The sequence below is a fragment of the Methylobacterium guangdongense genome, from assembly GCF_038442355.1.
Lineage (GTDB): Bacteria > Pseudomonadota > Alphaproteobacteria > Rhizobiales > Beijerinckiaceae > Methylobacterium > Methylobacterium guangdongense.
This window is the reverse complement of sequence record NZ_JBBXMX010000003.1, coordinates 1-56,099: the sequence shown is the minus strand read 5'-3', so window position 1 is coordinate 56,099 and position 56,099 is coordinate 1. Positions and strand designations below refer to the sequence as shown.

Sequence of the window (56,099 nt, the reverse complement as noted above, 5' to 3'; positions counted from 1 at the left end):
CAGCAGTTCGAGCGGGTCGCATGACGATGGATCCCGCATGGCCCAGCGAGACGGTCGACCGCATCTGCGATCAGCGATGGGAGCGTCGGCTGAAGCGGCTCGACAAGCCGAAGCCTGGGCCGCGGTGGAAGGACATGCGGGTACGGCGCGCCTACGGTCCTGGCGGTGCGCTGCGCGCGATATTGGGCAGGCCGAGGCGCGGCAAGCGCCGCCCATCGAACGGCGGCGCCTCTCGCCGCAGACGCTGAGCTATCCACAGCCCCGCGTTGACTCATCGAATCGGGTCTGAATCTATGCGTCCCGCACCACGCGGTGCCGGACGACCGCCCCTTGTACTCCCCGCACAGTCGGGTCGAAGGATGAGCAGGCGGCCCGGAGGGAAGTTTTAAAACCCCTCTTTGCTACGACTCTGCCTTCCGCCAAAACGCTGAGCCGCGATGCCCGTCAGCTTCGACATGGCCGACTTCGAGCGTGCGGCCTCCAGTGTCGGCGCGCTACAGGATCAGATCCCGTTCGCACTAAGCCAGGCCATGAACGATGGCTTGTTCGCCGCCCGGGATCACCTGATCGCCCACACATGGCCGGCCCACGTCACGGTCCGAGACAGCAACTTCATACGCAACGCTCTGAAGGTGGAGCGAGCCAGCAAGGGCAAGCTGGTCGGTGCGGTGACCAACGAGGGCACGCGAGCCGGCAATCGGGCGCACCTGAAGCTGCACGAGACCGGCGGCACCAAGCGGCCGGCCAAGGCGAAGATCGCTATCCCGGATCGCAAGGTGCTGGCGCGTCGTTCAGGTCGCGGCATCCCGAAGAGCCTGCGGCCTGGCACAGCGCCCAACACGTTCCGCAAGGGCGACGTGATCTACCAGGTCACCGGCGGCAAGAAGAACCGGAAGCTGAAGCTGCTCTACACGCTGAAGCCGAGCGCCCCGATCAAGGGCGTCGTCCCCTTCCACGCTGACTTCGACATGGTGATGCGGCGCGAGGTGACGCGAGCGTTCCCGGGGCGGATCAGGGCGGCGATGGCTTCGAGGAAGCGATAGCTCTCAGGATGGTCCAGGACGGCCGCGGCCGTTGGATGCTGGGTAGGCACGGGCGGCTTCGATGAGGGCTGCCACCGCCTCACGCAAGCCAAAGGAGGGTGCTCAGAGTCTTGGGTCCTTCCGGAGGGGCACCACCCCGGAGGTAACGCGCGAGGCTGAGGCCTTTTCCAGCGATTAAATCCGCATAGGGGCTTCCGCCGCCATGTCGACGATCGCGCAGACGGCGCTGCATCTGGATCTGAGTGAGCGGCGCTTCCGCGAACTGGTCGACGAGGGCGTGATTCCACGAGCGGCGCGGGGCGAATACGAGCTCGACGCGACGCGCACGATCTACATCCGGCACCTCCGAGAGCAGGCGGCTGGTCGCAACAAGCCCGGTGCGCTCGACCCCGGCCAGGAACGAGCGCTGAAAGATCGGGCGCAGCGCGAACTCGCTGAGTTCAATCTGTCCGTCGAGCGCGGTGAGATGGTCCGCATCGAGGAGATCGGCGCCCAGATCGAGCAGGCGTTCGGCGTGGTCCGCACGCGGCTCCTCGCGCTGCCGGGCAAGTTCGGCGGTGACCTGACATCGGACCAGGTCGCGCGGGTCGAGGCCGAGATCCGCGACGCCCTGGAAGAGTTGCATGCCCGAGGCGACGAACCTGAACGGAGCTGAGCAACTGCGGGCGCGCATCGCCCGCGCATTCCTCGTCTTCAAGCCGCCGCCGCGCCTCAGCCTGATCGAATGGGCCGACACCTATCGGCGTGTGTCCAGCAAGAACTCGGCCCAGCCCGGGCAATGGCGGACTGCGGTGCAGCCGGCGGCGATGGGCCCGATGCTCGCCGTCACGCAGCGCGACACGTTCATCGTCACGGTGGTGGCCGCGACGCAGGTGCTCAAGTCCGAGCTCCTGATGAACACGGCCTTCTACTTCATCCACCTCGACCCCTCACCGATCCTGTTCGTGCAGCCGTCGCAGAAAGCGGCCGAGGCGTTCTCGAAGGAGCGATTTCAGCCGACCGTCGCCGAGACGCCGGTGCTGCGGGAGCTGATCAAGGCGCCGAAGGCCCGCGGCTCCGAGAACACGATCACGCACAAGGATTACCCGGGCGGCTCGCTCGACTTCGTCGGCTCGGAATCGCCGACCGATCTCGCGTCCCGTCCGAAGCGCGTCGTGCTCTGCGACGAGATCAACAAGTACCCGCCGAGCGCGGGCAAGGAGGGCGATCCTCTCCTGCTCGCCGAGGAGCGGGCCTCGACCTACAAAGACGTGCGCCGGCACAAGTTCGTGCGGGTCTGCTCGCCGACGGTGAAGGACGCCTGCCGGATCACCGGCGAGTACGAGAAAAGCGACCGGCGGCAGTGCTTCGTCGCCTGCCTGCACTGCGAGCACGAGCAGACCCTGGCGTGGTCGCAGGTGCGCTGGCTGAAGGTGCTAGAAGACGGCACCGAGACCTACGACCCGCCGCCGAACGCCGAGGTGGTCTACCACAAGGCCGAGACTGCGGTGATCACCTGCACGTCGTGCGGTGAGCCCTGGACTGAGACCGAGAGGCGCGAGGCGTTGCGCGCGCTGGAGCATCGGTCCGACTACGGCTGGCGGCAGACTGCGCGGTTCACCTGCTGCGGCGAGGAGCAGACGCCGGGTCTCTGGGACGACGAGGGCCGGTCGGTCTGCGAGCACTGCGGCCAGCGCTCGACCTTCGACGGCCATGCCGGCTTCCACGTCTCGAAGCTGCTGTCGGCCCGTCACCGCCTCGCCGACGTGGTGCGCGAGTTCATTCAGGCCCGGCGCGATCCGGAGGCCTTGCGGAAGTGGACGAACACCGGCCTCGCCGAAACCTGGGAGCACCAGGCCGGCGAGGGCATGGACGGCTCGGGCCTGATCAACCGGGCGGAGCCCTACGGACCGGACGATCTGCCGGATGCGGTCCGCATCGTCACCGGATTCTGCGACGTGCAGGGCGATCGCCTGGAGATGCAGCTCGTCGGCTGGGGTCAGGACGAGGAGGCGTGGCCCTTCCTCTACGAGGTGATCAACCTCGACCCGGCCGAGCCGCAGGCGTGGCGTGAGCTCGATGCGCTCCGGGCCCGGGTGTTCACGACCGCCGAGGGCCGGAAGCTCCGCATCGCGGCGTTCGGGGTCGATGTCGGTGGCCTTAATCACGCAGCCCAGGCGGTGGCCTACTGCCGCCGCCGCCGCGGCCAGCGCGTGTTCGCCACGATCGGCCGGGGCGGGAAGTACCCAATCTGGCCGTTGCGCTCGTCACGCTCGAAGGCCAACGACAAGATCTGGCTGATGGGAGTGGATGCCGCGAAGGACGCGATCTACGCCCGGCTGAAGATCGAGCCGCTCGCCCACCCAGAGGACGGGTCGGCGCCGAAGCCGCACCCGGGCCTGATCCACTTCCCGATGCACGAGAGCTTCGGGCCAGACTACTTCGAGCAGCTGACCGCGGAGCGGCGCGAGGTGCGCCGTCGGCTCGGCCAGCAGGTGGTGGTCTGGATCACGCCCAAGGGCAAGCGCAACGAGGCGCTCGACACCTTCGTCGGCTGCCTCGCGGTCCGGAAGGCGCTGTCGCAGCGGATCGAGCGCGGCTTGGAATACGGGGTCGGCGCGCCTGCGGAAACGCCTACACCGCAGACGCCAGCCACGCCGCCATCTTCATACGCACCGCCGCCGCCCGCGGCCGCGCCTCCACAAGCCGCTCCGCGTGCGCCCCAGCATCGCGGCAGCTCGTATCTCGGCCGGCAGTCTGGCTGGCTTCGGTAGGGAGACTACAAGCCATGGCCAAGACCTCCTCGACCTCCTCGGCTCCGACCATCGAATCGCTTCTGGAGGAGGGGAACGGCGTACTCGTGAAGCGCGGCTCAGTTTGGAGCTACCCAGGTTGCCCAAACGACCGCAGCGGGACGAACCTCGTCCTGCCGATCGAGTCCGTTTCCGACGCTGAGGTGCAGGCCGCGCTCGTCTCGGGCGACCTCGTGGCGAAGGCCGGTGACGTGATGGGCGGCACGACCGCTGTGACCGCCAAGCCGGCCGAGGGCGAGATCGTCATGACGGTCAACCCGATGCTCGCCGGCTCGGTCGAAGCCGCCACCGAACTGCCGCTGAACTCGCGCCCGACCCACGACGCCGGACGCAGCGATGCCGAGTTCGACTATGCGGCCGCGATGAAGGATGCCGGTGTGATGCGCTCCGCGCCCGCCAGCCGCGTGGCCCCGAGCGCGGCTGCGGCGTCCGCCGGCGCCCCGGCGGGCGGCACCGGCGCCGTCAGCGGCTCGGTCACCAAGTAGCCCCTCATGCCCGCGCCCGTGATTCCGCCGCTCCCGATCGGCATACCGCCGGCACCCCCCGCGCCAGTTTCGGCCAACGAGGGCGCAGAGCGGCGCGGACCGGTTGCCGCGCCTCAGGACTACGCCGGGCGCTACGCCACGCCAGACTGGCGGCGCGATCGCACGTCCGCAGACGATCCGCGCAAGGGCAGGTGATCATGCCGCTCGACATCGTCACGCAAGCTCGGTTGCAGCAGCAACTTGCTCAAGTCACCGCGCAGATCGCCTCCGGCGTCACCCGCGCTTCCTACGAGGGGAAGAGCACGGAGTTCCGCTCGCTGGAAGAGCTGTACAAGATCCGCGACGATCTAATGGTGCAGCTCGGTCAGACGGGCGGTCGGGTTCGGCGCACAGTCACGGCCTACAGCAGCGGCTTCTATCCTGGCGGCGGCGCGTACTGATGCCGCGTTGGGTCGAGCGTGCCATCGCTGCGGTCTCGCCCGCAGCTGCGCTTCGGCGCGAGCAGACGCGTGCGCAGATCGCGCGCTCCGCTCATGTCCGGTCGCTATACGAAGGTGCGTCTTACTCCCGGCGGACACAGGGCTGGCGGGCGCCGTTCACCGACGCAAACGTCGAGACACGCTTCGCGAACACGCGACTGCGTGCCGTGGCCCGTGATCTCCGGCGCAACAACGCGATCGCGACCCGGGGCGTGGCGACGATTCAGGCGAACACGGTCGGCGCCGGCATCACGCCGACCGTTATGGCCACCACCGACGCCCGCAAAAAGCGGGTTGCTGCGCTGGTCAATAAGCACTTCGAGAGCACCGACTGCGACGCGGACGGGCGGCACAACATCTACGGGCTGCAGAATCTCGCGATGGGCGCCATCGTCGAGAGCGGCGAGGTATTGATCCGCCGTCGAGTTCGGCGGTCCTCCGACGGCTATGCGCTGCCGCTGCAGTTCCAGGTGCTGGAGGCGGATTTTCTGGACAGCAGCGTCGACGGGCCGCTGCCCAACGGCAATTACGCGATTCAGGGCGTCGAGTTTGATCTGCGCGGCAAGCGCGTCGCCTACTACATTTTCCCGGTCCACCCCGGCTCGCTCAGCATGGGCATGACGCCGGGATATCGCGGCCAGCGCGTCTCCGCCGACTTCGTGGCGCATATCTACCGCGTCGACCGGCCGGGGCAGGTCCGTGGAGTGACGTGGTTCGCGCCCGTCATCGTCCGCATGAAGGATCTGGCCGACTACACCGACGCGCAATTGCTCCGGCAGAAGATCGCCGCATGCTTCGGCGGCTTCGTTACCACCGCCGACGGCAGTGGCCCGTCCTTTGACGATCAGGGCCAGTTGCTTCCAGTCACGCCGTCGGGCATCAACATCGAGGGCCTTGAGCCCGGGATGATCCAGTACCTGCGGGAAGGCGAGTCGATCGTCTTCCCGAACCCGCCCGCGGTGCAGGATTTCGGACCCTACACGAACGTCACCTATCACGAGGTGGCCGCCGGCCTCGGCGTCACCTACGAGGCCCTGACCGGCGACCTCTCGCAGGCCACCTACAGCGGCGGCCGCCTCGGCCACCTCGAGTACGACCGCAACGTCGACTCCTGGAGGTGGAACATGCTGGTCCCGCAGATGCTGGGACCGATCGAGATCTGGACGCAGGATGCCGTTGCAGCCGTGACCGGGTCGACCGAACCGTTCAGCCTGCAGTGGACGCCGCCCGAGCGGATCCTGATCGACGTCCAGATGGAGAACGAGGCGTCCAAGGACGCCATCCGTAACGGCCTCTCGTCTCGATCCGAAGAGGTACGCAAGCGCGGTCTCGACCCGATCGCCCTCGACAACGAGATCGCCGAGGACAACAGACGCGCCGACGCTCTGGGGCTGATCTACGATTCCGACCCCCGTGCCGTGTCCGGTCGCGGTGTTTCGCAGAAGGCGGATGGCACGCCGCCATCAGGCGCCCGCGCGCGCAACCAGGCCGACAAGCAGGCCGACGAGGGCTGAGTCCCTCCCGCATCGAAGGCTTACCCGATGGACGGAACTCGCTCGCTCGTCAGCAATGGCGAGCTGATCCTCTATGGCGTCATCAACCCCAACGACATGTCCGGCGAGGGCATTCGGGCGATCGACGTCATCGACAGCCTCGTGCAGCTGTCCGCTGCGCCGCAGGTCAAGGTGCGGATCAACTCGCCGGGCGGGTCCTGCATCGAAGGTCTCGCCATCTACAATGCGCTCCGCGGCTGCGGGAAGCCCGTGGTTACCCAGGTCGACGGCATCGCGGCCTCGGCCGCCAGCGTGGTGATGCTCGCGGGCGATACGCGGCTCATCGCCGAGAGCGCCTCCGTGATGATCCACGATCCGTGGGGCATGGCGATCGGTACCTCCGACGAGCTGCGCGCTTCCGCCGACGAGTGCGACCGGCAGAAGCAGATCGTCATCGATCTGTACGTCGCCCGGACCGGTCAGGATGCAGAGACCATCTCGGCCATGATGGCGGCCGAGACGTACATGTCGGCTAGTGACGCCATCGACAACGGCTTCGCCACCGCGCTCGCCCCGGAGATGCGCGTCGCCGCCTGCGCGAAGCTCAACCCCGAATCCATGGCGAAGCTGCTGCTCGCCAAGCCGAGCGTCCGGGCGGAAGCCCCGGCTCAGGCGGCCCCCGCCGCCACTCCCGCGGCTCCCGCCGCTCAATCGAAAGAACCTCCCATGACGCAGTCCGCCGCGAGCGGTGCCACCGGCGGTCACGCGTCCGCCGCGCCCGCCCATCAGTCCGCCCCCGCCACGCCGCCGGCGACCCCGGCGCCCGGTGCAACCCCGCCGCACGTACCGACCCCCGGCGAGAGCGTCGCGATGCGCCTGCAGGCCGCCCAGGAAGAGCGCGAACGCGTCCAGGGCATCCATCAGGCCGTTCGGTCCGCCCGCCTCGGGACCGATCTCGCCGACATGCTGATCGCGCAGGGCGTGCAGCTGAGCGACGCACGGACCACGATCCTCGACAAGTGGTCGGAGGCCCGTTCCAAGGAGGAGGGCTTCGGTACCTCGGTCGAGATGCGCGGCCACATCTCCGTCGAGAAGGACGCCGAGGAGCGCTGGGCCGAAGGCGCCACCCAGGGCCTGATGATGCGTGCGGGGCTGACGAGGCCGGACCGCAGCAACGAGTTCTACGGGCTGACCCTGTCTGAGCTCGCCCGGTCCTCGCTGCACATCCGCAATCAGAAGACCGGCAACCTCGACCGCATGACCATGGTCGGCCGCGCCTTCACAGTCCGGTCCGAGGGCCCGGGCTACAATTCGACCTCGGACTTCCCGTCGATCCTTCAGAACGTCGCCTACAAGGCGATGATGAAGGGCTACACCGAGGTCGAGGAGACATTCGAGCAGTGGACCGGCAAGGGTGTCCTCACGGACTTCCGGCCTGCCTACCGTGTCGACAGCGGCCTGTTCCCGTCGCTCGACAAGGTCGAGGAGGGCGCCGAGTACAAGTATGGGACCGTGACCGACAACGGCACGATGGTGGTGCTCGCCACCTACGGCAAGCTGTTCGCCATCACCCGGCAGGCGATCATCAACGACGACCTGCACTACTTCAACCAGATCCCGCTGAAGATGGGCCGGGCCGCCAAGCGCACCATCGGCAACCTCGTCTACGCGATCCTGAACACCAATCCGGCGATGCAGGACGGCGCCCCGCTGTTCTCGGCAGGTCACGGCAACCTCGCGGCTGCGGGCGGCCTGCCGTCGGCATCAGCCATCGGTGCAGCGCGTTCCGCGATGGCGCGGCAGAAGGACGATGCCGGGATCGGCACAGGCGTCGGCATCCGGCCGAAGTTCATCCTGACCTCGCCGGAGCTGTTCGACATCACGACTACGGTGCTCAAGGCCGAGTACCTGACCTCAGATGCCGGCCTTCAGCCGAACTACGTCCAGAACGCCGCCACACCGATCTGGGACGGCCGCATCAGCGCCGGCCCGTGGTTCCTGGCGGCGGACCCGGCCGTCACCGACACGATCGAAGTGGACTACCTCGACGGCGTCGAGGAGCCCTTCATGGACGAGAAGCAGGGCTGGAGCGTCGACGGGGTCGAGTACAAGGTCCGCATCGATGCCGGCGTGAAGGCCCTGCACTGGCGCGGTCTCTACAAGAACGGCGGCGTGGGCAACTAAGCCCGCGCACTCCCCCTCATCCCGTCCTGAACTCCTGAGCGCCGCGGCCGCGTCCGATCGGCAGAGGGCTTTGTCATGAAGAACTACATCGAGGCAGGCGACACAATCACGGCGCCGGCGCCGGCTGGTGGCGCTGTGAGCGGTCTGCCGGTCATCATCGGCCTGTTGATCGGCATCGCGACCACCACGGTCGCGGCCGGCATCAATGTGGCCGTGAAGACGAGCGGCGTGTTCGAGTTGCCTAAGGTCTCGGCCCAGGCTTGGACCATCGGTCAGGCAATTTACTGGGACCCGGTCGCGGGCAACGCCACGACTTCGAACACCAGCACGACTCTGCTGGGCTATGCGTCGGAGCCCTCGGCCAACCCGTCGGCTGTCGGCCGCGTGCGACTGATCCCGCGCGCCGCCTGACGCCGTGATCGACTTCGCCGCCCTGACGCTCGCGCCGTGCATCGACATCTTCGCACGGCCGATCATCATCACGCCGCAGGCCTCCCAGCCCGCGCGACGTGAGGGCGGCGTGATCGTCCCGGCCGGCCAGCCCTACGCCTCCCGGGGCGTGTGGGCGAGCCGGCCGATCGACGTGCCGACCGAAGAGGGCATCATGTCCTCGCAGGCGCACACCCTCGGCATCCAGGCGAGCGACTTCACGATCCCGCCCGCGCCGGGCGACCTCGTTGAGATCCCGGCCGCCGGCAGCCTGCCGCGCATCGGCGTCTGCGAGATCGAGGACACCGACGACGACGGCCAGGGCGGCACGTCGCTGTCGCTGAAGGTGGTCGGCCCTTGACCACGGCCGCGTTCGACATCCGCGAGGCGATCATCCAGCGCCTCTCCGACCTGCCGGGCTACAAGGCCTTGCCGCGCCGCGTGCCGCTGCCACAGCTGCAGCCGACCGATCTGCCCCGGCTGTCCGTGTTCATTATGGGCGAACGGCTGACGCCCGATGGCGACGCCGGCGCATCCGAGCCGCACTTCGTGACCGAGATCACCATCGGCATCTCGGACATGCGCGGCTTCGCGACTGCCATCGTTCTGGACGGCCAGAACGATGCTGCTGTCGACGCGATCGAAGAACGGTTGCTCTGCGATCCTAGCTTCACCCGCAAGGGGCCCGACGCGCTGTTCGAGGCCGTGACCGGCATCACGCGTCGTCGGATCTATCCGCAAGATGGCGAGACGTTCTTCGCCGAGCTCCGGCTTGAGATGACGTTCCGCCTGCGCGTCGACTTCCCGCCGTTCGTGCCGGACCGCTTCCTCGACATGGCGGTCACGCTGAATCGCCCAGGCCACCCCGGCGCACCCGAGCCCGAGATCATCATCCCCGTCCCTCAGGAGACGACGCCATGAAGTTCCATGTGGAGCCGGTCTCCAAAAAGACCGTGGTGCCCCCGCACCCGATCGAGGGTGCGATGCCGGCTGAGGGCGGCGCCGACTGGATTGCCGATCAGTACACCCTTCGCCTCATCCTCGACGGCGTGATCCGCCGGACGGACCAGGACGATACGGACGCCGCCGCGCAGGACACCGCCGCGCGCCGTCGCGCCGCTCCCGCCACCTCGCCCGCCCCGGGCAAAGCCCAGGAGGCCTGATCCATGCCCGTGAACGGCGCTCTCTCCGATATTCCGGCGAACTGGAAGCCGCCGCTGTTCTGGCTGACCGTCGACGGCAGCCAGGCCGGCCTGTCGACGCAGCGCGAGCCCGTGCTGCAGGTCGGGCAGATGCTGGCCACCGGCCTCGCGCAGAAGAACGTGCCCATCGCCGTCGGCTCGCCCGAGAACGCGGCGGCGCTTTTCGGCTTCGGCTCGATGTTGCACCGCATGGCGATCGTGCACTTCCGCGTCGCGCCGTATCACGAGCTCTGGATGATGGCCGTCGCGGATCCGGCAGCTGGCGTCGCCGCCACGGGCGCGATCGAAGTCACGAAGGCCCCGACCTCGGCGGGCACGATCCCGTTCTACATCGCCGGTCAGGTCGTCAGCGTGCTGGCCACCGGCTCGGACACGGCCGCGCAGCTCGCGACCAAGATCGCCGCCGCGATCAACGCGCTGCCGATGCTGCCGGTCTCGGCCGAGGTCGACGGCACCAACACGGCGAAGGTCAATCTGATTTGCGATTGGAAGGGCCTGACTGGTAACGACATACAGCTGCTGGACTGCTTCTACGGCTCCATCGGCGGCGAGGTGCTGCCGGCCGGCCTCGTGCTGGCCTACACCGCGATGTCCGGCGGGACCGGCTCGCCCGACATGACCGCGGCGATCCCCGCGCTCGGCGACGACGAGTACGACTACGTCGCGCTGCCCTTCACCGATTCCGTCACGCTCGCCCTCTGGGAGATCGAATACGGCTTCACGGCCAGCGGCCGCTGGGGCTGGGCCCGGCAGCTCTACGGCGGCATCTTCTCGGCGCGCCGTGATACCTACGCGAACCTGATGACGTTCGGGCCGACGCGGAACTCGCCCAACGTCTCGATCCTGTCGGTCGAGCCGGCCGCTCAGGCGCCGATCTGGGAGATCACGGCGGCCTATGCCGCGCTCGCATCCGACGCTCTGCTCAACGCTCCGGCGCGGCCGCTCCAGACGCTCGAGCTGACCGGCATCATGCCGGCGCAGCGGCAGGGTCGGTTCAACCTGAGCCAGCGGCAGGCCATGGCCACGGCCGGCCTCGCCATTCAGACCGTCGCCCCGTCAGGCGACATGATGATTCAGCGCGAGCAGACCACCTATCAGGTGAACCAGTACGGCCAGTCCGACGACGCGTTCGAGTTGGTCACGACCCTCTTCACCAACGCTCGGCTGTTCCGGCGCATGAAGTCGGCGATCACCTCGAAGTTCGGCCGGCACCAGCTGGCGGACGACGACACGGCCTTCGCGGCCGGGTTGGCGATCGTCACGCCCTCGATCGTGAAGTCCGAGATCCTGGCCGAATACAAGTCGGCCGAGTTCGATGGCCTCGCCGAGGACTACGAGGACTTCAAGAATAACCTCTCGGTGACGCGGGATCAGAACATCCCGACCCGGCTCAACGTCGTCTACCCGCCGGACATCGCCAACGGCCTGCGCACGCTCGCCGTGCTGGCCCAGTTCCGGCTCCAGTACGGCCGCGCCTGACGCGCGGGTTCTCACCGGGCCCTCGCGGCCGATCTCATTTCGGAGGCCTAGACCATGGGCAAGCGCATCGCCGGCACGGCGTACATCACGGCGGACGGCGTGCAGCTGGCGCTCCGCGGCAATCTCAACGTGAGCACTTCAGCGTTCGAGCGTAACGGCATCGCCGGGCTCGACCGCGTGCATGGGTACGAGGAGAAGCCGCGCGTGCCGTTCATCGAGTGCGACGTATCGCTGGGCAACGACACCACCATCGCGCAGCTGGAGGCAATTACCGATGCGACGGTGGTGGCCAAACTTGCGACCGGCCGCACCCACACGCTCTTCGGTGCTTGGACGAAATCGGCTTTCGAACTGAACGCCGAGCAGGGCATGACCCGGGTGCGGTTCGAAGGCATTTCCGGGAGCGAGTTCTGATGGACGGCTTCACGGACGCGCCGCAGCCAACACCCGTCGAGCAGCCGGCGCCGCAGCAGATTGATGATCAGGGCGTAGACATGCCGGACGGCGGCGTGCGCTATCGCCTTCGTCAGCCGGTGCAAGCGCCCGGTCCGAAGGGCATCGCGGAGGTGACGGAGATCGTCTGCCGCCGTCCGACCGGCATGGATATCCTTCAGGTCGGCAACCCAGTCCTCTTCGACCCAGGCCGAGCGCAGATCACGCACGACATCGAGAAGATGCCGCTGATGATCTTCCGTCTGTCGAGCGTCACCCCGGCGGTGCTGGGCAAGATGACTTCCGAAGACCTCACTGGCCTGTTCTGGGCGGTGACCCGTTTTTTTCTCCCACCGGTGGGGTCGATCTAGTCCGCACGTGCCTCGAACTGAGCCACGTGCACGAGAGCGGCGGCCTCCCGGTTCCCTGGCTTCTGGACCTACCTGAGCACGCTATCGCGAAGCTCATCGCCGAGACGAACGCCATGTACGATGACCTAGAGAGCGACGCGTGAGCCAGGATGAAGCGCTCCGCATGGTCGCGGAGGTGGTCGACAAGTCGACCGGCCCCCTCAAGGGCATCCGCGAGATGCTCCGCGGCGTCGCGCGCGAGGGCAAGGAGCACACCGAGACGATCACCCGTGGCATGGGGCGCCTCGAGTCCGGCATGAAGGGTGCGGCGAGCACCGCGACGAGCGTGCTCTCCCCGGCCCTGGCCACCGTCGGCATCACCGGCCTGACCCTCGGTGCCACGATCGCTGGCATCGGTGCGGCGTTGCGCAATTTCGGTGGCTCCGCCAAGGAACTCGGCACGCTCAGCCGAGATACCGGGATCGCGGCCTCGACTTTGCGCGAGGTGCAGGGCGTACTCAACGCCGTCGGCGTGGACGCCGGCACGTCCGGTCAGGCTCTCCAAAAGTTCGCAGAGGAGGCGCGCCTCGCGCATCGTGGCTTTGGTCCGCTGATGGAGTTCCTGCGGCGGCAGGGCCGTGACGAGTCCGGCCGGGCCTACTTCAACGGCCTCGCCAACGACATCATGCGCTCGAAGGATGCCGGCGACGCATACATGAAGGCGTTGAAGGGCCTGGAGGGGATCAAGGATCCGGTCGAGCGCCGGATCTACGCAGAGAACATCCTGAAGCTCGGCGACGCGGCCCGGCTGGCGGATGGCCGCCTCGGATCCCTAGATGACCAGATTGCTCGGTTCCGCCGGAACAACGGCGTGGTGACCGATCAGGACATCAAGGACGCCGAGGCCTACGCCCGGGCCATGGACGCCCTTCAGGGCACGATGGGCAAGTTGTACAACGCGGTGGCCCGTGAGCTGACGCCGAGCCTGACTGCGGCTGCCACGGCCCTCAAGGGCTTCATGGACGACCAGCGCAACGGCGTGCAGAGCGGCATCGTCTCGACGATACAGGACATCAAATCCGAACTGGCAAAGATCGATTGGGCCCAGGCCGGGAAGGATTCGCTGGCGTTTTTCCGGGAGACGACGGCGCTCGCCGGGACGCTTGCGCGCGACCTGCACACCATCGTCGAGGCAATGCGCTTGCTGCGGGCGGGCGACGTGCCGGGCGCGCTGCGCGAGTCCACCGGCGGCGGTGGAACGGTCGGGCGCCTCGTGAACAAATTCTATCCGCGCCCGGACGCCTCGACGTCGTTGGATGAGCAGCTCGACGCGCAGATGCGCGGGCAGGACCTGAGTGCGGACCAGCTGCGGGAGCACCAGAACCTGCGCTCCAAGGCGCCGCGCGTCGCGGAAATTGAGGCGCGGCAGGCTGAGATCCGAGGCAAGCTCGACCAATTCGGGCTGATGCAGAAGGGCGGCACGGACAGCGAGCGGTCGCGGCAGACGGCCGACGATCTGCGCCGCGAGATGACACGGCTCACCGACGAGCTGAAGCGCATCCGCGAGGGTGGCGCGACGGTGCAGCAGCAGTCGTTCGACGCCACCGGCGGCGGTCTTGGCGGCCTGATTCAGAAGGCAAGCTACGGTGGCGGCAGTGGGTTGCCTGCTGTCCGACAGATGCTCCGCAGCGGCGGCGGCATCTACGCGCCAGGTGGCGGCGGGTATGGCGGCGGCGCCGATGCGGGCGACAGCGGCCTGGACCTGTACGGCGGCCCGTCCGGCGGCGGTCGTGCGCGCGGGCCGGCGGTGCCTGGGCCGGACAGTCCCGCGGGGCAGGTCGGCCGGCAGCTTCGCGCAACTGGTGACAGCGGTCGTTTCAACGCCGCTCCGCCCGAGGCCGAAGGTACGTATAGACCGCGGTATGATGTCAGAGGCGCCGATCTCGACCAACGTGTAATCAACACGATCGCGGGCGAAGTTAGCACTCGAAATTCTGGTGGCGTCGACGTCGTTATCAGTAATATGCTCAACCGCGTTGGAACGCGAAGCTGGGGGCCAAGCGCAAATCTATTAGAAGTTTCACGTGCGCGGGGCCAATACGCGGGTTATCGACGAGCATCAGAAGCAGAGAGCGAATTCATCCGCGAGCGCATCCGAGCCGTTGCCTCAGGTGGCGTCCCCGATAACACTCAAGGCTCGAACAGCTACCGAGCCGAAAGCTATTACCGTGGCGAAGGCAGAAACAGAACTTGGGCTCGGACGTCTCGGATCGGGCCGAGTGTCGCGGGGAACAGATATGGATATGTCCCCGGCGCCCCGAATGGACCGTATGCTCCATACGCGGAAGGCCCGCGCCGAAGCTTAGACGCCCGCGCAGATGGTAACGCGTTCCAGGCAACCTACCGTGCGCGACAAGAGGCCGAAGACGATCGCGCAAAATCTCTAGAACTTCGGCCGGCTGCGCGTAGCGCCCTGCAAAACTCGCTTCGTGCGGGCGCCGTTGGTGCTACTCAGACTGCAGAGCGTGCGCTCATGGATGTTCGGATTCACAACCCGGGCCCGAACACGAGGGCGTCGGTCGTGGCCAAAGGCAGCATGTTTGGCGAAGTGAAACAGATGACCGGGCGGCAGATGCGGTCGAGCGACGACCTTTAGTCGTTCTCCTGATAAGCAGTCGACCTGACACAGCCGTCTTTATAACAGACGTATGTGCCAGTTTCCGCTTTCATCAAGCATGGCTGCCTAGGCATATTGTTCATCGTCGCTTCTTTATCCGCGCGCCAGCGAGCGATGAAAGAGGCTGGGCACCCCTTTGTCGGCAGCTCTGCCGCCCCGGCCCCACAGGCGGCGACAACAATAGCAAGGGTGGCGAGGATCATGCGCATGGCCGGCAAGGTAGCCATCGCGCGTAGGTTGTCGAGAGGCGTGAATGGCTGACAGCCCTTGGCGCGATCGTCTCCGCCCCGCATCGTTCCGCGGCGCGCCCTTCTACGTCGAGGTCGGCGCCCGGTCCGGCGGCCGGCGGATCGCCCCGCACGAGTTTCCAAAACGGGACATGCCGTACCCGGAGGACATGGGTCGGAAGGGCCGCTCGTTCGCCGTTACGGCCTACTGCGTCGGGCCCGACTACCAAGAAATGCGGGATGACCTGATCCTCGAACTGGAAACCGAGGGCGTCGGCACGCTGGTGCACCCGACCTTCGGCGAGTTCGAGGTCAAGAATGGGGTCTACAACCTCGTCGAGCGCAAGGACCGGGGCGGCTACTGCGAGATCGAGATCCCGTTCTTCGAGGCCGGCGAGGACGCCGCGTTCACCATCTCGGCCGCGACGCAGAACCAAGTGCAGATGAGCGCTAACGGCGCCGAGCAGGCGGTCGCCGCTGGCGGGGATCAGGGCCTGTATGCGTTGCGAGATCCCAATCGACCGCTGACCGGCGGGGGTGCCTGAATGAGCCTGCGCCGCGACCAGCCGACGCTCGACCTGATCGGGGCTGTCCTCGATGCGATCCTGTCGTTCAGCGGCGCCGAGAACCTCGCGGCGGCCGGCGCCGATCTCGAAGCTGCCGTCGGCGACCTCCGCGCGGACGCCCAGGGCTTGCTGCGGCAGGCGGCTTTGTTCGCCCCGCTGGCGCGCTGCTTCAGCCTCGCCCAGCAGACCGGCATGACGGTCGACACGATGGAACGGCTGCGCGCGACGATCGCGGCGCTGCCGGCGGCGGACGCCCGGTCGGCTCTGATCCAGTCACGCGGTCAGATGTTTTGCTGTATCCAGGAAGCTCGGATCACCGCAGCGACAATGTACGCGAGCCGCAACGAGGTAGATCGGGTGCTCGGCCTCGTCACGGCTGCCTTCGACGCCTGCCAGGGCGCAGCCGCGGATGCTGGCGACGCCGCAGGATACCGGGCGTTGGTCGGGCTGCGGGCCGCCATGGTGCGGGACCTTGCCGACCGGTCGCGCCCGTTGCCGAAGCTGGTGAACTACTCGTTCGGCCGCGTGCGCTCGTCGCTCACCCTGGCTCAGCGTCTCTACGGTGACGCCGGCCGGGCCGACGAGCTCGTGGCCGAGAATGAGATCGTGCACCCGCTCTTCGCGTCGCGCGCGGGGCGCGCCCTGTCCTTCTGAGGGTCAGCGATGCCCAAGCAGGCCGAGCTCGCCGAGATTGTGGTCGGCGGGCAGCGTTACGCGAACTGGGACAGCGTCTCTGTCACACGCTCCGGCATGTCGGTCGTGCCGACCTTCACCTTCACGGCCGCGTCGCCGATCGAGAGCGCCACGAACTTCGCTGGTCTCAAGCTCAAAATCGGGGACCCGTGCGAGGTGCTTCTCGCGGGCCGCCGGGTGATCCGGGGCCAGATCCGTCACCGCCAGCCAGCGTTCGATGCTAATCAGCATGGCCTACAGATCGGCGGCACGTCGCTGACCGGCGAAATTGTGAAGGCGACAGTCGACCACAATCAGGGGGAGTTCAAAAACTATACGCTGAGCCAAATCCTGAACTCAGTCTTCAAGCCCTACGGCATCAAGTTCAATTTGAAGGGCAGCACCGACGGCGCCGATAAGGTGTTCGAGAAGGTCAACGTCCAAACGGGCGAACTGCTGTTCAACTTCGCTGAGCGGCTCTGCCGGATGCGCAACGTCTTCATGTTCTCGGACATGGATGAGAACATCGTCGGCTACCGGATGGGCAGCGCGGCCGACGGCATCGCCGACCTCCAGGAGGGCCGTAACATCCTCTCGGCGTCGGCCGTCTTCGACTACAACGGGGCCTACGCCGAGCATCAAGCGATCGGCCAGAACACCGGCAACGATCAGCGTTTCGGGGACGCGGCCCGGGATGTAACCGGCAGCGCCAAGAACCCCGCGGTGCCGAACAAGACCGTCAACCGCTTCATGATGGAGCAGCCGGGCGACAAGGCCGATGCGCTAATGCGGGCGCAGCACGAAAACGCGCACGATGTCGGCAGCCAGGTTCAGGTCACCATCGTGGTGCAGGGCTGGTTCGCCAATCAGGACACGCTCTGGCTGGAGCACATCGGCGAGCCCGTGAGCGTCTACAGCCCGATGCTATTCACCGATGACCGACTGAACCTCGCCATTCAGGAAGTCACCTCGACCCAGAACGCGGGTGGCACGATGACGACGCTGACCCTCGTGCTGCCTGAGGCCTACAACGGCATCGGCACGATCCAGGGCGGCAGCGTCCCGCCACAGGTCTACGGGGCCTGAATGAGGCGCACGACAACACGCACCTCTGGCGATCGCGTAGCGATGTCGCTGTCGCGGGCGATCATCAGGTCGGTGAACGATTCCCCGTTCATGCAGACTCTCGGCGTGCAGATCCGAGAGGACGAGATCAGCACTGACGTCGAACACTGGCACCCAGCCGGCGTCACACACTACCCGATGCCGCCGGACGCCCGGGGCGCCGCCGAGATCATCCTCGCCACGTTGACCGGCAACAACTCGCACCCGATCGCGCTGCCGGCGGCCGACCGCCGGTTCCGCCCGAACGGGATGAAGCCCGGCGACACGGCGGTTGCCGACGCCAACAAGCAGACGATCCACCTCGGCCCAGTCAGCATCGTTCTGGACAGCCCGAAACGGTTCGATCTGCGGGTGAGCGCCGACCAGGGCGCCGGGCAAGCCAAGAACCAGGGCGCGAACCTGACGGCCGAAAAGAAGCCGTCTACGTCGATCACCGGCAAGGCCGCGGGCACGCTGGCCACCACCTCGACGGACGCCACCACTGTTGTAGGCAAGACGGTCGGCCTGACAGCCGGAACGAAGCCCGAGACCGTTGGCAACCACGAACTGAACCAGCAGCTCAAAGGCCTCGTCGCCCAGCTGACCCAGCTCAAGGATTCCCACCACGCCCTGTTCGACGTGGTCTCGAAGCTGCGGGCGAACGTTGAGAGCGTCGTGCCGGCGCTGGCCCCAATCAACGCGGCTGCACAGGTTACCGCGGCGCTCAGCGGTTCGCCGGCAGGCCTTGCGATTATGAAGGCGCTCGCCGCCGGCCAGCTGCAGGCCTATTTCCAGAACGCGGTTCAGGCAGCGCTGCAGGACTTCCTCGACCCGGCCCGCCTGCTCGCCGCGGCCAGCGTCATGTCGGGCGGCGTCGAGGGTCTCATCGCTCAGTCCCAGGCGCAGATCGCCAACCTGATCGCTCAGAACCCGGTGGCGGCCCAGGTCGACGGCCTACTCTCCCGGATCGAGGCGCTTGCTGACGCGCCGCTGGCGCCGGACATCGCGGGCGCGGCGGCCGCGGCGCTTCAGGCGCAGGTGGACTACCTCGCGCGGCAGAACCCGGTGGTTGGGCAGGTGCAGCAGTTGCGCGGCGTGCTCCAGGCACTGATCGACGGGGCCGGTCCCGGCCTCGGCTTCCTCGCCCCGCAGCAGCGCCTCGTGCAGGGCCTGACCCGGTCAATGCTGTTCAGCCAGAACTGAGGCCGGATGCCCGACATCGTCGACGTTCATTCCCGCCCCGCGGTGACCCGCGCGTGGCTCCTGACCCCCGTGGATCAGCGCGACCCGCACGAGGATCTCGTCGACTGCGCGGTGGTCGCGCTGGGCACGGACCGGCTGGCGCGGCCCGACGATGTGCTGCCGGTCCCAGGGGACACAGACCGCCGGGGTTGGTGGGGCGACCTCGACGCCTCAGGGATCCGCGATGGCTGGCCGATCGGCTCGCGGCTGTGGCTTCTGTCGCGCGTGACCATCACCGGCCCTGAGGCGCGTCAGGGCAGCACGGTCGCCCGGGCCGAGGACTACACCCGGGAATGCCTACAGCCCTTCGTGCAGAAGGGCGTGGCGTCCAGGCTCAGCGTGGCGGGCGAGCGCGTTGGGGTCGAGGGCATTCGCGTGACAGCGACCCTCTATCGGGGGCCGTTGCCGTCGATCCAGCTGCGGTTCTCCGATCTATGGAATGGGACGAGGGCCTGACGCATGCCGCTCGCGATCCCCACGCTGCCCGAGACCCGCGGCTTGAGCCGCGACGCTGTCATCGAGGCGCTGCGCGTCGGCGCGCTGCCCGGCAACTGCCCGGCCGGCATCCTCGCCGACGACAACGGCGCTCTCGCCTTCCTCGTGCTGCAGTACATCTTCCGGCAGGCCGACGAGTACCTGCCCGACCGCGCCGGCGAGCAGATGCTCCAGCGTTGGGCCGATATCTTCCTGCCCGGTGGGCGCAAGGCGGCGACCTACGCTGTGCTCGCCGCGACGCTGTCCGGGCCGGTCGGCACCGTCGTTTCGCAGGGCACGCAGTTCTCGCAGGGTGGCATCCTGTTCCAGACGGCCGCCGACGCGACGCTGGGCGGCACGAGCGTCCTGACGCCGATCAGCGTGCGGGCGCTCACTGCCGGTGTCGTCGGCAACCTGCCGGTCGGCACAGCTCTCTCGCTCGTCGCGGCGATCTCGGGCGTCACCGCCTCGGCGACCGTAACCGGGATCACGAGCTACGGCGTCGACATCGAGAGCGTCGACAGCCTTCGCGACCGGGTGCTGTTCCGGATCCGCAAGCCGCCGATGGGTGGGGATGCCGACGACTACGTGGCTTGGGCGCGAGAGGTGCCAGGCGTGACCCGCGCGTGGTGCGCGCCGCACGAGGTGGCGTTGGGCACCGTCACAGTTCGGTTCATGATGGACGACCTGCGGGCGGACCTCAGCGGCTACCCGATCCAGGCCGACTGCGACGCGGTCGCCGCGCACATCGCGACGGTTCGGCCGGTCACCGTCTCGGACATCTACGTGGTCCCGCCGGTACCGCAGCCGGTCAACCTCTCCATCAGCAATTTGTCACCCGACACGCCGTCCACGCGGAGCGCCGCCCTGTCGAGCCTTTCCGCCATGATCAAGCAGCGCGCCGCGCCGGCCCGGGCTGTCAACGGCAGCCTCGTCCCCGCGCAGACGATCTGGGCCGCTTGGCAGTCCGAGGCGATCTCGGCCGCCGAGGGCATCGACTACTTCGACCTCACCACCACAGACGCGATCATGCCGTCGAAAGGCTGCATGGCGACGCTCGGGACTGTCGCGTTCGGTGGCTGATCAGTTCGTCCGTCGCTCGGCCGACGACTACGCGCAGGGCTTCGATGACCTGCATCCTGTCGGTGCGGCGTGGCCCCGGGCCGAGGCGCCCGCGGCCGGCGATGACACGCCACGCGGCGACGTTGAGGCGCTGTCGGATTTGACCCGAGGGCTGGCCCAAGTCTGGGGCGATAAGGTCGATGCCCGGGCGGCCGACCTGCTGTTCGTCGAGACCGACCCACGGCAGACCTACGAGCTTTTGCCGGACTGGGAACGTGCCTTCGGTCTGCCGGACCCGTGCAACGCCGAGGTGCAGAACCTCGCATTGCGGCGCGAGGCGCTGATCCGAAAGCTCACCCTGGAGGGCCGGCAGGACATCCCGTTCTTCGAGGATCTGGCTTCCCAGCTCGGCTACCAGATCCGGATCTACGAGTACCGCCCCGTGGTGTGCGGCATCAGCCGATGCGGCGAGACGCGACCGTCCGGCGAACTCACCTACGATTACTTCCGCTGTGGGGCCGGCCACTGCGGGACCGATCATCTGTGCGAGATCACGCAGAGCGGTGGCGACGACTGGGTTTGGCGCATCGGTGCCCCGAACATCCGGTTCCTGTGGCGGGTGTCCATCCTGAACACCAGCCTGCGCTGGTTCCGTATGGGCGTCGGTCAATGCGGCGTCGATTATCACTGCGAATTCGGCCTCGCGACCGACCTCGAATGCCTGTTCCGGCGCCTCAAGCCCGGCCACGGCGAGATCATCTTCGACTATTCTCAGGTGGCGATCGGCAATGCTTAGACAGGCCCCCTACGATCAGATCGGCGTCACACCGACACCGAAGTATACCAACGCGGATCCGTTGAACGGCGTGAAGGGGTCGATCCCGAACGCCGAGACATTCAACCAGCTGCAGTACGAGGCCGAGAGCCTCGTCGCGATGGGCGGCTTAGCGGCCGACGGCACCAACTTGTTCCAGTGGACGCAGGCGATGTCGCGCGGCGGCATCTGGGCTGGTTCGCTCACCGGTACAGGCGATCTCGCGGTTGCGACGCTGGCGATTCCCAATTCCGGCCTGATCCTGCCGGCGCTCCTTCAAGGAATGCGCCTCGCTGCCGTCGCGTCGGCGGCCAACACGACCACGTCGCCGAAGCTGCGCTTGATGAACCTTGGCTCGGCCGGGCTGTATCAGGATTTTCCGATCCTAAGAGAGGACGGCTCAGCACTGCTGGTCGGCGATATCGTGGCCGGCCGTCGCTACCGCTTCGAGGCCGACGGCGCTGGCAATGTGCTGATCTCCGGCGGCGGGCTCGGCAGCGCCACGACGGCCAACCTCAACGCCTACTTCCTCAACCGTCCTGCCCAGCAGCAGCTCTTCGTCCACCCTACCAGCGGGTCGGAGGGCAACGACGGCCTGACGTCCCAGACGCCGCGCAAAGACATCGACGCGGTCCTCGATCAGCAGCAGAACGTCGGCACCGCGATCGTGCTGCTCGGCGACGTCAAGATCAATCGGCGGCGCAATTTCTTCGGCGCCCTGTCGATGTACGGCGGGACGCCCGACGGCAACGGCGGCTGGACCGCCACCAACCGCCAGGTCAGCTTCAAGGCCGTGGCGGATAACTCGCCGCTTAACGACGGGACCTCGTTCACCGCCGGGCTGTGGATCCTCGGATCCGCCTCCTTCACCACGAACTACCTCGGCTTCAGCCTGCCGATCCAGCCGGCCGGCCTGACCTTCGCCGACCACATCCGCTCCGACAACGGCGGCGCGGTGCTGATCCGTGGCGCGAGCCTGAACGTGGATGGCGCGGGCGCCGGCTCGCTCCTGGGTAACAATGGCGGCATCCCGCTGCGCGCCATCGTGACGATCGGGCTCGGCTCGGGCGCGGCCGGCCACCTGTTCCTCGGCATCGCGGCCGGCGGCAACCCGAACACCAACCCGCTTCAGTACCAGAGCAACGTCACCTCCGGCTGATCCGCCGCGGGCGTGACCAGCGCCCGTCACCTCTGCGCCGCCCCCGCCCCGTCCTCTCGCCAACCCCGGACAGCCCATGACGACCGCGTTTGCCCGCCTGTCGGCCACGCCGCTCACCCTTGATGTCGCCGGGACCGGCTATCGCGGGGCTACGCTCGGCGAACTCCAGGCTGCGCCCTGGTCCCTGCCTGAGGCCGATCTGCTGCCGGCGGTGAAGGGCGTGCTCAAGGGCTGGATCGACGATCACGCCGAGACTCTGCGCCTGTCGCTGATCACGCCCGGTTCTGGGCAAGCGATGGAGTACCAAGAGGCGCAGCGCGAGTCCGCCGCCATCTTGGCGCTGGCCGACACGACGAAAGCGGACGCCGCCGACTATCCCATGCTCGCCGCATCGGTCGGCACGAGCGTCGATCCGACCACCGGTAAGCCTACGGTGGACATCCCGGGCGAGGCCCGGGCCGTGGACGCCGCTCGCAAGGGCTGGGTCGCTGCCGGCGCGGCGATCCGCGACACGCGGCTGAAGGGCAAGGCCGCCATTGAGAAGGCCGGCACCATCGAGGACGCCTGCGCGGCTGTCGACGCCGTAGCGTGGCCATCGCTGAACTGACGCCGCGCCCGTGACCCAGATCCTCAGCCTCCCGTGCGTCTCGTTCCCGGTCTCGACCGGGACCAACGAGGACTGGACCGACGCGTGGGCCTACGTCGACGCGTCCGGCAACCCGATCTCGGGCGCTGGCATCACGCTGAACATGATGCTGCGCCGGACCGAGGCGGATGCCGAGGCGCAGATCGTCGCCTCCAGCGTATCGGGGTCGCTGAACGGCCTGCCGCAGAACGGCACGCTGTCCTGGAGCAGCACCGGAGGGATGAACATCGTCACCCTGGCGATCCCCGACACGACTATGGCGCGCATCGCCCCGGGCTCCTACGTCGGCGAGGTGCAGGCGGTCGCCGAGGGCTACAGCAAGACCATCGCCCAGATCGCCGTCACCATCGTGCAGGGCATCGTGCGATGATCACGGGGGCCATCGTCACGGTCCGCCCGGCCGCGCAAGCGTCGGGATCGGGGGTTGGCCTGATCGCTGGTCCGCCGGGTCCGACCGGTCCGGCAGGGCCGCCGGGGGTGACGGGTGCGACCGGGGCCACCGGGTCTCAAGGCCAGACAGGTACCACGGGCCCGCAGGGTCCAACCGGCGCAACCGGGGCGCAGGGGCCGACGGGAGAGACGGGCGCTACCGGTGCGACTGGACCGCAAGGGCCGACCGGCGCGACGGGTGCCACCGGGGCCGGTCGCGCGACCACAGCTTTTAGCGCCAGCCTCAGCAACGTATCGAACGTCGCCACGGGCACCCCGATCGGCAGTCCGGTCACCTTCACCGCGACGGCCACCAACCTCAAGATTGAGGCGAAGGCCTACTTCAGCAGCTCGGGCGCGACCCAGAACGGCGGCCTGTACATCGCGGTGACCGACACCACCGCCGCCACCGCGGCGAGCAACGGGCCGAGCGGCGTGTGCGGGGCGCAGGCCGGCGTCCTGACCCACTGCACCGCGGGCTTCACCCTGACCGGCTTGACCGTCGGGCACAGCTACTCGGTGCAGCTCTATGGGTCCAACCTCACGGGCGGCAACACGCTCGCCGTGAACGGCGCCTACCTGGAGGGCCTGAACTCGTGAGCGACGCCCTCGTCCACTGCATCGGGCTCGACGGAGACATGATCGTCCGGGAGGCATTCGCCTCGAATGTCGCCCAGCCGGGCATGGTCGAGGTTTCGGCCGAGATCTACGAGGTCGCCAAGAACCGCCTCAACCTGTGCAAGTGGGACGGCACGAGCCTGTCCGACTATACGCCACCCGCGCCCGCGCCCGTGATCCCGCAGCAGGTGCCGATGTGGGCTGCGCAAGCGGCTCTCAAGCAGGACGGCAAGTACGACGCCATCAACGCCGCGATCGTCGGGGACGCAGCGGCCTCCCCGCCCGTACCAAGTATGGAAGCGAGCAACGCGCCCGTGTTCTTCGCCTGGACCATGGGCAACTATGCCTCGCGCCAGAGTGCCTTCATCGCCGCGCTGGCGAGTCAGTTCGACATGGCCAGCGCCGACATCGATGCCGTGTTCGTCGCCGCTGACCACCTCGCGCAGATCGCCGGCTGATCCGCAGCCGCTTTCTTCTCTGATCCTGCACGCCGGGAGCCACCCGCATGCCCGCTGGCTACGGCCCGACCGCTGTCATTGATACCGCAGATTGGGACATCGTCGTCCCGCTGCTCTCGCCCTTCGACCCGACCGGCTCGCGTCTTGAGGCGGCGATCTCACCTGGTATGGGCGGCCCGGCCATCGCGACGGTCTCGACCGACGATGGCTCTCTAGCGTGGATGCTGAACCAGACCGGCAAGGCCGTCGCGGTGAACGTCCACGTCCCGGTGGCGGCGCGCGACGGCTGGCAGGCCGCACAGAAGACGGTTCTCGGCTTCGACTTCCACCGCACCGTGGTGGGCTCGACCAAGGACGAGTGGTTCGGCGCGCAGACGATCACGTTTCAGGTTTACCCGGCGTCCGACTCGGCGCTCGCCATGCTGGGCGCGGGCTTCCTGTACGGCGGCCGACCGGCCGCGAGCGGCAAGGCGACGACGCCGCCGCTTCAGATTGGCCCGCAGGGGCCTCCTGGACCACAGGGGCCGGCTGGAGGCGGTGGGTCCGGCGCCGACCCGCAGCTCTCCTACTCGATCGCCGCCGCAGCGAGCTTCACCGCCAACCACGGGCGCAGCTACCGCCCCGCCGTCGCCCTGCTGCTCCCGAGCGGAGAGCAGGTCGAGACCGACGTCTACCACGCCCCTGGGCAGGTGACGGTCGTCTTCGCCCAACCCTTCACCGGCACGCTTCTCCTGGGGTGATCTGATGTCTCGCAAGTTCCTGAACGGTATCGACGCGCAGAGCCAGCGCGTCCAGAACGTCGCCGCCGGCACGCAGCCGGCCGACGCGGTCAACCTCGCACAGATCCAGAGCTTGCTGGCCGGCCTGTCCTGGCACGGCGCGGTCCGTGCGGCGTCGACCGGCAACGTGACCGTCTCCAGCCCGGGCGCCTCGCTCGACGGCGTCACGATGGCCGCAGGCAATCGCGTCCTGCTGAAGAACCAGACCACAGCCACCGAGAACGGCGTCTATATCTGGAACGGCTCCTCCTCGGCGCTGACCCGGGCGGCCGACGGCGGCACCGGCAACCTGAATGCGGGCGCGGCCTTCTACGTTGACGAGGGCACGACCAACGCCGACACCGCCTGGACGGTCACGACCGATGACCCGATAACGGTAGGCTCCACCTCGGTCGCCTTCGCGAAGTTCGGCGTGGGCGTGGCCTACACCGCCGGATCTGGCCTGACACTCACAGGGCAGGCTTTCGCAGTCGATGCCACGAAGATCCCATCGAAGATGTCGACCAACGTCGGCGACGGCTCGTCCACTTCGATCACGGTCACCCACTCGCTCGGCACCCTCGACGTGCAGGTGCAGGTCTATGCGACCGCCAATGGTGAGACCGTGGAGTGCGACGTGACCCGGCCGACCACGAACACCGTGGCGTTGGCCTTCGCCTCGGCACCGGCGTCGGGCGCTTACCGCGCGGTCATCTTCGGCTGATCCGGTGGCCCGCCAGCAACTCGGAGCCGCGCCAAGTCGAGCCGCGGATGCCATCCCGAAGTCGTTCATCCGCTACGACATCGGGCTGGCCTGCGTCGGGAAGCCTGCGGCCGGAGAGGTCATCGGGTTCTTCGTTGCGCCGGTCGCCTTCACCCTGCCGGCCAACCTCGCCGGCAGCATCGCTCGGGCGCTGACCGCCGCTAACGCCAGTGCTGCCTGGACGCTGACCCGTATCCCGGCCGGCTCCGCGACCGAGACCACGATCGCCACCCTGACATTCGCGGCGAGCGGCACGCTGGCTTCGTTTTCGACCCAAGCGGCAGTTGCGATCGCGGTAGGTGACGTCCTCCGGCTCAAGGCCCCTGCAAACGTCGATAGCGCCCTGTCCGACATCACCTTCACGATCGTCGGCGCACGCTGATGACGTTGTGGTTCGCGGAGAACAACCTGTCCCCGGCGCCCGCCAAGCAGGGGATGACGGTCGACGGTCTGGGCGCGCGTGCGGCTGGCGTCGACGTCACGCAGTCGAGCGGAAAGGCCACGGCCTGGAAAAACCGGGGATCGGACGCAGGCGATTGGGCCGCGCCGAGCGGAATGGAGCCGACCTACAGCGCGACTGGTCTCGCCGTCCCTGCCGGCGCGCAGCCTGCCGTCGTGTTCTCCGGCGGGCAACTGCTCGATGCCCTGATGTCGCTGAACGGCAACGCGGTCACGATCTACGCCGTCCTGTCCCTCGTCTCGGGAAACAACGGCAAGCGGGCGATCTCGCTCAACAAGAACACCGCCGACTTCTCCGACAGTCAGTGCGCGGCAATCCTCAAGTCGTCGTCGAACACGTCCGGCGTCGCTGAGATTGAGCGCAACGGACTGATCGTGACGGGCGCCGACCCGATCACCAGCCCCTGTATCGTGCGGGTCGATTTCGACGGTACGAACGCACACGTCGCGGTCAACGGCGGCACGCCTGTCACGGCGGCCGCCTCCGGCCTGCTCGCCCCTACGCACATGATGCTGGGTGGCTATTACTACGGGTCGGGCAACAATCCCGTCGATCTTTGGTCCGGACCGATATCTGAAGTCATCGCCCTGTACTACACGCCGACCACAGACCAAGATCAGCGTATCGTTGGCTCGCTCGCCTGGAAATACCTTCTTCAGACCAGCAACGGTGGCGTCCTGGCGTCGAGCTATCCCTATGCAACGGCAGCGCCGATGACGGGCGGGATCATCATTCCGCGACGTAGACCGCTGATCCTGATGGCGTCCTGAGCCGCGCGACAAATGGCATGCTCGGGCATCAGGGAACTAGCCGAGATTCGTTCGGGTCAAACCGACAACGCTGCTAGCCTCGTACAGGATCGCTAGGGCGGCTGTGCCGAGCATCGCCACGTTCACGATCGCACCCACGACGATGAGTCCGACCGCGATCCGGCCGCGCCACACCTGCCACTGATCAACTAGCCACGCCGCCATCGTCGCCTCCGGTGACATCCACCTGTGCGCCTCGACCGCTGATCGGATCGTTGCGGCAGCGCAGCCGTCCCCGCTTTCCACGTCGCCTCCTTCTGAGGACCTCCTATGACCCGCATCTTCGCGGCGCTGGCGCTTGCCTGCGCGCTCTCCAGCCATGCCTGGGCCGGCGCCGTCGTCAGCATACACGACGTGCCCAGCGGCCTCGAATGGGGCATCGTCTGCGGCGCCGTGATCGGCGTGTTCCTGCTGCTCGTCGTCGCCTCGGTCCGGTCCGGCCGGGAATCGACGCGCGGGCTGTGCGCGTTGGCTGCGCTGACCGTGATGGTGTTCGGCATCGGGCCAGCGCTCGCGCTCGACAGCGATGGCACCCGGCCGGATCCGGTTCTGACCCCGGGGGCGGTCCGCACCGCCGACCGGCACGCGATCTGCGCGCACGCCACGCGCGAGTTCCGACATGTCACCGTCACCGAGAAGGTTGCCGCGCGGCGCGCCTACGGAATCATGGGTGAGCACGGCGGCTGGTGCGGTGCAGGCGGGTGCGAGATCGACCACCGCATCCCGCTCACCGTCGGCGGCGGCAATCCACGCGGGTCGATCGCCAACCTGTGGCCGCAGCGAGCGGACGGGCCGTTCGGCTTCCACGTCAAGGACCGGTGCGAGGCGAGCGTCGGGCGTGCCCTGTGCGCCGGCAGGATCAGCGTCGAGGACGCCCAGGCAATCTTCCGCGGCGACTGGACTGTGGGATGCGCTCCGTACCTCGCGCGAGCCCCGCGCCGGGCGGCGAAGTGAGGCGCTGAGCCATGGCCGCTATTCTCGATCGCGCCGCCTTCTTCGACCACGTGCGCGATTCCCTGTTCGGCGGCAGCCTGACCGACGAGCAGGTGCGGGGCATGGACGCGATCCTCGACGCGTGCCCGGCCGCCCTGCCGACGGACCCGCTAGCCTATGGATTCGCGACGACGTTCCGCGAGGCCGGCCCGACCATGCAGCCGATCCGCGAGATCGGCCGCGGGCACGGCCGCTCCTATGGTCGCCCGGCCGGCCCGCACAAGCAGATCTACTACGGGCGCGGCCTCGTGCAGCTCACGTGGCTCGCGAACTACGTCAAGGTGACGGAGAAGCTGCGGAAGCTCGGGCTGCTCAAGCCCGACGAGGATCTGGCCCGCACGCCGGACCTCGCGCTGCGCCCTGACATCGCTGCTGCCATCCTGTTCCACGGGATGATCGAGGGCTGGTTCACCGGCAAGAAGCTGTCCGATTATTTCGGGCACGGGAAGAGCAACCCGCGCGGGGCCCGGGCCATCATCAACGGCACCGACCACGCCGCGCTGATCGCGGGCTACTTCGCCCATTTCCGGACCGCCCTGATCGCCGCGAAGCACGGGGTGAGCGCCGATCCCGCTCCCGCACTCGCACCTGCGGCGCCGCCCGCGGCCGCGCCGGAACCCGTGAAGCCGGCCGCCCCCGCGCGCAAACCCGTGGCCGTGAAGAAGCGCGCCGCCGCGGTCCACCACATCGTTCACAGGGGGAAACGGCGATGAGCGAGCGCTCGACAGCGATAATCCTGTCGCACCTCGCGTCCGCGCCGATCACGGCGCGGTCCGGCGCGGGGATCTCGAAGGCCACCAGGATCGGCGCGGGCTCTCTCTACCCCGCGCTGGCGTCGCTGGAGCGCGAGGGCCTGATCATCGGCACCTGGGATGAGGGGCCGGAGCCGCGGCGTCGCGTCTATGCCCTGACCGTGGCCGGCCGCGAACAGGTCGGCGCCATGCGGCCCGTGAAGGTCCAGTTACGCATCGGGGCCGGCAACTGGCTGTGGCGGAAGCTCGTCGCACCGTTCTTCGGGGGCTGACGATGAAGCTCCTGATCCTGGGCCTCATTTGATCGGCATCGCGCTCCTCGCCTGGGGCGCCGTGGTCGCCAACGGCCGCGGCTCGGCCGACGAGCGCGTGGCCGGCGCCTTCCCCATCATGGCCGGCCTCGGCTTCATCGTGCTCGGCTTCGTCATCGCCCTCGCGTGGCTGCTGATCCGCGCCTGATCATTCCGCGCCGGCGGCTCCCGGCATCCCGACAGCGAGACCCACCTCATGACCCGCATCGCTCTGCGGGCGCTGGCATTCGCCTGCGTCCTGCCGCTGCTCGCCGCCTGCAACCTCACCGCCTCGCAGGCCGAGATCACGGCGAGTCTCAACCCGAACCTGATCACCTCGACGGTGCTCACCCCGGCCAACCTCGCCAAGCTCGGATTCACGCCCGCGCAGGCCATCGCCTTCGAAGCGAAGGTCGCGGCCGGGGTGAAGACCGGCTGCAAGTATCAAGTCACCGAGGCCACCGTCGCGCAGATCCTGGTGGCGCTCGCCGCCGGGTCGACCGCGGGCGTGACCGCGGGACAGGCCGTCACGACGCTCTGCACCGTGCTCGGCGCGCCGGCCAGCGCCTACACCGCCGACAAGCCCGTCACAGAGCCGCCCGCCGAGAAGGATGACACCCCCGTCGGCGAGACCAAGACCCGGACCGTCGTGATCAACGGCAAGACGGTCACCATCACCGGCACGAAGACGAAGTGAGGCCAACCACCATGAACCGCATCGTTCTCGCGGCGCTAGCGCTCGTCTGCGCCTGCGTCCCCACCCTCGCCGCCGAGGTCGTCACCAAGGGCTCGGATCTCGTCGTCCTGCCGGGCGGCGATTGGATCCAAGGCATCAGCCAGACGCTGCAGGCCTTCCTGGTGCCGCTGCTCACCGGCTTCGCCATCTCGGCCGTCGCCCGGGTCGCCCCGGCGCTCCGGCTGCTCCTGACCGACCGGCTGATCCAGAGCTACGTCGAGGCGTTCCTGGCCTACGGCGTCAACGCGGTGGTCGGCGCGACGAAGGGCATGCACCTCGACGTGCATGTCGGCTCGCAGGTGCTGGCCGAGGCCATCCGCCGGGCGATGGAGCGCGCCGACGTGAACAAGTTCACCGCCTGGGTGATCAAGCTCGCGGGCGGGCACGCGGAGGTCGCCAAGAAGATCTTCCGCGCCATGCACCTCGACGACACGGCCGGGGCCGCGAACGTGCTGGACCCGCTCCTCGAGCAGCTGGAGGCCGGCACGTTCTGGAAGCCGGCCATCAACCCGGTGACGAAGGTGGCGGTGGTCACCCGCAAGCCGGCGCATCCGGCAGCTCGCCCGGCCGCCCGGGCCTGACGCCGGTGCGCGGGCTGCCCCGCCGCGCCGCGACCTTCGCCCTGGCGATCCTCGCCGGGGCGATCTCGACGGTAGGCCACGCCCAGGTCTCGGAGGCGATCACCACCGCTGTGACCGCAGGGAAGGCCGCCGACACCTTCCTGTCCCGGGGCGAGTACGGCGCGATCGTCGTCGTGCTCGCCGTGGTGATCGTGGTGGGCGCCAGCATCGCCGGGGCGGTGATCAAGTTCCTCTACAACGAGAACAAGGCGCTCGGCGCCCGCCTGGAGGAGATCGCGGAGCGGGCCGTCACCGGGCTCAACACGGTCGCCTCTGCCAACGACCGCGACCGGGAGGTGCTGCAGGGCCTGCGCGCCTCGCTGGATACCCGGGCCCAGGCGCTGGGCGAGCTTTCGAACCTCGTCAGCGTGAACGGCACCAAGCTCGAGCACGGTCTCGCAGGCGTCTCGCAGGTGATGGGCTCGCTGGTCGAGCGCTTCAGGGAGCTGCGCGAGGACCTCCTCCGAAACCGGGGGAGCAGCCCGTGAAGATCTGGCAGGCCTTCGCCATCGCGCTCAACCTGATTCAGCCGCCGGGCGCGGGCGACCACGTCGAGCGCGTCGAGGCGGCGCTGCGCCGAGCATCGATCACCGGCCGGCGCAAGATGGTCGCGGCCAAGCGCGTGGTGGCGGCCGATGCGGAGATGCGCGGCCGCGTCGAGCGCGAGGCCGAGGTCATCCGTGAGAAGCAGCGCGAGCAGCAGGAGAGCCCAACCTGGGGCTTCATGCGCGAGGTCCGCGAGCTCGCTGCCGGCGCCCTCTCCAACATCGAACAGCCCCGTCGCCGCGACAGAGAGCCGAAACCGTGAAGCGCTTCGACATGCCGGACCGGCACAGCGTGTACGACGCGCCCGGGCCCGAGAACGTGCGCAGCGTCATCGGGCTGTCGAGCGTCGGGCTGCTATTCCTCTACCTCGGCCTGAACGCGCTGGCTCCGAACAACGACGTCAACATCGTCCTGTCGATTGTGCAGGGGACGATGGCGACGATGGTCCTGTTCTTCTACCTGCCGCGGGCCGTCTACGCGATCTGTATCGCGTCGCAGGACAAGCAGGACTACCTGATCGTCGGCATCGTGCTCGGCTGGCTGGCGACCGACGGGCAGGCGTGGCTCACCGCGATCGCCCGGCTCGCCGGCATGCCGCCGACGTTCCTGAACTCCGAACTCTTCGCGATCCCGAAGGTGATCTACATCGTCGCCGCGGTGATGCACGTCATCCCGCGCGGGGCCGCAAACGGGGTGATTCCGCGGGGGAACAAGGCATTCGCCGCGCTGTGCTTCGCCGCGTCGGTGGCGCTGTCCATCGTGACGCTCGCGGTCCGGCCGGACCCGCGCCCGCTGATCGACATGATGCCGGCCTGGACCCGTGATGTGTTCCAGACCGGCGCACTGCCGCCGCACGATGGGCCGCCCAGCTGATGATCTGGACCCACATGGGCGAGGCGATGATGCTGATCGGGGTCGGCCTGATCATCGGCCTGTTCGTCGGCGGCTGGGTCGCGGACCGGCAGCGGCCGCCGAGCTGATCGGAACCTCCGCGATAGCCCGCGCGTAGATCGGCCTTCTGGTCCTCAGCACGAACCACCTCAAACCGCCCGGCTCCGGCCGCGGCGGTTTTTTCGTGCCGGCTGGCCCGCCGCTTGCGACGGACCGCCCTCCTCTCAAGGATGTACTCAGCCCCGCCGGCTTAGCCGCGCGGGGCTTTTTTGCTCCTTCGATCGAAATCTGATCCTGCGATCCGCTAAGCGTATAGCGCTTGACCGCCGCCATTTAATACTCAAAATGGCAAATTATCGTTGCAAACGTATCACTATTCGCGCTATGAGCTTCGCCGACACAGACAGCGACCATTCAATTGGAGCCCTCATGTCTGATTGCTGCTTCTGCTATACAACTGACAAATACTATTTCCTGCCCACCCTTCTAAGCGCAGCTCAGGCACGCAAGAATATCTCGACAGGTAAAGCAGATGTCCTGATCATTGGTTTTGATTTTCAGAACAATGAAGAATCAATGTTGCGAGAAGTCGCAAAAAATCTCGGCGTCTCAGTGCAGTTTCACGATAGACGCGAAATCAGAGATTTGCCAATCTACATGGCCCGACACTTCCTCGATCAACTACTCAGCAACACATACACAAATATCATTCATATAGATGGCGATACCCAAATATATGCAAGCATTGACCCGTTGATCCAAGCGCCTCTACCCTCTGGTAGGATATTTGCCGCGCCAGACCCTATGGCGCTACTATTCGGCGAACCAGATAGGTTATCGCTGAAGACTACAGCGTATCTCCATTCGATCGGACTTCCCAGCAATATCGCCGGGCGCTATATCAATTCTGGAGTCTTCCGCGTCGCAAGATCCGATCTCAAAGCTATAGATCTTGAAATTCAGAAACAGTGCGAAAAGAACTTACCAAAATACTTCTTTACAGAGCAGGACGCAATGAATGTGGCGTTTGGGGATAGCATATCCCTAATATCAATGAAGTGGAATTATCCAGCTTTCTTTGAATTTTTTGAATACGATTTTATCGAAAGCGAGCACATCAAACATTTCATGTCCAACCCAAGACCTTGGCATGGCCCGTTCATGCCTTGGGGAAAAGCTGCTCACAGTCCTTATGTTGATATGATCAGCGCCCATCCTCAACTTAGAAATTATTACCGTCCAATGTCAAAACGGACAGTAGCCCGTTATATAGTTCAACAGCGTGTGAAAAAATTTATGGACTCTAGAATTTGGAAAACCAAATCGATAGCAAGAAAGATCCGTGAGTTTGAAAAGCACGCTGCGGTTTGAGCGGCGTTTGCTCTTCATTAACGGAGCAATCTCTACTCAAGCACCATACATCCGCGGATCGCATTGCTGCCGGGCGCATCGTGCCCCCTGTGCCCTCTGACGATGATCCTTATCAAAGATGCATCGTTTGCGGGGCTGTGATCACCTCCTTGTCCGGCGGGACCAATCGCTATCCCGCCTTGGCCATCGCCGCGGCGGCCTTTTTAGTGCGCGTCACGCCTATCCCGAATGAGGTAAGCGACTCACCTGCGCGTTCGGCTACCCATGACGCTCCAAAGCCCAATGGTTATTCAGCCCGCCCAGCCCCTGCTGCGGCGGGCTTTTTGTCGCCTTTTGCGGCACCGCTTCAGTGTTTCAATCCGTTGTTTCACCACCCATATCAGTTCCAGTACTTCTCCATTCAGGGGAAACTAATGCACATCCACGCCATCCTCGCCGTCGCCGTCCTCGCCGGCTTCGTTGAGTTCGCCTGTCTTTGCCACGAAGCTCCTGAGGCCCACGACGACTGATCTGGGCTGTGAGCGGGACTGATGATGAGCCCGCTCAGTTCGCCGCAGCGGGCTTTTCCGTGCGTTTTCGCTCGCCAATCGAGGTTGCACTCACGAGCATTGCAATCTCCGGTTGAGACGGATAAATCTGGCAGCCCGAACCCAAAACCCCGACTCAGCCCGTTCGACTTACAGTCGCGGCGGGCTTTTTCGTGCGCAGTGTGCCTCAAATGACGATGCCGCGCCCGGCACAACCGAAATGGACAGCGTACCCGAAACTCGAACTTCGCCCCGCCGGCTCAGCCGCGCGGGTTTTTTTCGTTGGCTCGCAACCTGCATCCTGTCGGCGGATCCGTGCGATATCCCCCTCAAAGCTTGGATCTGAAAAGCCCGCCCGGCTCGCCGGCGCGGGCTTTTCTTATGTTCCTCAAGCCAAACTATGGCTGCTTCCTCTGCGCCGTCGGATTTGGTGTCGAGCTTGTGTCCGGCCCGACGGCTGGGCTGATGCTCGTGACGTAGGACCATGTGCCTCCGATGGCCAGGATCCCGGCGAACAGGGCTGCGAAGATGCCGACGAGTGCAAAACGGTTCATGTGAGAAGAAGGCGCCAGCTGGTGAACCGATCCTGTGGCGGCCGCCGCCGGTCCATCTGCCACAGGCGCGTTTCCTCCGATGTGAGCCGCGTATCGGCTCGGCTCACACGCTGGTGAGATCGGACGCTCCCCCGCCCCGTGAGCAGATCGGGGCGGGGCCGAGCGGGCAAGCGCGCTAGCGACCGCCGAGGCGCCGGGTAGGCGGAGCGATGCCGATCGACTTCTGGATGGCGGTCAGGGTCGCCGTAGCGATTGGAGCCGTCAGCGTTTTGTCGGCCACCTTGGTCTTAAGGTAATTCGGCAAGCCGTGGGCGATGTACGCCTCCCGCAGCCACCGCTTGAAGTACGCCCGCGCGGCGTCAGGATAAGCGTGTGCGCCCTGCGGGTTAGACTTCGACTGCGGGTAGCTATCAGGGAAGTAGTGGTCGTACTCGATCCGGGCGCCGAACTGAAGCTCGAGCGTCTTGCCGCGCCACTCCTTGCCCCACAGGTTGCCGATGCTCGAGTCCGGGATGAACTTGCATCCCGGGCAGGCCCCCTCGCGGATCAGGGCGAGCTGGACGTCAGCGGTCTCCTTGAAGATGCTGAAGTAGCCGTCCGGCACGCTGTCGTAGACAAGGTCAATGCGCTCATGGAACCGCTCCCAGGCGAGCACCTGCGCCGCTTTCGGATCGTAGCCAAGCCGGGCATAGATGAAGTCGCGGAAGGTCTTCCGCGCGAGCACGCGGTAGTTTTCGACGGCCTTCTGAACGGCCGGCTTGGACTCAAAGGCGTAATACTCGAGGAACGCCATGCACACCAAGTCAGTGCAGGCGTAATGCGTAGCGCCATCCTTGATGATCGAGATGTAGGGCAGGCGCTTACTGAAGCCCTGATCGCGGAGCGCCTTCTTGATCCGCTCGACGCGCGGCGGGGGCGCATCGTCGTTCCAGTGGGCGGTGATGCCGCGGATGCTGCTCTCGTCGACCCCGCACATGCGTGCCAACCCACGCAGGGTGAGGTAGGGGCTGCCGTCGCTGAGGATGCCCATCCCAACGCCGTCGACTTCGACCTCGCGCTCAATTTCGAGGTTGAGTTCGGCCTGATCGGGGGTGCGGGTCATATGACCGCTTGCCATAGTAAATACCTTTCGCGTCAGAGACTTAAGGTGCGGGCGCCTTCAAGGCGTCCACCGGTGTCTCGACCGAAGGGATGGACAAGCTCACGAGACCCTGTTTTTGATCTCGATGCCCAGAGCGGGTCCAGCCATCCGGCTGATCCGATCGCCAAGCCCGTCACGAATCAGTTCGTGGCGGGCTTTGTCTTTCGGAACGACCAGCCTGCACGCCCGCCAACTTCAAGTCGATGTGCGGCGGCCTGGAAGCGGACGATATCCACCGGTCGTGCCCCGGAAGCACCGCTTCGCGCTGGCGCTGTGGACAATTGGCATTCCGGGGCCGATCGCCTGTGCATAAGCCGTGTCGAACGGGAGCGGCGTAGAGGTTGAACGCCTCGAGGTAGCGCTTGTCGAGGGGCTTTCGGCCGTTGGCGCAGTAGGCCGAGAAGCCGTACTGGATCAGGGCTCTCGACGCCCTTTATCGCTGGCGGGTGGCAAACCTGAAGAGGTTATTGGCCGAGGCATTCGCGATCTCCGTCATCCGTTAAGGTCTGCGCGCTACCCCGCGGCCATGTCCAGCAGCCCGGCCTCGACCGACCTCCCACCCGCCGTCGCTGCCTGGCGCGATCAGATCGAACGCCTGTCCGAGCACGCCTCGCCGTGTCGGTATCTCGCCCCGGCGAAGTGGGCGGCGATCCGAACCAACGCGCTGGCCTTCATCGACCAGCACGGCGCCGAAGCGCACCAGCACGGCTGGACCGCGCCCGAGCTGTTCGGCGTGCATCCGGCGAGCGGCACCTTGCGCGTGGATTCCTGCGGCGTCTTGATGCTCGGATCTGGCGCGGTGCAGGCGGTCCATGCCGATCGCGTGTCGTTCGCCCAGACGTCGGGCTACCGGCCCTTGAAGGGTCAGGCGCCGGGCGTGCCGATCTGGGAGTTCGCAGCCCGCACGCGCTGATCTCGCGCCTCACATCCGCCGTGTCACCAGGGCCTTCAAGAATGATGCGCTACATTCTCGCCGCTCTTTTCCTCGCCGCTCTCCCAGCCGCCGCTCTAGCTACCGAGGGCCGAATGGACGGCCCCGTCGCCGGAGGTAGCTTCGGGATGGGCGGCGCGGATTATTATGGCGATATCCGTGCGCGCTTGCCGTTCACCCAAGAGGCCGCTCCTCAGCCGATCGGTATCCGTGACATGGATCGCGTCCGTGCAGCTCGACGGCGCGCGGACTTGGTCGCTCGTCGTGCGTTGGCTCGGCGGCAACCGCAACGGCGGCACTCGCCTCAGGGCTGACGATCGCGCCGCGTTGCCTCATCCTCGGCCGCATGCCGCTTCTTCGCCTCGATCACCTCGTCGATCCAGGCGATGGCCATCTCGTGCGCATCTATCGCCCGGACGTCGCCGACGCTCTGGCCGATCTGCCAGCGGTGCCAAGACCGGACGTCGGAGAGCGCCTGCAGGTAGGCCTTCTGCTCGGTGGTCATGACACCCTCGAACCTCTACCGTTGGGGGCAAGGCAAGCGCCTGATCTTACACGCGGTTTGCCGCGTCATCCACACAACTCCACCGTAATCTTGGCTACCCTCCCCTGCACTGGCTGAACGGCGTCTCCGCTGGTTTGTTCTTTATTTGTTCGCGGTAATAGGAGCACCAAAGTGGGCTACCTGGGTAATGTGCAGCCAGGCCGGGTGTGGGTCGATTGCACCTCCTGCAAGCGCTCGGGTCGCTACAGCGTTGCGAGCCTGCTGGAGCGCTTCGGGTCCGACATCTCGACCAGCGATCTGCTACAGCACCTGACGGCGTCGTGCCGCCACCAGCGCGCTCCCGGGGCACAGCCCGCGCGGAAATACGAGCCTCTATGCCTCGCGGCGATCACGCTGCCCCAGCCCGTGAAGCAGATCTCGCCGGTGCCACCGGGCGTGCCCTACACCATCGAGGTCTGGAAGGAGAAGGGTGGCGGCATCGAGTTGCACCTCGCCACGATCTACCCGCTGCCGGTGGCGATCGCCGCGTTCGAGGCGGTCTGCCTGGAGTGGCCCACGCACGAGGTCACGCTCCGGGACTGGGCGATCATCGAGAGGCGGGAGCGGCCCCCGCAGAACTCCAGCGCGGAGCTTGAGGCGTCCCGCTCCTGATCGCAATCCCGGCTTCCTCCAGGCGCGCCAGCACACGGGCGGCATGCAGGGCTCGCTCCTGCCCCGGTAGCCCGGCGCGCTCGGCGATCTCGGTGGCGGTCGACGGCTCGCACGTTAGTGCGGCCAGCACGCGCGGGCGGATGTGCTGTCGGGGGCGAGCGCCGCGAGGCGATGGGACTTTCGGCATGGCGCCTGGCTACCGGGAGTTGCCGCGATCGACCAGCCTATATCACGTGGCGAGGCGACATAGCTCGGCATCCCCCTCATGCCGCAAAACGGTGCCGGGCGCTGTATTGGTGCTTTTCGCGGACCGAGAAGCCATGAGCTTCATCAAGCATTCGCGCGCCGGTCGCATACATGCCTCCTCGGAGACACACCAGTGGCCCAAAGCCAAGATCGTATCGCGCAATTTCGACACTGCCTTGCACTTAATCGTCAGAATACACGGGGCGACACTTTTCAATCACGTCACACAATCCGCTGAACACGACACGCTCATCGAGCGTGAAATCGCATTGTAGGTCAACCGCGTTGCTGTCGACTGTTTCTTCCCACGGCGTAATAAGTTCAGGACAAGGATCCCGGTAGGCTCGAGCGTCCCAACCGAAGTTCCTGGGACCTATGACGACGCCGGGTTTGCCGGCGATAAGTACTGACTTCGTCGTGCTCGTACCTTGCCCAGAGAGATGAACGTGGGAATAAAAGGCAGCGATAATACCGTCGGCTATTGTCTTGCCTGACGAATGAACAACTCTGATATCGGCCCGCAAATTACCCTCTATCGACTGAAAGAGTGCCAGCTCGTCAACGGTTGTAGTTTTGGGGCTGGATCCTGCAGTGACCGAGAACCCATCAATAATCAACGCCATGTTCGGATATTTCTCAGATATTTCATTAAAAAGCGAGGCAATTTTCTGCCCAGACACCAGCCATCGGCGATTGTGAGCTCGGAGAGACAGGAATATAATTGGAAAATGAGCCGCATTGAGATCCTTAACGATGGTCATCCACTCTGGAGTGGCGTGCTCGTGTGCAAAATCTACAATCCGGCCGGCTAAGTCTTGCGTAACGTAACCGCCTGTTACGCGAACAGCGTAGGAATTTGCGCGCCATAGCGCATGATTAAGCTCGATAACGTCCTTAGGAGACCATCGCTCAATCATCCCGGCGGCATTTATCTCCGGAATAAGCCGCGCAATGGAACCGATGAGCTCGGGCGCCATCACTTTTACGACTTTGATTTTATTGCTCAGTCCAGCTTTGGCGAGGTGCAAGGCACCCTGTAAGGCGGAGAAGACGTATGTGCTGAGAAAGTCCAATTGCCCAACTAACAGGTAAGGCTTGTTTCCAATTCGATCTCGATTGCTGGCTAGATATTTTCTTGTTTCCCCAACATCAAAGGCCAAAATTGCCTTGAGGTCGCCGACCATATCTTGCAAGTAACGGGCATATTCTTGAAAGCGAGCACGTACCACAACGCAATTTTGCCTGGGCTCAAACAGCGCTATGGGCCAATGATCCTCAGAGGCAAAAATAGCAAACCAGGGGTTGGGCGACATGAAATAATAGGCAATCACAGATCCATATGTTCGCTGCGACGGGTTAAAATCGAGGACGATCGAAGTCGAAGATACCTCCACTCCGCCGAACGGTGAACGCAGCTGGACACACCCGTTCCGAACGGCGTCAATCTGTATAGCGCGCGCAGAATCGGTGAACTTCATGCGTTCCTCAAGATAAGCTGAATTTTTACTTCGAAAGGCCACCCCCAACCCGGCGGGCACACACACATCCTTGAAGAATGATGCAGCTCTAAATTCAAGCCCGAATATATTTCGGATCCCGTTATCATCATCAGAATACAATGTAATCGGCGGGCTTGAGTAGAAGTATTGTTTAAGTGCCTCGTAATCTAAGAGATCTGATCCACTGTATGTTACTTCTTTTGATTTCTCAGATTCAAGAGCTGCACTTAATCGCCTCGGCGCGATGTGGTGCATCTCAATCATCTGTTGTGCAATACTAAGAGCAGAGCTGCCGCCGCTTATCTCGGTCGCTTCACGCAGCCGCCGCGCTAGAACGGGATCAATTGGCAAGCCCAACTTCACGATACTCTTAACAGTCAATAGTATTAAGTTATGAGATATTTCCGATCCATTGGCATCCGATATGTATCTGAGCGAAGCAGCGACCGCATGGAATGGGTCCCCCTTCTCATTATGCATCATCAACGCCGTTTCTATTCCAGGCAAGTATTGGCTGTGTTGATCTATAAGAATTCGACAGCTCTGCAATGCTTCCGTCGATTTACCGTCCGCCCATTGAGCATGAGCAAGATGAAGGCGTATTTCAGCCTGATCGCACCCGTTCTCAAGCATTGTCACTAAAATTGCTTGAGCTGTCTGCTGCCGCCCCGAGTTCATGAATAGGGCCGCGGCGTTAAGGAGCGTTGCAACTGCCGGAGCGGTATAGGCGAAAGCGGAGCGAAAATGCGCAAGAGCCGAAATTGGCTTCCCATCGGATTGAAGCGCAGTACCTAGTGATAAATGTTCCGATGCCGCCGTCCAATCGCCTTCAGCTGCAAGATCAAACCGACTTCTGATGAGCAAACCTTCGTGCGTCAGTCCAGTTATATGCCCGGCATCTGGTTTACTCAAGCCAATATTTATTAAATCTATAAAATGCTGCTCATCTTCTCGCGTTAGCACCTCTTGGGTCATGACTATCCTCGTAATTTCATATACCCGAGTCAGGTGCTTCGCTCATGCGTCTTCAACCGACTTCCGCCGTCGAGGCGAAGCAATCTATGTTCAGAAACTTCCTGCCCTATCTGCCGGGTCATTGCGCTTTCCAGGCCGAGCCCGCGCGCCCGCGCGTCCAGCTGCCTCACAATTAACTGGATCGCGGCCAGTTCGTGCGTGACTCTCGGATCCTCGCTCATCCCTGGACCGGGAAGCCCAGGATCACGGCGGTCTTCACCATCGTGCGGCGCAGGCCGGGTTTGGTCTTCTCGTCGGCCAGCAGCGCCCTGGCCTGCGGGTGCATCTCGATCGCCTTCGCGACGTCGATGGTGTGGCCGTACTTGAAGGCGAAGGGCTTGGCCGATTCGTCCGCGAGGTAAGCCGCCGTCGCCGCTTCGATCTCTTCGTCCGACACCTCGGACTTCCGGCGCAGGTCGCCGACGCTGGGTATCTCTTTGGCCATGGTGTCGGGCTATCGCGGGGCGGACCGAGTGTCGAGCGATCTGGCGCCGCGCGACCGAATCGCGCTATTTTGGGCCTCGGAAGGTTTGTCGAAAAGCCCAGAAAACCCTTATCTCTCAATGAGCGGTTTGCCGCGTTTTTTCGAGCTAAGTGTTTGATAATATTGATTTCGACAGTGGACTCTGACTCCTCTAGTCCTGGTTCGAATCCAGGTCCCCCAGCCACCGAGTCACCCGTTATCGTCCGTGAGCTTTGAACGACCGAAGCGCGCCGCGCGCCCCGTTCAACCGGACGCAGATCAGAACCCAAATGACTGGATCATCCCGACACCCCATTGGGTATCGGTCCGCATGCCTTACTCCGGGAGCGGACGCCCGGTGGTCTCCGGCATGAACCACGGCACGATTAAGCCGATCGCATAGACGCTCGACATCGTCAGGGCCGCTGCGGCCACGCCGCCGAAGGACGTCACGATCTGCCCGGCGATGACGGGGAAGATCCAGGCGATCAGCCGCGCGCCGTTGAACACAAAGCTCGCCGCGGTCGCCCGCACAGCCGGCGTAAACAGCTCCACCAGATAGATCGCCATCCACGAGAACGCGAAGCCCAGGGTGAAGAACCCGTTCAGGAAGGCCAGGCCCATGTAGGTGGTCAGCCCGCCGGTCCAGAGGTAGCAGGCGAGCGACGTCGCGATGCATCCGGTATAGGTGAGAATCAGGAAGGGGCGCCGTCCGAGCGCGTCGGCCACAAAGCCTGAGATGACGTACGCGGTGATCGCGCCGACATTGTAGATGATGCCCATGCGTGGGCCCCAGACATTGGCCGGCTCGCCGGCCGCCTTGGCCAGCCCCTCGGTGTAGGCTGGCAGCCAGGACGAGACCGCCCACCAGCCGACCGTCGTGGCGAACGACATCGCGGTGGCGAGGAGAACGCGGCGCCGGCTCTCAGGCTCGCGGAAGATCTCAGCCAGGGTGAACGGCCGCTCAGTGCCGCGGGGGCTTTGTCCCGGTTGCCCGGCGGTCGCCGACCAGCGCTGTGCCTTCAGTGCCTGCATCCACTGCTCGGATTCGTCGAGCGCCCGTCGCAGGTACAGGCAGACGAAGGCCGGCAATGCACCGAGCGCGAACATGATGCGCCACGATTGGTCGCCCATCGGGTTGGTGGCGGCCAGCACGGCCCACACGATGGCGGCGAGCACCGCGCCGCCGCCGAACCCCGATTGCAGGAATCCACAACCCTTCGGCCGCGCCCGGTTCGGCCAGGTTTCCGCCACGAGGGCGATGCCGGTGGACCATTCCGAGCCGATGGCGAGGCCGGTGATGAAGCGCAGGAGCGCGAGTTGCGTGAAGCTTTCGGCGAAAGCGGTCAGTCCGGTGAAGATCGCGTAGCCGAGAATCGAGATCATCATCATGCGCTTACGGCCGATGTAGTCGGCCGCGATGCCGCCGATCAGCCCGCCGATCCCCCAACCGAGCAGCGTGATCCCGATGGCGAGCCCGACATAGAAGGCAGGGGCCTGGGCCTGCTCGGGGGTCAGGATCGTGTTGAGCGCCGGCCGCAGGGCATAGACCAGGGCGACCGCCTCGTACCCGTCGAAGATCCAGCCGAGATAGCTGCCCCACAGGATCCGCCAGTGCCGGCGGGTCAGACCCGCATACCACGGCGCATCGGCATCCTCGCGCAGCAGCGCCCCGCCAGAACTCATATCCGCCTCCCGATGGTGGGGCTCGGAGCCCCCTCAGTCTCGCGTGGTGACGTCAGGCGACGGTACGAGCCGGCTCGGCCTGGATGCGGTGGCGCAGCCAGTTGATGACCCCACCCGCGAGCAGAATCTCGATCTGGCGCGGCGACAGGTCGTGCCGCATCCGAATGGTGTCCGCTCCACCGCGGACCTGCGCCGTGATCTCCCGACCGGCTGCCAAGGCCTCGGCAATACCGGTGATGGCGATCGTGTCGCCCATTTCCAGCCGGTCATAGTCAGCCGGGTTCTGGAAGGTCAGCGGCAGGACGCCGAAATTGACGAGGTTCTGCCAGTGGATCCGGGCGAAGCTCTTGGCCAGCACGACCTCAAGCCCGAGGTAGCGTGGGGCGAGCGCCGCATTCTCTCGGCTCGAACCCTGGCCATAGTTCAGGCCGCCCACGATGGCGTGGCCGGCGCGCTCCTTGCCGCCCTGCTTCGCCCGTTTCGGGTAGGTGTCGTCGATCGGCTCGAAGGTGAATTCGCTCGTCTTCGGGATGTTCGACCAGTAGGGCATCACACGGGCACCCGCCGGCATGATGTCGTCGGTCGAGATGTCGTCGCCGGTCTTGAGCATCACCGGCACGCGGATGTCGGCGCCGAGCTTGCCGAGATCGGGCAGCGTCGTGATGTTCTCGGACTTCTCCAGGCGGACCGCGCGGGCCTCCGCCTCGGGCAGGGGCGCCACCAGCATCGTGGTGTTACCCGGCACCATCGTGGGCGGCACAATCCGCGGGTAGGGCATGTCCAGCGTGCGCGGATCGGTGATGACGCCGGTGAGCGCCGAGGCGGCGGCCGTCTCCGGGGAGCACAGGAACACGCTGTCCTCGCGGGTGCCGGAGCGGCCAGGAAAGTTGCGCGGCACCGTCCGCAGGGAGTTGCGCCCCGAGGCGGGGGCCTGACCCATGCCGATGCAGCCGTTGCACCCGGCCTGATGGACCCGCGCGCCGGCATGAATCAGGTCGGAGAGCTGGCCGTCCCGGATCAGGGTCTCCAGCACGACCCGGGTCGAGGGGTTGATGTCGAAGGACACCCGGTCGTGGGCGGTGCGGCCCTTCACGATGGCGGCCGCCACGGCGAAGTCGCGGAAACCCGGATTGGCCGAGGAGCCGATATAGGCCTGGTAGATCTCGGTGCCGGCGACCTCCGAGACGGGCACCACGTTGCCGGGGCTCGACGGCTTGGCGATCATCGGCACGAGGGAGGACAGGTCGACCTCTTCGTAATCGTCGTAAGTCGCGCCCTCGTCCGCAGCGAGCGGTGTCCAGTCGCCACCGCGCCCGACGCCGTCGAGGAAGGTCTTGGTCGACGCGTCGGAGGGGAACACGCTCGTCGTGGCGCCCATCTCGGCGCCCATATTGGCGATGACGTGCCGGTCCATCGCGGTCAGGCCCTCCAGGCCCGGTCCATGATACTCGATGATCCGGCCAAACCCGCCCTCGACGCCGTGGCGGCCGAGCAGCGTCAGGATCACGTCCTTGGCGCTCACCCAATCGGGTAGGCTACCGGTGAGCTTGATGCCCCAGATCCGGGGCATGCGCAGCTGCAGCGGCTCCCCCGCCATGGCGAGCGCCACCTCGACGCCGCCGGCCCCGAAGGCCAGCATGCCGAGCGAGCCGGCCGCGGGGGTGTGGCTGTCGGAGCCCACCAGGGTCTGCCCGGGCTTGCCGAAGCTCTGCATGTGGACGGGGTGGCTGATGCCGTTGCCCGGCCGCGAGTACCAGACGCCGAAGCGGCGGCAGGCCGAGCGCAGGAACATGTGCTCGTCGGCGTTGAGCTGATCGTTCTGGACGAGGTTGTGGTCGATGTACTGCGCCGCGAGACCGACCTTGACGCGCTCGACGCCCATCGCCTCCAGCTCGAGCATGACGAGGCCGCCGAGCACGTCCTGCAGGAGCGTCTGGTCGATCCGAAGCGCGATCTCGCCGCCGGGCGTGAGATCGCCCTCGACGAGATGCGATTGAACGAGCTTCTGCGCCAGGTTCAACGCCACCGTTTCGCTCCCCTTTTCGCGATCGACCGCGCCGTTTGACATCGGCTGGTGCTGTGTTGTGCGCGAGTTAGAGTAGAGCCGACCGTGCGGAAGACGACCCGGTGACACGGGCTCGTTTGTGTTGACCCCGACGATACAGAGCAGTCGCCTATCGGGCTGCATCGTTGGCGGCTCAAGACGGGGTGTTCTCAGCGGCGGGCGCCGCGCCTAGGAACCGGCCGCCGGTCGTCCGTTCGCCCCCCGTCGATGCGGACCGGTCGCGAGACCACCGATCTTGAACCATGAACGCAGGGTTCGGCCGCTACTGGTCAGCATCTTGGACCTGCGTGGAGCCGCTCGAAAAAGGTTGCCGGCTCCGACCAATGCACCCGCTCACATCGCCATCGCGCTGTTACATCTCTTTGTCCGCCCTCGACTTGAGATCGAGCCAAGCCGCGCCATCCTGCGCTCTCGATCAGCCTGGAGAGCTGGTCGCGGAGGAACCTCATGGCGATTGTCCCGGCCGATCCTGCCCGCGAGACCGGCTTGGCCGCCGGTGATCCGGGCCCCGGGGGATCGCTGGAACGGCTCGGCATCCGCTTCACCAACTGGGCGGAACGCTGGTTCCCGGATGCGTTCATCTTCGTGGCCATCGCGGTGGTGATCGTCGCCCTCGGCGCGCTCGCCAACGGCGCCCCGCCGGCCGCCATCGCGAAGAGCTTCGGGGACGGCTTCTGGAGCCTGATCCCGTTCACCATGCAGATGGCCTTCGTGACCATCGGCGGCTACGTCGTGGCCACGTCGCCGCCCGTCCAGGCGCTGATCGAGCGCATGGCCCAGGTGCCGAAGACCGGGCGCGGCGCGGTCGCGTTCGTGGCCGGCGCGACGATGATCTCCTCGTTCATCAGCTGGGGACTGAGCCTGATCTTCGGCGGCCTGCTGGTGCGCGCGCTCGCCCGCCGCGCCGACCTGCGGATGGACTACCGGGCGGCGGGCGCCGCCGCCTATCTCGGGCTCGGCGCGACCTGGGCGCTCGGGCTCAGCTCCTCGGCGGCGCAGCTGCAGGCGAACCCCGCGAGCCTCACCAAGAACCTGCTCGCCATCTCGGGCGTGATCCCATTCAGCGAGACGATCTTCCTCTGGCAATCGATGCTGGTCGCCGCGATCCTGTTCGTGGTCTCGATCGCCATCGCGTACGCCTCCGCGCCCCGCCGCGAGACGGCCGTCACCGCCGAGACGCTCGGCGTCGATGTGGCCCGCGAAACGAACGACATCCCGCCCGCGCGCCAGCCCGGCGAGTGGCTGGAGCACTCGCCGATCCTCACCATTCTCCTCGTGGTGATCGCGGGCGGCTGGATCGTGCAAGAGTTCGGCCGCCAATCCTGGATCGTGGCGATCTCGAACCTGAACACCTACAACCTGCTGTTCCTCACGCTGGGCCTGTTGCTGCACTGGCGGCCGAAGCGCTTCCTCGTGGCGGTGGCGAAATCGGTGCCGGCCACCGCGGGCATCCTGATCCAGTACCCGCTCTACGCGGCGATCAGCGGCATGCTGACCGGACCGAAGAACGCCGCCGGCGCCTCCGCGTCCGATGCGATCACCCATGCCTTCGTCAGCCTCAACACCACCGGCACCTTCCCGCTGACCATGGGCGTCTATTCGGCGATCCTCGGCTTCTTCGTGCCGTCGGGCGGCGGCAAGTGGCTGCTGGAGGCGCCCTACGTGCTGCAGGCCGCCAACGAGCTGAAGGTTCATCTCGGCTGGGCGGTGATGATCTATAACGCCGCCGAGGCGCTGCCGAACCTGATCAACCCGTTCTGGATGCTGCCGCTGGTCGGCATCCTCGGATTGAAGGCGCGCGACATCGTCGGCTTCAGCTTCCTCCAGCTGATCGTACACCTGCCGCTGGTGCTGTTCCTGCTCTGGGCGCTCGCCTTCACGTTGACCTACCACCCGCCCGTGATGCCGTAACGGCGCGGTTATCGGGGGTTCGGCGGCGGGGGCGCATTGACGCGCGCGACCGCCGCCGCCTAGATCGCGGCATGCGCAGGCGCCAGCCCCGGATGGTCCAAGGCCGCGCGATCCTTGCAGTGGTCGCGCTCTACGCGCTGCTGCTTCAGGCCTTCCTGGGGTTCGCGACGCCCGCCCGCGCCCTGGCGGCGGCAGTTAGTGTGCTCTGCGCCGAGCATGCGCCGGGTGGTCCGGAGCATGGGCCGGTCCAGATCCACGCCCATGCCTGCTGTACGCTGGTGCAGGCGACGGCCCTGGCCTTGCCGACCGCCGCCCCGGCCGTGGTCGCCTCCATCCCCGCGCCGGCGCAGCACATCAGCTGGCGACCTGAGGCCGAGCTTCCGAGGACCGGCCCACCGCCCCGCGTCGGCACAGCACGAGGTCCGCCCGCCGCCTGACGATCCCCACCCCGATCGCTCAGGCCCGGACCCATCACCCATGTCCATCGTCGTTTCCGGCAGCGCCCCCGCCTATGGGGCGGGCGTCGCGCTGCGTGCCTCACGCGAGGCCGTCTATCGCGCCGTCTGGCGCTGGCATTTCTATGCGGGCCTGCTGTGCCTGCCGTTCCTGATCACCCTATCGGCGACGGGGTCGCTCTACCTGTTCAAGGACGAGATCAACGGCAGCCTGTTCGCCTACCGGACGCGCGTCGCCGTCCGCGCAACGCCTCCGCTCGGAGCGGATCGCCTGATCTTCAACGCGATGCAGGCCGTGCCGGACGCCCTGCCGGTGTCCTACACCGACCCGGCGACGCCGGAGACCTCCGCGTTGGTCACCCTGGCGGCAGGGGATCACAGGATCCTCGTCTACCTGGATCCCTATACGGGCGATGTTCTCGAGAGCGTCGCCCGCGATCACGAGTTCATGGTGGTCCTGCGCGGGCTGCACAGCCTCGCCTATCTCGGGCCGGTGGCGAATGCGGTGATCGAGGTGGTGGCGGGCTTTGCCGTCATTCTCGTAGCGACCGGCGCCTATCTGTGGTGGCCGCGTGGGCAGGGTGGCGGCGTGATCCGTGTGCGCGGCACGCCGCGGCGCCGGGTCTGGTGGCGCGATCTCCACGCCGTCACCGGCTTCCTGGCGGGGGGCGGCCTCCTGTTCCTGGCGCTGACCGGCCTGCCCTGGTCGATCTGGTGGGGGCAGCAGCTGCGCGGCTGGTCGAACGCCGCGGGCCTCGGCCAGCCCGCCGCCCTCTGGGCGCACCGGCCGGTCTCGGCGGTGCCGCTGCGCGACCGGCTCACCGATCCGGGCTGGACCCTGGAAGATGCGCCGGTCCCGCGCTCGGAACCGGCCGCCCCGGCGGCGGAGACGCTCGGGATCGATCGGGCCGCCGCCCTTCTCAGCCAGCGCGGGATGCCGCGCGGCTACGAACTCGCTCTGCCGGTCGGGGCCGACGGTGTCTACGCCGCTTCCGTCTACCCCCGCGATGTCACCCGTCAGAGGGTGATCGCCCTCGATCAATATAGCGGCGTGCCTCTGCTCGATGTCCGCTTCGGCGATCTCGGCCCGGTGGGGCGGGCGATCCAGTACGGCATCGGGATCCACAAGGGCGAGCATTGGGGCCGCGCGAACCAGTTCGCCATGCTGGCCTTCTGCCTCGCCACCATCCTGCTCGCCGTCACCGCCGGGACCATGTGGTGGAAGCGGCGGCCGACCGGCGGCCTCGGCGTGCCGCCCTGGCCGCGGGACCGACGCGCCATCGCGACGGTGACCCTGCTGGTCGCGGGCCTCGGCGCCCTGTTCCCGCTGACCGGCCTCGCCATCCTGGGGATGCTCGGCCTCGATCTCGGGGCGCAGCGCCTCCGACGACCGGTCCGGGGCTGAATCCGGTCGGACGGGCTCGATGCCCGTGTCTCACTCATCGGGTTGGAGTCGCCGGAGGCCCGGCCTGCTCGGCACCGGACTGATCGCGCTCGCCCTCTGGGTTCAGGCGCTCGCCCCGCTCGGGGCGCTGCGGATGATGCTCGGCGCGCCCGCAGACCGGCCCCTGGGCATCCTGTGCGGCCATGGGCCGGACCGGGCCGCGATCTCGCCCACGGTCGATCAGCCGGGCCCGGCAGCGCCGGACTGCGCCCTGTGTCGGCTGTGCCGGGCCGGACTGGCGCCGCCGCCCGTGCCGGGGGGACCCGCGCCCGCGCGCAGGTTCCGCTGGCAATCGGTCGCTTGGCCGATACCGCCACCGATCCGGATCCCGTTCGAAGCCCGTCGCGCCGCGCGTCCCCGCGCGCCACCCACAACCGCCTGATCGCCCCCTCGAACAGGGCGGCTGCGCGCCGCCCGACTTTCCCGATCAGACGAGACCGCACGATGTCCATCGATTCAGCCGCCCTGCACCGCGGCACCCTCGCCCTGCTGCTCGCCGGCAGCCCCCTCCCCGCGCTCGGCGAGACCTCCGTGACGTTGGAGGAGCTGTCCGTCGAGGGCGAAGCCCAGCCCGCCACCGGGCGAGCGGGGCCGGCCGCCTTCGGCGTGGCGGCCCCGCCGGGCGCGGCGCCCTACGTCATCGCGAACCCGGTCGGCGAGGTCGTCTCCCAGATCGACCGTGCCAACACGATCGCCGACAGGCCGGCGACGAGCATCGGATCGGTGCTGGTCAACAGCCCCGGCGTCACCGTGCGCCAGGGCAACGGCGGCCGCGACGTGGTCATCTCGATCCGCGGCAACAACGCCCGCTCCACCGGCGTGATCAAGAACACCGTCGTGCTGGAAGACGGGTTCCTCCTCACGCAGCCGGACGGCGCCTCGCGCTTCGACCTCACCGATCCCCGGGCCTACAGCCGCATCGATGTGTTCCGGGGGCCGCAATCCCCGCTCTTCGGCAACTACGCCACCGGCGGCGCGATCGCGTTCCGCACCCGCACCGGCCGCGAGATCGACGGCTACGAGATCGGGGTCGATGCCGGGAGCTTCGGCTATCTCAGCAACTATTTCACTGTGGGCGGCGTCAGCGGCCCGGTCGAGATCAGCCTGTTCGCCAGCGACGTGCGGGCCAACGGCTATCAGGACCATGCCGCATACGACACGCAGACTATCAATCTGCTGGCGAGCTACACCCCGACGCCGGACAATCGTTTCACCCTCAAGGTGATCAACAACACCCTCGACGCCAACCTCGCGGCCCGGTCCTCGTTGGCGCAATACCGCATCAATCCGTACCAGCGGGGCTGCGCGGCGGCGGCGAGCGCGGCGCCGGGCTGCACGACCTTCGCGCTGTTCCGCAACGGCGCGTTCGGGGCTCAGGTGCCGGTCACCGCCGATGAGGGCGGCTTCGGCCGCAACGACCGCCGGACCATCGTGGCGGCGCGCTGGGAGCACGATCTCGACGCCTTCACGACATGGCGGACGCAAGCCGGATTCGACGAGCGCAACTTCAACCAGCCATTCTATACGAACGCCTTCCTGGGCTCGTTTCCATCCTGGAACGTGATGAGCGATCTTACCCGGCGCGGCGACCTGTTCGGCCTACCCGCGGTCGGCTACGTGGCGCTCGCCTACAACACGATCGACAACCACACCGCGACCTACAATCGGGCGCCCTATGGCGGCCCGCGGCTCGGGGCGCTGATCGGCGATCAGGGCGCCGTGCAGTCGAATCTCGGCGGCCGGGCGCGGCTCGAACTCGCCTTCTCCGATCGGTGGACCGGCGTGCTCGGCTTCAGCGCCGAAACCACGCGGATCATTGGCCGCAATCTCGCCTACAGTTACGCGGCGAGCGGCACGACCCGGACCGTGGCGGATGCCGACCGGAGCTTCCTCAACGTCGCCCCCGAATTCGCCCTGGTCTACCGGCCGGACGAGGCTTTGGCGTTCCGCGGCCGGGTCGCGACCGGATACGCGACGCCCGCGGCCTCCAACCTGTTCGTCACCCCGAACGGGCTGCCCGGCAACAACACCCAGCTCCAGACCCAGGAGAACCTCGGCTTCGACCTCGGCATGGACTGGAGCCCGGTCGAGACCCTGCGGCTCAGCCTTACGGGATTCTACGAGTTCTTCCGCAACGAGCTGGTCTCGCAATCGCCCGGCGCGGGCCTGCAGACCTATACGTTCAACGCCCCGGCCTCCGAACATCGCGGGATCGAGGTCGGCGCCGACTGGGCCTTTGCCCCCGGCTGGCGCGGGACGCTGGCCTATAGCTTCGATGACCAAGTCTACACGCGCTACACGGAGCAGCTCAGCGCCGGCAGCCTGACCCGCCGGTTCGATCGCGCGGGCAACCAGATTCCCGGTGTGCCGGCCCATCAGCTCCTGGCGCGCGTCGGCTACGATGTCCCGGCCGGTCCGCTCGCAGGCCTGGGCGCCTTCGTGGAATCTGTGGTGCAGGGCGACTTCTATCTCGACAACGCCAACCAGCTGAAAGCCCCGGGATACGCGATCGTCAACGCGAACCTGCATTACAACACCGAATTGACCAGCGGATACGCCAAGCGCCTCAGCATCTATCTCGAGGTTCGGAACGTATTCGACACGACATACGTCTCATCGGCGCAAAATCTAGCGAATTCGATCAACGGCACAACCGGTATTCAGAACAACGCCGCGGTCCTCGCAACCACCACGGGATCGGTGTTTGCAGGTGCGCCCCGCAACATCGTCGGCGGTATGCGGCTGTCATTCTGAAAACCAAAGTTCGGCGGGCACGTGGTCTTAGCGCTGAGCTTGGGCTAAGCTATGGCTCGGGCATTCGGTAAGCGCCGTGTGCGCGCAGCTTGGCCCATTCGGCCGGCCAACCACGGTCGAGGGGCTCGGGGATCGGATGAGACGGCGAACCGTGATCGTCGGCATGGCGCGGCTTCTGTCGTGTCGGCCCCGCGCGGCCGCGGACGCCGCCGTGGCGCGCGCGGCGGACCCGATGGCCGCATGACGAAACGCGACCCAGCGCCGAGCGCTCCGCGAATGCAGTTCCGTCTGCGGCTGTCGGGGAAATTCGCGGTCGCCTTCGTGGGCCTCGTCACGCTGGTGCTGATCATCAACGGCGCCGTCGACCTGTTCCTGAACTTTCAGGAGGCGAAGGAGAACGCCATCGCGGTGCAGCGCGAGAAGGCGCGCGCGGCGGCAGACCGCGTCGAGGCCTTCGTATCGGAGATCGAGAATCAGATCGGGTGGACGACGCGGGCCGAATGGCGTCGCATCGGGCCGGAACAGCAACGCTACGACTTCATCCGCCTGATGCGCCAGGCGCCGGCGATCACCGAAGTCTCTTATCTCGACCCGAGCGGGCACGAGCAGCTACGGGTCTCGCGCCTGGAACCGGACGTGATCGCGAGCGGCAAGGACTTCTCCACGGCACCGCGCTTCACGCAGGCGCTCGCGGACAGGACGTGGTTCGGACCGGTCTACTTCCGCCGCGGCTCCGAGCCCTACATGACCGTCGCGGTCGCCCATGCGGGGCGCGATCCCGGCGTGACCGTCGCGGAAGTCAATCTGAAGCTGATCTGGGATGTGGTCAGCACCATTCATAATGGTGCGACCGGCTACGCCTTCGTCACCACGGCGACCGGGCGGCTGATCGCGCACCCGGATCTGAGCCTCGTGCTGCGGGATACCGACCTGTCCGGCCTCCCGGAGGTCGCCGCCGCCCTGCCGGGCGCTGGAAACGCCCGCGACTATCAGCTCGCCACGTGGCTCGACGGGGGCCTCGTCCTGGCGGCGCATGCCTCCGTTCCCCGGCTCGGCTGGATCGTGTTCGTCCAATTGCCGCTGCGCGAGGCGATGGAACCGCTCGTCGACTCGATGCTCCAGACCCTGGCGCTGCTGGGCCTCGGCCTGCTGCTGGCCACCGTGGCGGGCACCTTTTTGGCCCGGCGGATGGTGGTGCCCATCCGCCAGCTCCAGGACGGCGCGCAGCGCTTCGGCGCGGGGGATCTATCCGAGCGCATCGTGATCCGCACCGGCGACGAGATCGAGACCCTCGCGCACCGCTTCAACGCCATGGCGAGCCGGATCCAGGAATCCTACGAGACGCTGGAAGCGAAAGTCGAGGAACGGACGCGCGATCTCAACCAGTCGTTGGATGATCTCCAGAAGGCCCAGAGCCGCCTGGTTCAATCCGAGAAGCTCGCCTCGCTCGGCCAGCTGACCGCCGGCATCGCCCACGAGATCAAGAACCCCCTCAACTTCGTCAACAACTTCGCGGCGCTCTCGAAGGAGCTCGGGGACGAACTCACCGAGATCCTGCGGACGGCCGCCCTCGATTCCGAAACCCGCGCGGAGGCCGACGAGATCGCCGACCTGTTGAAGGGCAACCTCGACAAGGTGGTCCAGCACGGGATGCGCGCCGACTCGATCGTCAAGAACATGCTGCTGCACTCGCGCACGGGATCCGGCGAGCACCGCCCCGTGGACATCAACGCCCTCGTCGAGGAGAGCCTGAACCTCGCCTATCACGGGGCCCGCGCCGCCAAGCCCAGCTTCAACGTAACCCTGCAGCGCGATTTCGAACCGGCCGCCGGGCTCGCCGACGTCTACCCGCAGGAGATCACGCGCGTGCTCCTGAACCTGATGTCGAACGGGTTCTACGCCACCGAGAAGCGGGCCGACAACGGCGAGCCGGGCTATGCGCCGACCCTGGCGGTCTCGACCCGCGACCGCGGTACCGCGGTCGAAATCCGCGTTCGCGACAACGGGACGGGCATCCCCGAGGGCGTCAAGGCCCGGATGTTCGATCCGTTCTTCACCACGAAGCCCGCCGGCGAGGGCACCGGGCTCGGCCTGTCGCTCAGCCACGACATCGTGGTGAAGCAGCATGGCGGGACGGTCGATGTCGCGACGGAACCCGGCCAATTCACCGAATTCACGATCACGCTCCCACGTGGCGGTGCGGCGACGGCCGCGCCGGCACGCGAGCCCGAGAGTCAATTATGAAGGTCCTGATCCTCGTCGTCGATGACGAACCCGACGTCACCGAGCTGTTCCGGCAGCAGTTCCGCCGGGACTTGCGCGCGGGCCGCTTCGAGATGGCGTTTGCCCACTCGGCCGCGGAGGCTCTGGAACGGGTCGAGGCCACGAACGGGCCGAACCTGTTCCTGATGGTCTCCGACATCAACATGCCGGGGATGACCGGGCTCGAACTGCTGCCGCTGGTGCGCACGGCGCGGCCCGATGTGCCGGTCATCATGATCACCGCCTACGGCGACGCCGAGACGCGTGCGCAGGCCGAGGCCGCCGGGGCGGTCGGCCTGATCACCAAACCCATCGATTTCACGGTGCTCAAGGCCGAGATCGAGCAGCGGCTCGCCGAGCGCGCGGGGACGGCATGAGCGCCGGCCTGCCCAGGGCGAAGATCCTGGTGGTCGACGACGAACCGGATCTCGAGACGCTGATCACCCAGAAATTCCGCCGCCAGATTCGCCAGGGGGCGGTCACGTTCCTGTTCGCGCATGACGGGCAGGAGGCGCTGGACAGTCTCGCCGTCCATCGCGACGTCGACATGGTGGTGTCCGACATCAACATGCCGCGCATGGACGGGCTGACCCTTCTGACCAAGCTGCAGGACTTCGCCGACCGGCCATCGACCATCATCGTGTCTGCCTACGGCGACATGGCCAATATCCGCACGGCGATGAACCGCGGCGCCTTCGACTTTCTGACGAAGCCGATCGATTTCGGCGACCTGGAAACCACGATCGCGCGGACGCTCACGCATGTCGGGGCGCTGCGCGAGGGGCGGCGGCGGCAATCCCTGGCCGAGCGGGCGCACGCGTCGCTCGCACGCTACTTCTCGCCGAACCTTGCCGAACGGCTCGCCGGGGACGCCTCCGGCCTCGAACTCGGCGGACACCGCCGCGACGTGGCCTGCCTGTTCACCGACATCGCCGGCTTCACGAGCCTCGTCGAGAGCCTCGATGCGAGCCTGCTCGCGGAGATCCTGAACGGCTATCTGGCCGAGATGACCGATATCGTCTTCGCCCATGAAGGGACGGTGGCCAAGATCGTCGGCGACGCGCTTCACGTGCTGTTCAACGCGCCCGGGGACCAGCCGGACCATGCCGCCCGGGCGGTAGCCTGTGCCCTCGCCCTCGACCACGCAGCCGAAGACTTTCGGGCCCGCTGGCGCGAGCGCGGTATCGCGTTCGGGATGACACGGATCGGCGCCCATGCCGGGCCGGCGATCGTCGGGAATTTCGGTGGCGGCCGCTTTTTCGACTACACGGCCTACGGCGACACCATCAACACGGCGGCCCGGCTGGAGAACGCCAACAAGGCATTCGGGACGCGGATCTGCGTCAGCGAGACCGCGGTGATCCGGGCGGGCTCGTTCCGCGGCCGGCCCCTCGGCGATCTCGTGCTGCGCGGGAAGCAGGAGGCCCTGCGCGCCTTCGAACCCCTGACCGAGCCCGATTACGACGGGGATGCACTGCGCCAGTACCAGGAGGCCTTCGCCAAGCTGGAGGCTGGCGAGGCCAGTGCGCTGCCGGCCTTCGCCGCCCTCGTCGGCCTGCGCCCGGACGACAGCGTGACGGCCTTCCATCTCAAGCGCCTGCTCAACGGATCGAGCGGCACGCGGATCGAAGTTCGCTGAAGTCGCCTCTGCAAAGCGAGGTTTACCGATCCGTCATCGCGACCATTCGGTCGCGATGACGGAGAGATGCGTTCAGCCGAAGGCGGGGAGCCGGCCGTCCGGCGAGTAGCGGTCGATCGCCGAGGGCAGATCGCGGGAGAGGCGGGCGAGTAGCTCACCCCGGCTCAGGCCGGTCCGCTGTTCGAGCGCCGCGAGGGTCTGCGGTCCGATGGCCCGCTCCAGATCGGCTTCCGGGATGTCACGGTTCGGTCCGTGATTGATCCAGGATTGTGCGGTCTCCGCGTGCCCACCCTTGGTGAAGTGCTCGACGAGTTCGCCGAGGCCGCGGCCGAGCAGACCGCCGACCCCCACCGAGCCCGCACCGCCGAGGAGCCGCTCCAGATTGCCGGGCATGGTCGAGCCAGCACCCGCGGGTTCGGTCGGGATGGGGCGCGCGGTCGGGGTGGTGGTGGTGCCGTGATGGCCGAGCCATTCGGCGATCTTGTCGCGGTTCTGATACCCGGCCACGGCCAGCAGGCCGAGCAGCGCGGTCATCGACGGATATCCATCGCTCATGGCGTCATCCTCGTCTTGGTTTGGTTCTGTCAGCTCCGCCGGGTCCGTGAACCACGGTCACGTGTCGCGAAGCGGTGGAAAGCCTCGGCCTGGGCGCCTCGATCGGCCTTTGCCCACCGGGCGACGCGCCGTGACTGCGCATCGCCCGGTGGAATCGACGCGGTGTCAGCGCTTGCCGGTGACCTTGTCGGCGAGGTGCTGGGCGCCGTCCTTGACGTCGCCCACCGTCTTCTGCGCCTCGCCCTTCAGCTCCTGCGCCTTGCCCTCGGCCACCAGCTTGTCGTTGCCCGTC

The 56,099-nt window shown here is 66.6% G+C and carries 62 protein-coding genes (1 of these 62 running past the window's edge); 53 read left to right on the top strand and 9 right to left on the bottom strand.

What is annotated here, in order from left to right; translation table 11 throughout:
* The 32 genes from AAHG09_RS31895 to AAHG09_RS07085 form a co-directional block, all read left to right on the top strand.
* Window positions 1-24, top strand: partial view of a transcription termination/antitermination protein NusG gene (locus AAHG09_RS31895; protein WP_412760001.1) — the 3' portion only. It extends 852 nt beyond the left edge of the window; 24 of the gene's 876 nt are visible here — the last part of the coding sequence; the start codon falls outside the window, past its left edge; the stop codon is at window positions 22-24.
* Between the two features lie 413 nt (window positions 25-437).
* Window positions 438-1,043, top strand: coding sequence for a hypothetical protein (locus tag AAHG09_RS07235; RefSeq protein ID WP_342106315.1), 606 nt, complete (start codon window positions 438-440; stop codon window positions 1,041-1,043).
* Window positions 1,044-1,245: 202 nt separating this feature from the next.
* Entirely contained in the window at window positions 1,246-1,698 is a 453-nt protein-coding gene (locus AAHG09_RS07230; RefSeq protein WP_342106314.1) for a hypothetical protein, read from the top strand.
* Window positions 1,667-3,796, top strand: a complete 2,130-nt coding sequence (locus tag AAHG09_RS07225) for a phage terminase large subunit family protein (protein WP_342106312.1) — start codon at window positions 1,667-1,669, stop codon at window positions 3,794-3,796. Before AAHG09_RS07230 ends, AAHG09_RS07225 begins: the two co-directional genes overlap by 32 nt.
* 14 nt (window positions 3,797-3,810) lie before the next feature.
* Window positions 3,811-4,320 (top strand): hypothetical protein, encoded by a 510-nt coding sequence (locus AAHG09_RS07220; protein ID WP_342106311.1) that lies wholly within the window; start codon window positions 3,811-3,813, stop codon window positions 4,318-4,320.
* A 197-nt stretch (window positions 4,321-4,517) separates the two neighbouring features.
* Window positions 4,518-4,760: a phage head-tail joining protein gene (locus tag AAHG09_RS07215; protein ID WP_342106308.1), complete on the top strand. Its 243-nt coding sequence runs from the start codon at window positions 4,518-4,520 to the stop codon at window positions 4,758-4,760.
* The gene (locus AAHG09_RS07210; RefSeq protein ID WP_342106307.1) at window positions 4,760-6,313 is read left to right on the top strand and encodes a phage portal protein; all 1,554 of its coding nucleotides are present in this window, start codon (window positions 4,760-4,762) and stop codon (window positions 6,311-6,313) included. The genes AAHG09_RS07215 and AAHG09_RS07210 overlap by 1 nt, the downstream gene beginning before the upstream one ends.
* A gap of 27 nt (window positions 6,314-6,340) precedes the next feature.
* Entirely contained in the window at window positions 6,341-8,476 is a 2,136-nt protein-coding gene (locus AAHG09_RS07205; RefSeq protein ID WP_342106304.1) for a ClpP-like prohead protease/major capsid protein fusion protein, read from the top strand.
* A 75-nt stretch (window positions 8,477-8,551) separates the two neighbouring features.
* Entirely contained in the window at window positions 8,552-8,887 is a 336-nt protein-coding gene (locus AAHG09_RS07200; protein WP_342106302.1) for a DUF2190 family protein, read from the top strand.
* A gap of 4 nt (window positions 8,888-8,891) precedes the next feature.
* On the top strand, window positions 8,892-9,266 hold the full coding sequence (locus AAHG09_RS07195; RefSeq protein WP_342106300.1) for a head-tail joining protein: 375 nt from the start codon (window positions 8,892-8,894) through the stop codon (window positions 9,264-9,266).
* The gene (locus tag AAHG09_RS07190; protein WP_342106298.1) at window positions 9,263-9,826 is read left to right on the top strand and encodes a hypothetical protein; all 564 of its coding nucleotides are present in this window, start codon (window positions 9,263-9,265) and stop codon (window positions 9,824-9,826) included. The genes AAHG09_RS07195 and AAHG09_RS07190 overlap by 4 nt, the downstream gene beginning before the upstream one ends.
* Window positions 9,823-10,068 (top strand): hypothetical protein, encoded by a 246-nt coding sequence (locus AAHG09_RS07185; RefSeq protein WP_342106297.1) that lies wholly within the window; start codon window positions 9,823-9,825, stop codon window positions 10,066-10,068. Before AAHG09_RS07190 ends, AAHG09_RS07185 begins: the two co-directional genes overlap by 4 nt.
* Window positions 10,069-10,071: 3 nt before the next feature.
* Window positions 10,072-11,586, top strand: a complete 1,515-nt coding sequence (locus AAHG09_RS07180; RefSeq protein WP_342106296.1) for a phage tail sheath subtilisin-like domain-containing protein — start codon at window positions 10,072-10,074, stop codon at window positions 11,584-11,586.
* Between the two features lie 54 nt (window positions 11,587-11,640).
* Window positions 11,641-12,000: a phage tail tube protein gene (locus tag AAHG09_RS07175; protein WP_342106294.1), complete on the top strand. Its 360-nt coding sequence runs from the start codon at window positions 11,641-11,643 to the stop codon at window positions 11,998-12,000.
* Complete coding sequence (locus AAHG09_RS07170) at window positions 12,000-12,389, top strand: phage tail assembly protein (protein WP_342106292.1); 390 nt, start codon at window positions 12,000-12,002, stop codon at window positions 12,387-12,389. The genes AAHG09_RS07175 and AAHG09_RS07170 overlap by 1 nt, the downstream gene beginning before the upstream one ends.
* Window positions 12,390-12,528: 139 nt before the next feature.
* Window positions 12,529-15,024 (top strand): hypothetical protein, encoded by a 2,496-nt coding sequence (locus AAHG09_RS07165; RefSeq protein ID WP_342106291.1) that lies wholly within the window; start codon window positions 12,529-12,531, stop codon window positions 15,022-15,024.
* Between the two features lie 274 nt (window positions 15,025-15,298).
* Window positions 15,299-15,817 carry a DNA circularization N-terminal domain-containing protein gene (locus AAHG09_RS07160; RefSeq protein ID WP_342106289.1) on the top strand — a complete coding sequence of 173 codons (519 nt, stop codon included), beginning with the start codon at window positions 15,299-15,301 and terminating at the stop codon, window positions 15,815-15,817.
* Window positions 15,818-16,492 (top strand): hypothetical protein, encoded by a 675-nt coding sequence (locus AAHG09_RS07155; RefSeq protein WP_342106288.1) that lies wholly within the window; start codon window positions 15,818-15,820, stop codon window positions 16,490-16,492.
* 9 nt (window positions 16,493-16,501) lie between these two features.
* Window positions 16,502-17,596, top strand: a complete 1,095-nt coding sequence (locus AAHG09_RS07150) for a phage baseplate assembly protein (RefSeq protein WP_342106286.1) — start codon at window positions 16,502-16,504, stop codon at window positions 17,594-17,596.
* A 42-nt stretch (window positions 17,597-17,638) separates the two neighbouring features.
* Window positions 17,639-18,817 carry a phage baseplate assembly protein domain-containing protein gene (locus tag AAHG09_RS07145; RefSeq protein ID WP_342106284.1) on the top strand — a complete coding sequence of 393 codons (1,179 nt, stop codon included), beginning with the start codon at window positions 17,639-17,641 and terminating at the stop codon, window positions 18,815-18,817.
* 6 nt (window positions 18,818-18,823) lie between these two features.
* Window positions 18,824-19,312: a phage GP46 family protein gene (locus AAHG09_RS07140; protein WP_342106282.1), complete on the top strand. Its 489-nt coding sequence runs from the start codon at window positions 18,824-18,826 to the stop codon at window positions 19,310-19,312.
* A 3-nt stretch (window positions 19,313-19,315) separates the two neighbouring features.
* Complete coding sequence (locus tag AAHG09_RS07135) at window positions 19,316-20,413, top strand: baseplate J/gp47 family protein (RefSeq protein ID WP_342106280.1); 1,098 nt, start codon at window positions 19,316-19,318, stop codon at window positions 20,411-20,413.
* A complete protein-coding gene (locus tag AAHG09_RS07130; RefSeq protein WP_342106279.1) occupies window positions 20,406-21,188 on the top strand; it encodes a YmfQ family protein in 783 nt (260 codons plus the stop codon). The genes AAHG09_RS07135 and AAHG09_RS07130 overlap by 8 nt, the downstream gene beginning before the upstream one ends.
* A complete protein-coding gene (locus AAHG09_RS07125) occupies window positions 21,181-22,365 on the top strand; it encodes an apolipoprotein O family protein (protein ID WP_342106278.1) in 1,185 nt (394 codons plus the stop codon). Before AAHG09_RS07130 ends, AAHG09_RS07125 begins: the two co-directional genes overlap by 8 nt.
* A gap of 76 nt (window positions 22,366-22,441) precedes the next feature.
* Window positions 22,442-22,972: a hypothetical protein gene (locus AAHG09_RS07120; protein ID WP_342106277.1), complete on the top strand. Its 531-nt coding sequence runs from the start codon at window positions 22,442-22,444 to the stop codon at window positions 22,970-22,972.
* Window positions 22,973-22,982: 10 nt separating this feature from the next.
* Entirely contained in the window at window positions 22,983-23,381 is a 399-nt protein-coding gene (locus AAHG09_RS07115; RefSeq protein WP_342106276.1) for a hypothetical protein, read from the top strand.
* Between the two features lie 107 nt (window positions 23,382-23,488).
* The gene (locus tag AAHG09_RS07110; RefSeq protein ID WP_342106274.1) at window positions 23,489-24,040 is read left to right on the top strand and encodes a hypothetical protein; all 552 of its coding nucleotides are present in this window, start codon (window positions 23,489-23,491) and stop codon (window positions 24,038-24,040) included.
* On the top strand, window positions 24,037-24,516 hold the full coding sequence (locus tag AAHG09_RS07105) for a hypothetical protein (protein WP_342106273.1): 480 nt from the start codon (window positions 24,037-24,039) through the stop codon (window positions 24,514-24,516). Before AAHG09_RS07110 ends, AAHG09_RS07105 begins: the two co-directional genes overlap by 4 nt.
* A 47-nt stretch (window positions 24,517-24,563) precedes the next feature.
* Window positions 24,564-25,256, top strand: coding sequence for a hypothetical protein (locus tag AAHG09_RS07100; RefSeq protein WP_342106272.1), 693 nt, complete (start codon window positions 24,564-24,566; stop codon window positions 25,254-25,256).
* Window positions 25,257-25,260: 4 nt separating this feature from the next.
* Complete coding sequence (locus AAHG09_RS07095) at window positions 25,261-25,998, top strand: hypothetical protein (protein WP_342106270.1); 738 nt, start codon at window positions 25,261-25,263, stop codon at window positions 25,996-25,998.
* 4 nt (window positions 25,999-26,002) lie between these two features.
* Entirely contained in the window at window positions 26,003-26,419 is a 417-nt protein-coding gene (locus tag AAHG09_RS07090) for a hypothetical protein (protein WP_342106269.1), read from the top strand.
* Window positions 26,419-27,267: a hypothetical protein gene (locus tag AAHG09_RS07085; RefSeq protein WP_342106268.1), complete on the top strand. Its 849-nt coding sequence runs from the start codon at window positions 26,419-26,421 to the stop codon at window positions 27,265-27,267. Before AAHG09_RS07090 ends, AAHG09_RS07085 begins: the two co-directional genes overlap by 1 nt.
* 36 nt (window positions 27,268-27,303) lie before the next feature.
* Here the strand turns inward: AAHG09_RS07085 and AAHG09_RS07080 are convergent, their stop codons facing one another.
* Window positions 27,304-27,471 carry a hypothetical protein gene (locus AAHG09_RS07080; RefSeq protein ID WP_342106266.1) on the bottom strand — a complete coding sequence of 56 codons (168 nt, stop codon included), beginning with the start codon at window positions 27,469-27,471 and terminating at the stop codon, window positions 27,304-27,306.
* A 105-nt stretch (window positions 27,472-27,576) separates the two neighbouring features.
* Here AAHG09_RS07080 and AAHG09_RS07075 point away from each other — a divergent pair, with 105 nt between their 5' ends.
* The 11 genes from AAHG09_RS07075 (at window position 27,577) to AAHG09_RS07025 (ending at window position 34,014) form a co-directional block, all read left to right on the top strand.
* A complete protein-coding gene (locus AAHG09_RS07075; protein WP_342106264.1) occupies window positions 27,577-28,260 on the top strand; it encodes a hypothetical protein in 684 nt (227 codons plus the stop codon).
* An 11-nt stretch (window positions 28,261-28,271) separates the two neighbouring features.
* Window positions 28,272-29,012 (top strand): hypothetical protein, encoded by a 741-nt coding sequence (locus AAHG09_RS07070; RefSeq protein WP_342106263.1) that lies wholly within the window; start codon window positions 28,272-28,274, stop codon window positions 29,010-29,012.
* On the top strand, window positions 29,009-29,323 hold the full coding sequence (locus AAHG09_RS07065; protein ID WP_342106262.1) for a PadR family transcriptional regulator: 315 nt from the start codon (window positions 29,009-29,011) through the stop codon (window positions 29,321-29,323). The genes AAHG09_RS07070 and AAHG09_RS07065 overlap by 4 nt, the downstream gene beginning before the upstream one ends.
* 28 nt (window positions 29,324-29,351) lie before the next feature.
* Entirely contained in the window at window positions 29,352-29,510 is a 159-nt protein-coding gene (locus AAHG09_RS07060; protein WP_342106261.1) for a hypothetical protein, read from the top strand.
* A gap of 48 nt (window positions 29,511-29,558) precedes the next feature.
* Entirely contained in the window at window positions 29,559-30,038 is a 480-nt protein-coding gene (locus AAHG09_RS07055) for a hypothetical protein (RefSeq protein ID WP_342106260.1), read from the top strand.
* A gap of 11 nt (window positions 30,039-30,049) precedes the next feature.
* Window positions 30,050-30,658, top strand: coding sequence for a diacylglycerol kinase catalytic domain-containing protein (locus tag AAHG09_RS07050; RefSeq protein ID WP_342106259.1), 609 nt, complete (start codon window positions 30,050-30,052; stop codon window positions 30,656-30,658).
* Between the two features lie 5 nt (window positions 30,659-30,663).
* Complete coding sequence (locus AAHG09_RS07045) at window positions 30,664-31,185, top strand: hypothetical protein (RefSeq protein ID WP_342106258.1); 522 nt, start codon at window positions 30,664-30,666, stop codon at window positions 31,183-31,185.
* Window positions 31,182-31,505, top strand: a complete 324-nt coding sequence (locus AAHG09_RS07040; protein WP_342106257.1) for a hypothetical protein — start codon at window positions 31,182-31,184, stop codon at window positions 31,503-31,505. Before AAHG09_RS07045 ends, AAHG09_RS07040 begins: the two co-directional genes overlap by 4 nt.
* Window positions 31,502-32,116, top strand: a complete 615-nt coding sequence (locus tag AAHG09_RS07035; protein WP_342106256.1) for a hypothetical protein — start codon at window positions 31,502-31,504, stop codon at window positions 32,114-32,116. The genes AAHG09_RS07040 and AAHG09_RS07035 overlap by 4 nt, the downstream gene beginning before the upstream one ends.
* 402 nt (window positions 32,117-32,518) lie before the next feature.
* Window positions 32,519-33,505, top strand: a complete 987-nt coding sequence (locus tag AAHG09_RS07030; protein WP_342106255.1) for a glycosyltransferase family 8 protein — start codon at window positions 32,519-32,521, stop codon at window positions 33,503-33,505.
* A 149-nt stretch (window positions 33,506-33,654) separates the two neighbouring features.
* Window positions 33,655-34,014, top strand: a complete 360-nt coding sequence (locus AAHG09_RS07025) for a hypothetical protein (protein ID WP_342106253.1) — start codon at window positions 33,655-33,657, stop codon at window positions 34,012-34,014.
* 747 nt (window positions 34,015-34,761) lie between these two features.
* Here AAHG09_RS07025 and AAHG09_RS07020 read toward each other — a convergent pair.
* The gene (locus AAHG09_RS07020; RefSeq protein WP_342106252.1) at window positions 34,762-35,688 is read right to left on the bottom strand and encodes a hypothetical protein; all 927 of its coding nucleotides are present in this window, start codon (window positions 35,686-35,688) and stop codon (window positions 34,762-34,764) included.
* A 565-nt stretch (window positions 35,689-36,253) separates the two neighbouring features.
* Between AAHG09_RS07020 and AAHG09_RS07015 the strand changes: the two genes are divergently transcribed.
* The gene (locus AAHG09_RS07015) at window positions 36,254-36,640 is read left to right on the top strand and encodes a hypothetical protein (protein WP_342106251.1); all 387 of its coding nucleotides are present in this window, start codon (window positions 36,254-36,256) and stop codon (window positions 36,638-36,640) included.
* 322 nt (window positions 36,641-36,962) lie between these two features.
* Here the strand turns inward: AAHG09_RS07015 and AAHG09_RS07010 are convergent, their stop codons facing one another.
* Window positions 36,963-37,163: a hypothetical protein gene (locus tag AAHG09_RS07010; protein ID WP_342106250.1), complete on the bottom strand. Its 201-nt coding sequence runs from the start codon at window positions 37,161-37,163 to the stop codon at window positions 36,963-36,965.
* A 171-nt stretch (window positions 37,164-37,334) separates the two neighbouring features.
* Between AAHG09_RS07010 and AAHG09_RS07005 the strand changes: the two genes are divergently transcribed.
* Window positions 37,335-37,814: a hypothetical protein gene (locus AAHG09_RS07005; RefSeq protein ID WP_342106248.1), complete on the top strand. Its 480-nt coding sequence runs from the start codon at window positions 37,335-37,337 to the stop codon at window positions 37,812-37,814.
* 428 nt (window positions 37,815-38,242) lie between these two features.
* On the opposite strand, the gene AAHG09_RS07000 is transcribed toward AAHG09_RS07005, so the two are convergent.
* The 4 genes from AAHG09_RS07000 to AAHG09_RS06985 form a co-directional block, all read right to left on the bottom strand.
* A complete protein-coding gene (locus AAHG09_RS07000) occupies window positions 38,243-40,534 on the bottom strand; it encodes a tetratricopeptide repeat protein (protein WP_342106247.1) in 2,292 nt (763 codons plus the stop codon).
* Between the two features lie 217 nt (window positions 40,535-40,751).
* Window positions 40,752-41,018 carry a hypothetical protein gene (locus AAHG09_RS06995; RefSeq protein WP_342106246.1) on the bottom strand — a complete coding sequence of 89 codons (267 nt, stop codon included), beginning with the start codon at window positions 41,016-41,018 and terminating at the stop codon, window positions 40,752-40,754.
* Window positions 41,019-41,372: 354 nt separating this feature from the next.
* Window positions 41,373-42,722, bottom strand: a complete 1,350-nt coding sequence (locus AAHG09_RS06990; RefSeq protein ID WP_342106245.1) for an MFS transporter — start codon at window positions 42,720-42,722, stop codon at window positions 41,373-41,375.
* Window positions 42,723-42,774: 52 nt separating this feature from the next.
* On the bottom strand, window positions 42,775-44,748 hold the full coding sequence (locus tag AAHG09_RS06985) for an aconitate hydratase (RefSeq protein WP_342106244.1): 1,974 nt from the start codon (window positions 44,746-44,748) through the stop codon (window positions 42,775-42,777).
* A 486-nt stretch (window positions 44,749-45,234) separates the two neighbouring features.
* Between AAHG09_RS06985 and AAHG09_RS06980 the strand changes: the two genes are divergently transcribed.
* From AAHG09_RS06980 to AAHG09_RS06945, 8 genes are all read left to right on the top strand, one after another.
* Complete coding sequence (locus tag AAHG09_RS06980) at window positions 45,235-46,698, top strand: short-chain fatty acid transporter (protein WP_342106243.1); 1,464 nt, start codon at window positions 45,235-45,237, stop codon at window positions 46,696-46,698.
* Between the two features lie 92 nt (window positions 46,699-46,790).
* Window positions 46,791-47,135: a hypothetical protein gene (locus AAHG09_RS06975; protein ID WP_342106242.1), complete on the top strand. Its 345-nt coding sequence runs from the start codon at window positions 46,791-46,793 to the stop codon at window positions 47,133-47,135.
* A 40-nt stretch (window positions 47,136-47,175) separates the two neighbouring features.
* On the top strand, window positions 47,176-48,558 hold the full coding sequence (locus AAHG09_RS06970; protein WP_342106241.1) for a PepSY-associated TM helix domain-containing protein: 1,383 nt from the start codon (window positions 47,176-47,178) through the stop codon (window positions 48,556-48,558).
* 19 nt (window positions 48,559-48,577) lie between these two features.
* Complete coding sequence (locus AAHG09_RS06965; protein WP_342106240.1) at window positions 48,578-48,979, top strand: DUF2946 family protein; 402 nt, start codon at window positions 48,578-48,580, stop codon at window positions 48,977-48,979.
* Window positions 48,980-49,041: 62 nt separating this feature from the next.
* Window positions 49,042-51,351, top strand: a complete 2,310-nt coding sequence (locus AAHG09_RS06960) for a TonB-dependent receptor family protein (protein WP_342106239.1) — start codon at window positions 49,042-49,044, stop codon at window positions 51,349-51,351.
* 276 nt (window positions 51,352-51,627) lie between these two features.
* On the top strand, window positions 51,628-53,595 hold the full coding sequence (locus AAHG09_RS06955; RefSeq protein WP_342106237.1) for a sensor histidine kinase: 1,968 nt from the start codon (window positions 51,628-51,630) through the stop codon (window positions 53,593-53,595).
* Complete coding sequence (locus AAHG09_RS06950; RefSeq protein WP_342106236.1) at window positions 53,592-53,990, top strand: response regulator; 399 nt, start codon at window positions 53,592-53,594, stop codon at window positions 53,988-53,990. The genes AAHG09_RS06955 and AAHG09_RS06950 overlap by 4 nt, the downstream gene beginning before the upstream one ends.
* The gene (locus AAHG09_RS06945; protein WP_342106235.1) at window positions 53,987-55,252 is read left to right on the top strand and encodes an adenylate/guanylate cyclase domain-containing protein; all 1,266 of its coding nucleotides are present in this window, start codon (window positions 53,987-53,989) and stop codon (window positions 55,250-55,252) included. Before AAHG09_RS06950 ends, AAHG09_RS06945 begins: the two co-directional genes overlap by 4 nt.
* Window positions 55,253-55,324: 72 nt before the next feature.
* On the opposite strand, the gene AAHG09_RS06940 is transcribed toward AAHG09_RS06945, so the two are convergent.
* Both AAHG09_RS06940 and AAHG09_RS06935 read right to left on the bottom strand, forming a co-directional pair.
* Window positions 55,325-55,807 carry a YidB family protein gene (locus tag AAHG09_RS06940; RefSeq protein WP_342106234.1) on the bottom strand — a complete coding sequence of 161 codons (483 nt, stop codon included), beginning with the start codon at window positions 55,805-55,807 and terminating at the stop codon, window positions 55,325-55,327.
* A 165-nt stretch (window positions 55,808-55,972) separates the two neighbouring features.
* The coding region (locus tag AAHG09_RS06935) for a CsbD family protein (protein WP_412760009.1) at window positions 55,973-56,099 on the bottom strand (127 nt) is incomplete at its 5' end.

Coding starts and splice junctions, on each gene's coding strand:
- AAHG09_RS07235 (WP_342106315.1), top strand. CDS start 438: ATGCCCGTCAGCTTCGACATGGCCGACTTCGAGCGTGCGGCCTCCAGT.
- AAHG09_RS07230 (WP_342106314.1), top strand. CDS start 1,246: ATGTCGACGATCGCGCAGACGGCGCTGCATCTGGATCTGAGTGAGCGG.
- AAHG09_RS07225 (WP_342106312.1), top strand. CDS start 1,667: ATGCCCGAGGCGACGAACCTGAACGGAGCTGAGCAACTGCGGGCGCGC.
- AAHG09_RS07220 (WP_342106311.1), top strand. CDS start 3,811: ATGGCCAAGACCTCCTCGACCTCCTCGGCTCCGACCATCGAATCGCTT.
- AAHG09_RS07215 (WP_342106308.1), top strand. CDS start 4,518: ATGCCGCTCGACATCGTCACGCAAGCTCGGTTGCAGCAGCAACTTGCT.
- AAHG09_RS07210 (WP_342106307.1), top strand. CDS start 4,760: ATGCCGCGTTGGGTCGAGCGTGCCATCGCTGCGGTCTCGCCCGCAGCT.
- AAHG09_RS07205 (WP_342106304.1), top strand. CDS start 6,341: ATGGACGGAACTCGCTCGCTCGTCAGCAATGGCGAGCTGATCCTCTAT.
- AAHG09_RS07200 (WP_342106302.1), top strand. CDS start 8,552: ATGAAGAACTACATCGAGGCAGGCGACACAATCACGGCGCCGGCGCCG.
- AAHG09_RS07185 (WP_342106297.1), top strand. CDS start 9,823: ATGAAGTTCCATGTGGAGCCGGTCTCCAAAAAGACCGTGGTGCCCCCG.
- AAHG09_RS07180 (WP_342106296.1), top strand. CDS start 10,072: ATGCCCGTGAACGGCGCTCTCTCCGATATTCCGGCGAACTGGAAGCCG.
- AAHG09_RS07175 (WP_342106294.1), top strand. CDS start 11,641: ATGGGCAAGCGCATCGCCGGCACGGCGTACATCACGGCGGACGGCGTG.
- AAHG09_RS07170 (WP_342106292.1), top strand. CDS start 12,000: ATGGACGGCTTCACGGACGCGCCGCAGCCAACACCCGTCGAGCAGCCG.
- AAHG09_RS07160 (WP_342106289.1), top strand. CDS start 15,299: ATGGCTGACAGCCCTTGGCGCGATCGTCTCCGCCCCGCATCGTTCCGC.
- AAHG09_RS07155 (WP_342106288.1), top strand. CDS start 15,818: ATGAGCCTGCGCCGCGACCAGCCGACGCTCGACCTGATCGGGGCTGTC.
- AAHG09_RS07150 (WP_342106286.1), top strand. CDS start 16,502: ATGCCCAAGCAGGCCGAGCTCGCCGAGATTGTGGTCGGCGGGCAGCGT.
- AAHG09_RS07145 (WP_342106284.1), top strand. CDS start 17,639: ATGTCGCTGTCGCGGGCGATCATCAGGTCGGTGAACGATTCCCCGTTC.
- AAHG09_RS07140 (WP_342106282.1), top strand. CDS start 18,824: ATGCCCGACATCGTCGACGTTCATTCCCGCCCCGCGGTGACCCGCGCG.
- AAHG09_RS07135 (WP_342106280.1), top strand. CDS start 19,316: ATGCCGCTCGCGATCCCCACGCTGCCCGAGACCCGCGGCTTGAGCCGC.
- AAHG09_RS07125 (WP_342106278.1), top strand. CDS start 21,181: ATGCTTAGACAGGCCCCCTACGATCAGATCGGCGTCACACCGACACCG.
- AAHG09_RS07120 (WP_342106277.1), top strand. CDS start 22,442: ATGACGACCGCGTTTGCCCGCCTGTCGGCCACGCCGCTCACCCTTGAT.
- AAHG09_RS07100 (WP_342106272.1), top strand. CDS start 24,564: ATGCCCGCTGGCTACGGCCCGACCGCTGTCATTGATACCGCAGATTGG.
- AAHG09_RS07095 (WP_342106270.1), top strand. CDS start 25,261: ATGTCTCGCAAGTTCCTGAACGGTATCGACGCGCAGAGCCAGCGCGTC.
- AAHG09_RS07085 (WP_342106268.1), top strand. CDS start 26,419: ATGACGTTGTGGTTCGCGGAGAACAACCTGTCCCCGGCGCCCGCCAAG.
- AAHG09_RS07080 (WP_342106266.1), bottom strand. CDS start 27,471: ATGGCGGCGTGGCTAGTTGATCAGTGGCAGGTGTGGCGCGGCCGGATC.
- AAHG09_RS07075 (WP_342106264.1), top strand. CDS start 27,577: ATGACCCGCATCTTCGCGGCGCTGGCGCTTGCCTGCGCGCTCTCCAGC.
- AAHG09_RS07070 (WP_342106263.1), top strand. CDS start 28,272: ATGGCCGCTATTCTCGATCGCGCCGCCTTCTTCGACCACGTGCGCGAT.
- AAHG09_RS07065 (WP_342106262.1), top strand. CDS start 29,009: ATGAGCGAGCGCTCGACAGCGATAATCCTGTCGCACCTCGCGTCCGCG.
- AAHG09_RS07055 (WP_342106260.1), top strand. CDS start 29,559: ATGACCCGCATCGCTCTGCGGGCGCTGGCATTCGCCTGCGTCCTGCCG.
- AAHG09_RS07050 (WP_342106259.1), top strand. CDS start 30,050: ATGAACCGCATCGTTCTCGCGGCGCTAGCGCTCGTCTGCGCCTGCGTC.
- AAHG09_RS07030 (WP_342106255.1), top strand. CDS start 32,519: ATGAGCTTCGCCGACACAGACAGCGACCATTCAATTGGAGCCCTCATG.
- AAHG09_RS07020 (WP_342106252.1), bottom strand. CDS start 35,688: ATGACCCGCACCCCCGATCAGGCCGAACTCAACCTCGAAATTGAGCGC.
- AAHG09_RS07015 (WP_342106251.1), top strand. CDS start 36,254: ATGTCCAGCAGCCCGGCCTCGACCGACCTCCCACCCGCCGTCGCTGCC.
- AAHG09_RS07010 (WP_342106250.1), bottom strand. CDS start 37,163: ATGACCACCGAGCAGAAGGCCTACCTGCAGGCGCTCTCCGACGTCCGG.
- AAHG09_RS07000 (WP_342106247.1), bottom strand. CDS start 40,534: ATGACCCAAGAGGTGCTAACGCGAGAAGATGAGCAGCATTTTATAGAT.
- AAHG09_RS06995 (WP_342106246.1), bottom strand. CDS start 41,018: ATGGCCAAAGAGATACCCAGCGTCGGCGACCTGCGCCGGAAGTCCGAG.
- AAHG09_RS06990 (WP_342106245.1), bottom strand. CDS start 42,722: ATGAGTTCTGGCGGGGCGCTGCTGCGCGAGGATGCCGATGCGCCGTGG.
- AAHG09_RS06980 (WP_342106243.1), top strand. CDS start 45,235: ATGGCGATTGTCCCGGCCGATCCTGCCCGCGAGACCGGCTTGGCCGCC.
- AAHG09_RS06975 (WP_342106242.1), top strand. CDS start 46,791: ATGGTCCAAGGCCGCGCGATCCTTGCAGTGGTCGCGCTCTACGCGCTG.
- AAHG09_RS06970 (WP_342106241.1), top strand. CDS start 47,176: ATGTCCATCGTCGTTTCCGGCAGCGCCCCCGCCTATGGGGCGGGCGTC.
- AAHG09_RS06965 (WP_342106240.1), top strand. CDS start 48,578: ATGCCCGTGTCTCACTCATCGGGTTGGAGTCGCCGGAGGCCCGGCCTG.
- AAHG09_RS06960 (WP_342106239.1), top strand. CDS start 49,042: ATGTCCATCGATTCAGCCGCCCTGCACCGCGGCACCCTCGCCCTGCTG.
- AAHG09_RS06955 (WP_342106237.1), top strand. CDS start 51,628: ATGCAGTTCCGTCTGCGGCTGTCGGGGAAATTCGCGGTCGCCTTCGTG.
- AAHG09_RS06950 (WP_342106236.1), top strand. CDS start 53,592: ATGAAGGTCCTGATCCTCGTCGTCGATGACGAACCCGACGTCACCGAG.
- AAHG09_RS06945 (WP_342106235.1), top strand. CDS start 53,987: ATGAGCGCCGGCCTGCCCAGGGCGAAGATCCTGGTGGTCGACGACGAA.
- AAHG09_RS06940 (WP_342106234.1), bottom strand. CDS start 55,807: ATGAGCGATGGATATCCGTCGATGACCGCGCTGCTCGGCCTGCTGGCC.